The organism is Klebsiella sp. 64, from assembly GCF_018223915.1.
Lineage (GTDB): Bacteria > Pseudomonadota > Gammaproteobacteria > Enterobacterales > Enterobacteriaceae > Klebsiella > Klebsiella pneumoniae.
The window spans coordinates 167,759-223,686 of sequence record NZ_JAGRQZ010000002.1; the positions used below are offsets into that span (position 1 = coordinate 167,759).

Annotated in this window: 50 protein-coding genes and 1 other RNA gene (1 of these 51 cut by a window edge); 22 read left to right on the forward strand and 29 right to left on the reverse strand. The window is 56.6% G+C overall.

What is annotated here, in order from left to right:
• The 4 genes in view from KHQ23_RS02930 to xseB are tightly spaced (at most 60 nt apart) and all read right to left on the reverse strand, a layout consistent with a single transcriptional unit that may run on beyond the window.
• Positions 1-536, reverse strand: partial view of an aldo/keto reductase gene (locus tag KHQ23_RS02930; RefSeq protein ID WP_004212253.1) — the 5' portion only. It extends 439 nt beyond the left edge of the window; only the first 536 of its 975 coding nucleotides appear in the window; it begins with the start codon at positions 534-536; its stop codon lies off the left edge, out of view.
• A 60-nt stretch (positions 537-596) separates the two neighbouring features.
• Positions 597-2,459, reverse strand: a complete 1,863-nt coding sequence (gene dxs / locus KHQ23_RS02935) for a 1-deoxy-D-xylulose-5-phosphate synthase (RefSeq protein ID WP_004144655.1) — start codon at positions 2,457-2,459, stop codon at positions 597-599.
• Between the two features lie 18 nt (positions 2,460-2,477).
• Positions 2,478-3,377, reverse strand: coding sequence for a (2E,6E)-farnesyl diphosphate synthase (ispA, locus tag KHQ23_RS02940; RefSeq protein ID WP_004144656.1), 900 nt, complete (start codon positions 3,375-3,377; stop codon positions 2,478-2,480).
• Positions 3,378-3,620, reverse strand: a complete 243-nt coding sequence (gene xseB / locus KHQ23_RS02945) for an exodeoxyribonuclease VII small subunit (RefSeq protein ID WP_002891398.1) — start codon at positions 3,618-3,620, stop codon at positions 3,378-3,380.
• A gap of 181 nt (positions 3,621-3,801) precedes the next feature.
• On the opposite strand from xseB, the gene thiI reads away from it, so the two are divergent.
• Positions 3,802-5,250, forward strand: a complete 1,449-nt coding sequence (gene thiI, locus KHQ23_RS02950; protein WP_004151340.1) for a tRNA uracil 4-sulfurtransferase ThiI — start codon at positions 3,802-3,804, stop codon at positions 5,248-5,250.
• Positions 5,251-5,316: 66 nt separating this feature from the next.
• Here the strand turns inward: thiI and KHQ23_RS02955 are convergent, their stop codons facing one another.
• Genes KHQ23_RS02955 through panE form a run of 3 tightly spaced genes read right to left on the reverse strand, consistent with a single transcriptional unit; the run spans position 5,317 to position 7,311 of the window.
• Positions 5,317-5,793 carry an SRPBCC family protein gene (locus tag KHQ23_RS02955; RefSeq protein ID WP_020316526.1) on the reverse strand — a complete coding sequence of 159 codons (477 nt, stop codon included), beginning with the start codon at positions 5,791-5,793 and terminating at the stop codon, positions 5,317-5,319.
• 50 nt (positions 5,794-5,843) lie between these two features.
• On the reverse strand, positions 5,844-6,437 hold the full coding sequence (gene yajL / locus KHQ23_RS02960; RefSeq protein ID WP_002891460.1) for a protein deglycase YajL: 594 nt from the start codon (positions 6,435-6,437) through the stop codon (positions 5,844-5,846).
• The gene (gene panE / locus KHQ23_RS02965; protein ID WP_004178742.1) at positions 6,400-7,311 is read right to left on the reverse strand and encodes a 2-dehydropantoate 2-reductase; all 912 of its coding nucleotides are present in this window, start codon (positions 7,309-7,311) and stop codon (positions 6,400-6,402) included. The genes yajL and panE overlap by 38 nt, the downstream gene beginning before the upstream one ends.
• Positions 7,312-7,502: 191 nt before the next feature.
• Here panE and yajQ point away from each other — a divergent pair, with 191 nt between their 5' ends.
• The gene (gene yajQ, locus KHQ23_RS02970) at positions 7,503-7,994 is read left to right on the forward strand and encodes a nucleotide binding protein YajQ (RefSeq protein ID WP_012068356.1); all 492 of its coding nucleotides are present in this window, start codon (positions 7,503-7,505) and stop codon (positions 7,992-7,994) included.
• A 43-nt stretch (positions 7,995-8,037) separates the two neighbouring features.
• Here the strand turns inward: yajQ and KHQ23_RS02975 are convergent, their stop codons facing one another.
• The 8 genes from KHQ23_RS02975 to KHQ23_RS03010 form a co-directional block, all read right to left on the reverse strand.
• Positions 8,038-9,402, reverse strand: a complete 1,365-nt coding sequence (locus tag KHQ23_RS02975; RefSeq protein WP_004144660.1) for an MFS transporter — start codon at positions 9,400-9,402, stop codon at positions 8,038-8,040.
• Between the two features lie 159 nt (positions 9,403-9,561).
• Complete coding sequence (locus KHQ23_RS02980; RefSeq protein WP_047694329.1) at positions 9,562-10,740, reverse strand: Gfo/Idh/MocA family protein; 1,179 nt, start codon at positions 10,738-10,740, stop codon at positions 9,562-9,564.
• A gap of 331 nt (positions 10,741-11,071) precedes the next feature.
• Complete coding sequence (locus KHQ23_RS02985) at positions 11,072-12,436, reverse strand: aromatic acid/H+ symport family MFS transporter (protein ID WP_002891473.1); 1,365 nt, start codon at positions 12,434-12,436, stop codon at positions 11,072-11,074.
• Positions 12,437-12,446: 10 nt separating this feature from the next.
• Positions 12,447-13,265: a sugar phosphate isomerase/epimerase gene (locus KHQ23_RS02990; RefSeq protein ID WP_002891476.1), complete on the reverse strand. Its 819-nt coding sequence runs from the start codon at positions 13,263-13,265 to the stop codon at positions 12,447-12,449.
• Positions 13,266-13,322: 57 nt separating this feature from the next.
• Positions 13,323-15,020, reverse strand: coding sequence for an FAD-dependent oxidoreductase (locus tag KHQ23_RS02995; RefSeq protein WP_004151339.1), 1,698 nt, complete (start codon positions 15,018-15,020; stop codon positions 13,323-13,325).
• Positions 15,021-15,030: 10 nt separating this feature from the next.
• Positions 15,031-15,351 carry an NIPSNAP family protein gene (locus tag KHQ23_RS03000; protein WP_002891541.1) on the reverse strand — a complete coding sequence of 107 codons (321 nt, stop codon included), beginning with the start codon at positions 15,349-15,351 and terminating at the stop codon, positions 15,031-15,033.
• Between the two features lie 13 nt (positions 15,352-15,364).
• The gene (locus KHQ23_RS03005; protein ID WP_032434105.1) at positions 15,365-17,041 is read right to left on the reverse strand and encodes an FAD-dependent oxidoreductase; all 1,677 of its coding nucleotides are present in this window, start codon (positions 17,039-17,041) and stop codon (positions 15,365-15,367) included.
• A complete protein-coding gene (locus tag KHQ23_RS03010; protein ID WP_032434106.1) occupies positions 17,038-17,859 on the reverse strand; it encodes a shikimate dehydrogenase in 822 nt (273 codons plus the stop codon). The genes KHQ23_RS03005 and KHQ23_RS03010 overlap by 4 nt, the downstream gene beginning before the upstream one ends.
• A gap of 152 nt (positions 17,860-18,011) precedes the next feature.
• Here KHQ23_RS03010 and KHQ23_RS03015 point away from each other — a divergent pair, with 152 nt between their 5' ends.
• Positions 18,012-18,770, forward strand: a complete 759-nt coding sequence (locus KHQ23_RS03015) for an IclR family transcriptional regulator C-terminal domain-containing protein (protein WP_002891624.1) — start codon at positions 18,012-18,014, stop codon at positions 18,768-18,770.
• Positions 18,771-18,809: 39 nt separating this feature from the next.
• Here the strand turns inward: KHQ23_RS03015 and KHQ23_RS03020 are convergent, their stop codons facing one another.
• The 8 genes from KHQ23_RS03020 to KHQ23_RS03055 all read right to left on the reverse strand — a co-directional run bounded on the left by KHQ23_RS03020 (position 18,810) and on the right by KHQ23_RS03055 (position 26,753).
• Positions 18,810-19,142 (reverse strand): hypothetical protein, encoded by a 333-nt coding sequence (locus tag KHQ23_RS03020; protein ID WP_004178748.1) that lies wholly within the window; start codon positions 19,140-19,142, stop codon positions 18,810-18,812.
• A 249-nt stretch (positions 19,143-19,391) separates the two neighbouring features.
• Entirely contained in the window at positions 19,392-20,279 is an 888-nt protein-coding gene (gene cyoE, locus KHQ23_RS03025; RefSeq protein WP_002891629.1) for a heme o synthase, read from the reverse strand.
• An 11-nt stretch (positions 20,280-20,290) separates the two neighbouring features.
• On the reverse strand, positions 20,291-20,620 hold the full coding sequence (locus tag KHQ23_RS03030; RefSeq protein WP_002891634.1) for a cytochrome o ubiquinol oxidase subunit IV: 330 nt from the start codon (positions 20,618-20,620) through the stop codon (positions 20,291-20,293).
• Positions 20,620-21,231: a cytochrome o ubiquinol oxidase subunit III gene (locus KHQ23_RS03035; RefSeq protein ID WP_002891635.1), complete on the reverse strand. Its 612-nt coding sequence runs from the start codon at positions 21,229-21,231 to the stop codon at positions 20,620-20,622. Before KHQ23_RS03035 ends, KHQ23_RS03030 begins: the two co-directional genes overlap by 1 nt.
• Positions 21,221-23,212 carry a cytochrome o ubiquinol oxidase subunit I gene (gene cyoB / locus KHQ23_RS03040; RefSeq protein ID WP_002891638.1) on the reverse strand — a complete coding sequence of 664 codons (1,992 nt, stop codon included), beginning with the start codon at positions 23,210-23,212 and terminating at the stop codon, positions 21,221-21,223. The genes KHQ23_RS03035 and cyoB overlap by 11 nt, the downstream gene beginning before the upstream one ends.
• Positions 23,213-23,231: 19 nt before the next feature.
• A complete protein-coding gene (gene cyoA, locus KHQ23_RS03045) occupies positions 23,232-24,176 on the reverse strand; it encodes a cytochrome o ubiquinol oxidase subunit II (protein WP_002891641.1) in 945 nt (314 codons plus the stop codon).
• Between the two features lie 479 nt (positions 24,177-24,655).
• Positions 24,656-26,131: a muropeptide MFS transporter AmpG gene (ampG, locus tag KHQ23_RS03050; RefSeq protein ID WP_004178749.1), complete on the reverse strand. Its 1,476-nt coding sequence runs from the start codon at positions 26,129-26,131 to the stop codon at positions 24,656-24,658.
• Between the two features lie 43 nt (positions 26,132-26,174).
• Complete coding sequence (locus KHQ23_RS03055; RefSeq protein WP_002891647.1) at positions 26,175-26,753, reverse strand: lipoprotein; 579 nt, start codon at positions 26,751-26,753, stop codon at positions 26,175-26,177.
• Positions 26,754-27,055: 302 nt separating this feature from the next.
• Between KHQ23_RS03055 and bolA the strand changes: the two genes are divergently transcribed.
• The 9 genes from bolA (at position 27,056) to KHQ23_RS03100 (ending at position 37,614) form a co-directional block, all read left to right on the forward strand.
• Entirely contained in the window at positions 27,056-27,373 is a 318-nt protein-coding gene (gene bolA / locus KHQ23_RS03060) for a transcriptional regulator BolA (protein WP_002891649.1), read from the forward strand.
• Positions 27,374-27,718: 345 nt separating this feature from the next.
• Positions 27,719-29,017, forward strand: coding sequence for a trigger factor (tig, locus tag KHQ23_RS03065; RefSeq protein WP_004147333.1), 1,299 nt, complete (start codon positions 27,719-27,721; stop codon positions 29,015-29,017).
• A gap of 309 nt (positions 29,018-29,326) precedes the next feature.
• On the forward strand, positions 29,327-29,950 hold the full coding sequence (gene clpP / locus KHQ23_RS03070) for an ATP-dependent Clp endopeptidase proteolytic subunit ClpP (RefSeq protein ID WP_002891804.1): 624 nt from the start codon (positions 29,327-29,329) through the stop codon (positions 29,948-29,950).
• 250 nt (positions 29,951-30,200) lie between these two features.
• A complete protein-coding gene (gene clpX, locus KHQ23_RS03075) occupies positions 30,201-31,475 on the forward strand; it encodes an ATP-dependent protease ATP-binding subunit ClpX (protein ID WP_002891807.1) in 1,275 nt (424 codons plus the stop codon).
• A gap of 183 nt (positions 31,476-31,658) precedes the next feature.
• The gene (gene lon / locus KHQ23_RS03080; protein WP_004151336.1) at positions 31,659-34,013 is read left to right on the forward strand and encodes an endopeptidase La; all 2,355 of its coding nucleotides are present in this window, start codon (positions 31,659-31,661) and stop codon (positions 34,011-34,013) included.
• A 209-nt stretch (positions 34,014-34,222) separates the two neighbouring features.
• Entirely contained in the window at positions 34,223-34,495 is a 273-nt protein-coding gene (hupB, locus tag KHQ23_RS03085) for a nucleoid-associated protein HU-beta (protein WP_002444653.1), read from the forward strand.
• Between the two features lie 214 nt (positions 34,496-34,709).
• Positions 34,710-36,584 (forward strand): peptidylprolyl isomerase, encoded by a 1,875-nt coding sequence (gene ppiD, locus KHQ23_RS03090; protein ID WP_004177252.1) that lies wholly within the window; start codon positions 34,710-34,712, stop codon positions 36,582-36,584.
• 148 nt (positions 36,585-36,732) lie between these two features.
• Positions 36,733-37,101, forward strand: a complete 369-nt coding sequence (locus KHQ23_RS03095) for a helix-hairpin-helix domain-containing protein (RefSeq protein WP_004191677.1) — start codon at positions 36,733-36,735, stop codon at positions 37,099-37,101.
• Between the two features lie 111 nt (positions 37,102-37,212).
• A complete protein-coding gene (locus tag KHQ23_RS03100) occupies positions 37,213-37,614 on the forward strand; it encodes a YbgC/FadM family acyl-CoA thioesterase (protein ID WP_002891860.1) in 402 nt (133 codons plus the stop codon).
• Positions 37,615-37,725: 111 nt separating this feature from the next.
• Here the strand turns inward: KHQ23_RS03100 and queC are convergent, their stop codons facing one another.
• Both queC and KHQ23_RS03110 read right to left on the reverse strand, forming a co-directional pair.
• Complete coding sequence (gene queC / locus KHQ23_RS03105; protein ID WP_002891863.1) at positions 37,726-38,427, reverse strand: 7-cyano-7-deazaguanine synthase QueC; 702 nt, start codon at positions 38,425-38,427, stop codon at positions 37,726-37,728.
• A 66-nt stretch (positions 38,428-38,493) separates the two neighbouring features.
• A complete protein-coding gene (locus KHQ23_RS03110; protein ID WP_004177251.1) occupies positions 38,494-40,194 on the reverse strand; it encodes an SgrR family transcriptional regulator in 1,701 nt (566 codons plus the stop codon).
• A gap of 127 nt (positions 40,195-40,321) precedes the next feature.
• Here KHQ23_RS03110 and cof point away from each other — a divergent pair, with 127 nt between their 5' ends.
• The gene (gene cof / locus KHQ23_RS03115) at positions 40,322-41,140 is read left to right on the forward strand and encodes an HMP-PP phosphatase (RefSeq protein ID WP_004151335.1); all 819 of its coding nucleotides are present in this window, start codon (positions 40,322-40,324) and stop codon (positions 41,138-41,140) included.
• A gap of 44 nt (positions 41,141-41,184) precedes the next feature.
• Here cof and KHQ23_RS03120 read toward each other — a convergent pair whose 3' ends face one another.
• On the reverse strand, positions 41,185-42,237 hold the full coding sequence (locus KHQ23_RS03120; RefSeq protein WP_211776820.1) for a PLP-dependent cysteine synthase family protein: 1,053 nt from the start codon (positions 42,235-42,237) through the stop codon (positions 41,185-41,187).
• A 115-nt stretch (positions 42,238-42,352) separates the two neighbouring features.
• On the opposite strand from KHQ23_RS03120, the gene KHQ23_RS03125 reads away from it, so the two are divergent.
• The 5 genes from KHQ23_RS03125 to amtB all read left to right on the forward strand — a co-directional run bounded on the left by KHQ23_RS03125 (position 42,353) and on the right by amtB (position 48,300).
• Positions 42,353-42,811, forward strand: coding sequence for an Lrp/AsnC family transcriptional regulator (locus tag KHQ23_RS03125; protein ID WP_002891873.1), 459 nt, complete (start codon positions 42,353-42,355; stop codon positions 42,809-42,811).
• Positions 42,812-42,854: 43 nt separating this feature from the next.
• The gene (locus KHQ23_RS03130) at positions 42,855-44,627 is read left to right on the forward strand and encodes a SmdA family multidrug ABC transporter permease/ATP-binding protein (RefSeq protein ID WP_009485959.1); all 1,773 of its coding nucleotides are present in this window, start codon (positions 42,855-42,857) and stop codon (positions 44,625-44,627) included.
• Complete coding sequence (locus KHQ23_RS03135) at positions 44,620-46,398, forward strand: SmdB family multidrug efflux ABC transporter permease/ATP-binding protein (protein ID WP_002891880.1); 1,779 nt, start codon at positions 44,620-44,622, stop codon at positions 46,396-46,398. Before KHQ23_RS03130 ends, KHQ23_RS03135 begins: the two co-directional genes overlap by 8 nt.
• A 243-nt stretch (positions 46,399-46,641) precedes the next feature.
• The gene (glnK, locus tag KHQ23_RS03140; RefSeq protein ID WP_002891893.1) at positions 46,642-46,980 is read left to right on the forward strand and encodes a P-II family nitrogen regulator; all 339 of its coding nucleotides are present in this window, start codon (positions 46,642-46,644) and stop codon (positions 46,978-46,980) included.
• A 33-nt stretch (positions 46,981-47,013) separates the two neighbouring features.
• Entirely contained in the window at positions 47,014-48,300 is a 1,287-nt protein-coding gene (gene amtB, locus KHQ23_RS03145) for an ammonium transporter AmtB (protein ID WP_004152876.1), read from the forward strand.
• A gap of 54 nt (positions 48,301-48,354) precedes the next feature.
• Here the strand turns inward: amtB and tesB are convergent, their stop codons facing one another.
• Positions 48,355-49,218 (reverse strand): acyl-CoA thioesterase II, encoded by an 864-nt coding sequence (gene tesB / locus KHQ23_RS03150; protein ID WP_002891899.1) that lies wholly within the window; start codon positions 49,216-49,218, stop codon positions 48,355-48,357.
• A gap of 216 nt (positions 49,219-49,434) precedes the next feature.
• On the opposite strand from tesB, the gene KHQ23_RS03155 reads away from it, so the two are divergent.
• Complete coding sequence (locus KHQ23_RS03155) at positions 49,435-49,926, forward strand: YbaY family lipoprotein (protein WP_002891903.1); 492 nt, start codon at positions 49,435-49,437, stop codon at positions 49,924-49,926.
• Between the two features lie 36 nt (positions 49,927-49,962).
• Here KHQ23_RS03155 and KHQ23_RS03160 read toward each other — a convergent pair whose 3' ends face one another.
• On the reverse strand, positions 49,963-50,274 hold the full coding sequence (locus KHQ23_RS03160) for an MGMT family protein (protein ID WP_004142687.1): 312 nt from the start codon (positions 50,272-50,274) through the stop codon (positions 49,963-49,965).
• 67 nt (positions 50,275-50,341) lie between these two features.
• Positions 50,342-50,749 (reverse strand): dTDP-glucose pyrophosphorylase, encoded by a 408-nt coding sequence (locus tag KHQ23_RS03165; protein ID WP_004178755.1) that lies wholly within the window; start codon positions 50,747-50,749, stop codon positions 50,342-50,344.
• Positions 50,750-50,989: 240 nt separating this feature from the next.
• Between KHQ23_RS03165 and ffs the strand changes: the two genes are divergently transcribed.
• The 3 genes from ffs (at position 50,990) to KHQ23_RS03180 (ending at position 55,388) form a co-directional block, all read left to right on the forward strand.
• Positions 50,990-51,086: signal recognition particle sRNA small type (gene ffs / locus KHQ23_RS03170), an RNA gene on the forward strand.
• 109 nt (positions 51,087-51,195) lie between these two features.
• On the forward strand, positions 51,196-52,266 hold the full coding sequence (locus KHQ23_RS03175; protein WP_064164823.1) for a site-specific integrase: 1,071 nt from the start codon (positions 51,196-51,198) through the stop codon (positions 52,264-52,266).
• Between the two features lie 272 nt (positions 52,267-52,538).
• Positions 52,539-55,388, forward strand: a complete 2,850-nt coding sequence (locus KHQ23_RS03180; protein WP_134878923.1) for a UvrD-helicase domain-containing protein — start codon at positions 52,539-52,541, stop codon at positions 55,386-55,388.
• The last annotated feature ends 540 nt before the right edge of the window (positions 55,389-55,928 follow it).

The following is a 55,928-nucleotide window of genomic DNA, read 5'->3' on the forward strand; positions in this document are numbered from 1 at the left end:
AAGCGCGCCCAGCCGTTCTGCTGCTGGAGCGCCAGCGCCTGGGCAAACTGTCGGGCATGCATGGACGAGGCGCCGATATAGCGCGCTTTGCCGGCTTTCACCACCTCGTCCAGCGCTTCGAGCGTCTCTTCAATCGGGGTGGTATAGTCCCAGCGGTGGATCTGCAGCAGGTCGACATAGTCCATCCCGAGACGGCGCAGGCTGTCGTCGATAGAGCGCAGGATCTGCGCCCGGGAAAGTCCTTCCGCCAGATCGCCGACCTGGTGATACACCTTGGTGGCGACAACCACCTCGTCACGGCGGGCAAAGTCGCGCAGGGCGCGGCCAACGATCTCTTCGCTGCTGCCGTCGGAGTAGCTATTTGCGGTATCGAAGAAGTTGATGCCGCCTTCAATGGCGTGCTGGATAAGCGGGCGGCTGCTCTCTTCCGGAAGCGTCCAGGCGTGTCTGCCGCGGTCCGGCTCGCCGAAGGTCATGCAGCCGAGGCAGAGTCGGGAAACACGTAAGGCAGTATCACCGAGGGGGATATAGTGCATAGTGCGCTCCTGCTATTCATCAAGGGTATCCCTTAAGCATAGCAGGAGCGGAAGGGGCAATTATGCCAGCCAGTCGCGGATTTTGGCTTCAATACCGGCGGCATCAAGGCCGAGGTCGGCGCGGATCTCTTCCTGAGTGCCCTGAGGAATAAAATAATCCGGCAGGCCAATATTGAGCACCGGTACCGCCCGGCGATGGGCCATCAGCACTTCGTTCACGCCGCTGCCGGCGCCGCCCATGATGGCGTTCTCTTCCAGCGTCACCAGCGCGTCGTGCTCGCCGGCCAGCTGGAGGATCAGCGCGGTATCCAGCGGCTTCACAAAGCGCATATCCACGAGGGTGGCGTTGAGTTTGTCCGCTACCGCCGCGGCTTCCGGCAGCAGGGTGCCAAAGTTGAGGATCGCTATTTTCTCGCCCTGACGTTTCACCACCCCTTTGCCGATCGGCAGCGATGCCAGCGGCTCGAGCGTCGCGCCGGTGCCGCTACCGCGCGGATAGCGCACCGCGCAGGGGCCGTCGCTGTAGTGGTAGCCGGTGTACAGCATCTGGCGACATTCATTTTCATCGCTCGGGGTCATTACCACCATATCCGGAATACAGCGCAGGAAGGAGAGATCGAACGCTCCCTGATGCGTCTGGCCGTCTGCGCCGACGATCCCGGCGCGGTCGATAGCAAACAGCACCGGCAGCTTCTGGATAGCCACATCGTGGATCACCTGATCGTAGGCTCGCTGCAGGAAGGTGGAGTAGATCGCCACCACCGGCTTGTAGTCGCCAATCGCCAGCCCGGCGGCGAAGGTGACCGCATGCTGCTCGGCAATGGCGACGTCAAAGTACCGATCGGGGAATTTCTTCGAAAACTCCACCATCCCTGAACCTTCGCGCATCGCCGGCGTGATCGCCATCAGCTTGTTGTCTTTGGCCGCCGTTTCACACAGCCAGTCGCCGAAGATTTTCGAGTAGGAAGGGAGGCCGCCGCTGCTTTTGGGCAGTACGCCGCTGGTATGGTCGAATTTTGGCACCGCATGGAAGGTGATCGGGTCTTTCTCGGCGGGCTCATAGCCGCGGCCTTTTTTGGTCATAATATGCAGGAACTGCGGGCCTTTCAGGTCACGCATGTTCTTCAGCGTGCTGACCAGACCGAGCACGTCATGGCCATCCACCGGGCCAATGTAGTTAAAGCCCAGCTCTTCAAACAGCGTGCCCGGCACCACCATCCCTTTGATATGCTCTTCGGTACGCTTAAGCAGCTCTTTAATCGGCGGCACCCCGGAGAAGACCTTTTTGCCCCCTTCGCGCAGGGTGGAGTAGAGCTTACCGGAGAGCAGCTGCGCCAGATGATTGTTCAGCGCGCCGACGTTCTCGGAAATCGACATTTCATTGTCATTCAGCACCACCAGCAGGTCGGGTTTGATATCCCCGGCGTGGTTCATCGCCTCAAACGCCATGCCGGCGGTGATCGCCCCGTCGCCAATGACGCACACCGCGCGCCGCTGCTTATCCTCTTTCGCGGCGGCGATAGCCACCCCGATACCCGCGGAAATGGAAGTGGAGGAGTGACCGACGCTCAGCACGTCATACTCGCTTTCACCGCGCCACGGGAAGGGATGCAGGCCGCCTTTCTGACGAATGGTGCCGATTTTGTCCCGGCGACCGGTCAGAATTTTATGCGGGTAGGCCTGATGGCCGACGTCCCAGATCAGGCGATCGAACGGCGTGTTATACACGTAGTGCAGCGCCACGGTCAGTTCCACCGTGCCGAGGCCAGAGGCAAAGTGACCGCTGGAACGGCTGACGCTGTCCAGTAGATAGCGCCGCAGCTCATCACATAGCTTCGGCAGGCTCTCTTTTGGCAACAGGCGCAACTCCTGGGTGGAATCTACCAGCGCCAGGGTCGGGTATTTGGCAATATCAAAACTCATCAGAGACTCATTTTTTGTTTATTTATCGCGCTGAATAATGTAATTCGCGAGCGCTTCCAGTGCCGAAGTATCCAGAGATTGTGCGGCCAGCTCATCTAACGACCGGCGGGCATCAGCGATCAGGTCGTGCGCTTTCTTCCGGGCTTGCTCAAGACCCAGGAGGGCGGGATAGGTGCTTTTACCCAATTGCTGGTCGGCACCCTGACGTTTGCCAAGGGTCGCAGTATCCCCTACCACGTCGAGAATGTCATCCTGGACCTGGAAGGCAAGACCGATATTTTCCGCATAGCGATCCAGCGCGGGCAGGGCAGCGCGGCCGCGTTCGCCGGCGCTCAGGGCTCCCATCCGGACGGCGGCGCGGATCAGGGCGCCCGTTTTATGGCGATGGATACGCTCCAGCGCCTGTAAATCAACCTGCTGTCCCTCGGCCTGCAGATCCAGCGCCTGGCCGCCGCACATGCCCGCCACGCCGCTGGCCTGCGCCAGTTCGGAAACCATCGCCAGCCGGTCCCGGTCAGGAACGTCGACCATCGGCGCATCACTCAGTATAGAGAACGCCAGCGTTTGCAGGGCATCTCCCGCAAGAATTGCGTTGGCTTCGCCAAATTTAATATGGCAGGTCGGCAGGCCGCGGCGCAGATCGTCATCATCCATCGCCGGCAAATCATCATGCATCAGGGAGTAGGCATGAATGCATTCGACCGCCGCGGCAGGAGCATCCAGCGTGGTACGGCACACGCCGAACATCTCGCCGGTGGCGTAGACAAGGAAGGGACGCAGGCGTTTACCGCCTAACAATGCGCCATAATGCATCGCTTCCACCAGCGGAGTGTTCTGAAAGGGCTGCGGGGCGATGAAACGGCGCAGCGCTTCGTTTGCCTGTTCCACACAGGCCTGCAATTGTTGCGGGAAATCCATTTATTCAGCGTCCGGCGTAAAAGGCGTGGTCGGGGAATCTTCACTATCCGCCAGCAGGATCTGCACGCGCTGTTCGGCCTTCTGCAGCTGACTTTGCCCCTGGCGCGCCAGCTGTACGCCGCGCTCAAATTCGCTTAGCGCTTCCTCTAACGGCAAATCGCCGCTTTCCAGACGGTTAACGATCTGCTCCAGTTCGCCCAGAGCAGTTTCAAAGCTGGCCGGGGCCTCATTTTTCTTTGGCATAGTGAATGTAGACTCTTGTTATGTCGCGACGGCAATACCGGGTATGGTAACGAAGTCACGCGTGTAAGCAAATAACGCGCAATGGTGATATACTCCGCGCCCAGGATGCAGGCACCGGTGTGCGCTGCTTTACAACTTTTGCTTATAGCCCCGTCGGGCTTGCCAACGAACTATTGTCGCTATGAAGTTTATCATTAAATTGTTCCCGGAAATCACCATCAAAAGCCAATCTGTGCGGTTGCGCTTCATTAAAATCTTAACCGGGAACATTCGTAACGTTCTCAAAAACTATGATGAGACGCTGGCCGTCGTCCGTCATTGGGATCATATCGAAGTTCGCGCGAAAGATGAAAATCAGCGCCCGGCTATTCGCGATGCGCTGACCCGTATCCCCGGCATCCACCATATTCTGGAAGTCGAAGACGTGCCGTTCACCTCGCTGCACGATATTTTCGAGCAGACGCTGCCGCTGTGGCGCGAGGCGCTGGAAGGCAAAACCTTCTGCGTGCGAGTGAAGCGTCGCGGCAAACATGAATTCACCTCAATTGAAGTGGAACGCTACGTCGGCGGCGGTCTGAATCAGCATATTGAAACGGCGCGCGTGAAGCTGACCGACCCGGACGTCACTGTCAATCTCGAGATTGAAAACGATCGCCTGCTGCTGGTGAAAGGCCGCTATGAAGGCATCGGCGGTTTCCCGATCGGCACCCAGGAAGATGTGCTGTCGCTGATCTCCGGCGGCTTTGACTCCGGCGTCTCCAGCTACATGCTGATGCGCCGCGGCTGCCGCGTTCATTACTGCTTCTTTAACCTTGGCGGCGCCGCCCATGAGATTGGCGTCCGCCAGGTTGCGCATTATCTGTGGAACCGCTTCGGCAGCTCACACCGCGTTCGCTTTGTGGCGATTAACTTTGAGCCAGTAGTCGGCGAAATCCTTGAAAAAGTGGACGACGGCCAGATGGGCGTCGTGCTCAAGCGCATGATGGTCCGCGCCGCGTCAAAAGTCGCGGAACGCTATGGCGTGCAGGCGCTGGTCACCGGCGAAGCGCTCGGCCAGGTCTCCAGTCAGACCCTCACTAACCTGCGCCTGATCGATAACGTCTCCGATACTCTGATCCTGCGCCCGCTGATTTCGCACGATAAAGAGCACATCATCGACCTGGCGCGTGAGATCGGCACGGAAGATTTCGCCCGCACCATGCCGGAATATTGCGGCGTGATCTCCAAGAGCCCGACCGTGAAGGCGGTGAAGGCGAAGATTGAAGCGGAAGAAGAACACTTCGATTTCAGCATCCTTGATAAAGTGGTGGAAGAGGCGAGCAATATCGATATCCGCGAGATCGCCCAGCAGACGGAAGAGACGGTGGTGGAAGTGGAAACCGTGACCGGCTTTGGCGCCAACGACGCGATCCTCGACATTCGCTCCATCGACGAGCAGGAAGACAAGCCGCTGAAGGTCGAGGGGGTTGAGGTTGTTTCCCTGCCGTTCTACAAGCTAAGCACCAAATTTGGCGATCTCGATCAGAGCAAAACCTGGCTGCTGTGGTGCGAGCGCGGGGTGATGAGCCGTCTGCAGGCGCTTTATTTGCGCGAGCAGGGCTTCAGCAACGTGAAAGTTTATCGCCCGTAACAGATTGTTATGATGCAAAAGGCCTTCCCTGATGGAAGGCCTTTTTACTATTGGCAGGGGAGTATATTAGCGCAGGGTCAGCGCCAGGTCATTGAGCTGATCGATGACAATATTCCAGCCCTCGAAAAATCCCATCTGCTCATGCTGCTCGCGGGTTTCATCATCGGCATGCAGCACCGTAGCCGTATAGCGACACCCGCCCTGTTCATCGGCAAAGGTGATGATGGCCGTCATCGCGAAGGGGGAAACGGCGGGGCGATAATCCGCCGTCAGCATCGAGGTCATGACGATTTTTTGTTGCGGGATAACCTCAAGAAAACAGCCGGGGTTATCGCTGCGTTCACCGTCAGGCCCGTGCATCACGGTGTGAAAGGCCCCGCCGGCGCGAAAATCAAAGGCCAGAACCTCGGTTTGCCAGGGCTTCGGGCACCACCAGGTTCGGAGTAATGCCGCGTCGGCCCACGCGCGCCACAGGGCTGGGGCGGGCGCGCTGAGCAGGCGGCTGATTACAAGATCGCGAGAATCGGTTGCGCTCCGGGACATGCTGCGACTCCTCAGGAAAAGGGGAGCCAGCCCGCGGCGCGGACCGGCTATCAGGCTTCGTAGTAATTATAGATGCCAGCGGCCATCACCAGCTGTGAGGCGACCTCATACGCTTTCTCGCGCCCCACCAGCAGATCGATCATTTTCAGGGCGAAATCAATCGAAGTCCCCGGACCCTGGCTGGTTAACAGATTCACCCGCGGATCCCAGACCACTCTTTTATCCTGCCACTGCTCGGCGGGGATATGTTCCTTCAGCGCCGGAAAACCGGTCATGTTGCCGATCGGGAACAGATTATGGGGTACCAGCACGGTCGCCGGGGCGGCGCAGATGGCGGCCACAATGCGCCCAGAGAGATGAAACTGGCGGACGGTTTCCACCAGTAGCGTGCTGTCGCGGAAGCACTCTGCGCCCTTGATACCGCCCGGGAGGACGATGATATCGAAATCACCATCGGCCACCTCGACCAGCGGCGCATCCGCCAGCAGTTTGACGCCGCGCGAACAGACGATGGTCAGGCTGCCGTCGCTGGCGACGCTGGCGGTGGTCACCTTTACTCCGCCGCGGACCAGCAGGTCGATAGTGGTGACCGCTTCGGTCTCTTCGCTACCAGGGGCGAGGCAAATCAGTGCCGACGCGCTCATATTCATTCTCCTTACGCTTGATCAATTCAAATAAGCGGGCGTTTTCCGGTACGGCGACGCCGTGGGCGCGGGCGCGGTTGAGCAGAAAACCGGTGATGTAGTCGATCTCTGTATGCCGCTGGGCGCGAACGTCCTGCAGCATGGAAGAGATATTTTCTGCCGTACTTTCAATTACCTGTTCGACATAAAATAGCAGGTTTTCCGCCGAGGTATGAATACCTTCGCGCTCCATCACCGCCGCCACCTCGCGACAAATGGCCGCAACTTCCTGCGTATAGTCGCGCAGATCGCCGTTTTTACACCCTTTGAGCGCGGTCAGAGGGTTAATCACGCAGTTAACCGCCAGCTTGCGCCAGATGGCCGAGTGGATATTGTTATGCCAGGCGACATCCGGCAGCACGCTCTGCAGAACTTCTGCGAGATAGCTGTAGTCCCCCTCGTAGCTTTTTGCCGGTCCGATATGCGTGGTGCCCTGGGCAACGTGGATGATGACATTCCCATCGCGCCGCGCCGCCTGGGTCGTGGAGGCCAGCAGCAATGGCTGTTTCACGCCGCGCAGCTCCTCGACGGTGCCCATGCCGTTATGAATCAGCACAATTGGCGTGGTGTCCGACAGGATCCCGGCCAGGTGCTTTACCGCATTCGACACCTGCCAGGCCTTTAAGGTGACGATAAGCAGCTCGCTGCTGGCGAGAAAATCGGGGTCGTTGGCCGTCAGCGATTCGTTGAACACTGAGCCATCGGTTTCAATGACGTTGACGCTACAGAATGGCTGCGGTACGCGCAGCCAGCCCTGGACTTCATGTCCCTGTTTGTACAACGCGGTCAGCCATAGTTGTCCCAGCGCACCGCATCCCAGTACGGTTACTTTCATTGTTCCTCCTCATCTGCCGCTATCCCAGGCGCTGATGGCTAAAGTCTATCTCGTCGCTTTTCGCATCGTCGGACATCACGGGGAAAATAGCGCGAGCGTTGCGTAATCAGCTAAGCTTCCGGGATAACAAGTTGAGTTATGCCGCGTTGCAGGTATTATGCAACGCAAAAGAAACGGAAGGAGAGGAAAAGATGCCATCTTTCGATATTGTCTCTGAAGTTGATCTTCAGGAAGCCCGTAACGCGGTGGACAACGCGAGCCGCGAAGTCGAGTCGCGTTTTGATTTTCGTGGCGTTGAAGCCACTTTTGAATTAAACGACGCCAACAAGACCATTAAAGTGCTGAGCGAGTCTGACTTCCAGGTGAACCAGCTGCTGGATATCCTGCGCGCCAAGCTGCTCAAGCGCGGCATTGAAGGCACCTCCCTCGACGTACCGGAAGATATCGTGCACAGCGGTAAAACCTGGTTTGTTGAAGCGAAGCTGAAGCAGGGCATTGAAAGCGCGGTGCAGAAGAAGATCGTTAAAATGATCAAAGACAGCAAGCTGAAAGTGCAGGCCCAGATTCAGGGCGAAGAGATCCGCGTGACCGGTAAGTCCCGCGACGATCTGCAGTCGGTGATGGCGCTGGTGCGCGGTGGCGATCTGGGACAGCCGTTCCAGTTCAAAAACTTCCGCGACTAAGGCGGCGGGCAGACAGCAAAAAGCGGGGAATTCCCCGCTTTTTTTATACCCCTTTGATGAGCTGCTCTATCTCGAAGCGGTTGGTGACCTTGCTGTCGATTTTGATATACACCGAACGCTCCTCGGGTACCACCAGCGCCTGATGAACCCCGCTGGCGCTCAGCAGACGCGCCTGCAGCGCGCTGTCGACCACCACGCCGTCCGGCACCTCCACCCGCAGGCTGCTGACGTACGGCGGCTCGCTCATGGTGCTGGCCACCAGCAGCCACAGCATCGCCAGCAGGGCGCCCAGCAGAAACACGGTTTGCGAATCAAAGAAACCATCGACCCAGCCGCCAAGCGCGCCGCCAATCGCCACGCCGAGAAACTGGCTGGTGGAGTAGACGCCCATCGCGGTGCCTTTGTAGCCCGCCGGAGACTCCTTGCTAATTAGCGACGGCAGCAGCGCTTCCAGCAGGTTAAACGCCAGGAAGAAGAGCTGAACGCCCGCCACCAGCTCCCAGAAGTAGCCTCCGGCGCCCCAGAGGACAATTTCCGCAATCAGCAGGATGGCGACGCAGAGCAGGAAGACGCGCTTCATCTTGCGCTTCACTTCGGCGTAGATGATAAACGGCACCACCGAGATGAATGAGATAACCATGGTGACCAGGTAAATCTTCCAGTGCTCGGCGGCCGGGAAGCCGGCGGCCTCCAGTTGTCCGGGCAGGGCGACAAAAGTGGACATCAGCATAATGTGCAGGCACATGATGCCAAAGTTAAGCTTCAGCAGGCGCGGCTCCGCCAGCACCTTGCTAAAGCAGCCCTTCACCATCCCGGATTCGCGGTTAAGGACATGGTTATGGCTGTTGGGCACCACCCACAGGGTGAGCAGGATGCCGACGGTCGCCAGGATGGCGATCATCCAGAACAGCGCGTGCAGACCCAGCTGGTGGGTGACAATCGGCCCCAGCACCATGGCGATGGCGAAGGTGACGCCGAAGCTGACGCCGATAAAGGCCATCGCTTTGGTGCGGTTCTGTTCGCGGGTGAGATCGGACAGCAGGGCCATAACCGCGGCGGCGATGGCGCCGGAGCCCTGCAGGGCGCGGCCAAGAATGATGCCCCAGATGGAGTCGGTGAGCGCGGCGATGACGCTGCCGAGCACGAAGATAAGCAGGCCGCCGACGATCAATGGCTTACGGCCAATACGGTCAGATAACAGTCCGAAGGGGATCTGGAACACCGCCTGCGCCAGGCCGTAGATACCGATCGCCAGGCCAATCAGCGCTTCACTGGCACCCTGCAACGCCATTCCATACGTGGTCAGAACCGGCAGGACCATAAACATGCCAAGCATGCGCAGGGAGAATACTGTCCCCAAACCCCAGGTCGCGCGCAGTTCCCCTGGCGTCATTTTGTTATCGTTCATTACCACCTCAATATAAAAACTGCGCCTAGTGTAGCGGCGGGGGGTAAGAAGCGTAAATAAATGTTTGTTTAACAGATATTACGGGGCTGTTGCGCGATGCGACAAGTTGGTAAAAATCAATAAACCAGTGGAGGGGGACTCCACTGGCGAGGGGGAAAATTAAGGTAAAGTAAAGTCAACCCACTGGCTGCCAGCGTCAGCCGATTTGACGCACTGCTCTACCCAATAGACGCCGTGCAGCCCGGCTTCGACGTCCGGATACCAGAAGTCTTGCAGGAAGGCGCGATCGTCGCGATCCGTGGCGTCAATCGCCTGCGCATAGCGGCGATAGAGGTTGGCCCAGGCTTCGAACAGCCCTTCCGGATGGCCGGCGCCAATGCGGTCATCCGCCAGCGCGTTCGGCGACAGGTAGGGCATCCCACGTTCCAGAATACGCGCCGGCTCGCCCTGCACCTCATAGCTGAGCTGGTTAGGATGCTCATCCCACCATTCAATGCTTGCTTTTTCGCCGACGATGCGCACTTTTTGCGAGTGCATGGCGCCGCTGTTGACCGCGCTGGTCCACATCGAGCCAACCGCGCCGTTGTCATATTCCATCAGGACAAAGGCGTTATCTTCCAGCGGCGCGCGGGAGGGAACAAAGCTCTGACGGGAGCACATCAGCCGTTTGATATTGAGCTGCGGCGCCATGGTTTCGGCGACAAACAGCGGATGGGTGGCCAGATCCCCAAGCACATAGCTGGGCCCGGCAAACTTCGGTGTTACTCGCCAGCGGGTGGATTCTGCCTGCAGCTCGACGGCCTGGTTATGGAAGCCGTGGGCGAATTGCATGTTAACGATGCGGATCTCGCCGAGCAGTCCATCGGCAATCATCTGCCGCGCCTGCTGGATCATCTGATAGCCGGCATAGCCGTAGGTGACGCCGACGATTTTGTTCTGTTTTTTGCTCAGATCCACCAGCTCGCGCGCCTCTTCGGCGGTAAAGCAGAGGGGCTTTTCGCAGATAACGTGGAGTCCCGCCTCCAGCGCCGCTTTGGTGATGGCGAAATGGGTATTGTTCGGGGTGGTGACCGAGACGACCTCGATCCCGTCAGGGCGCTGCGCCTCTTCGCGAAACAGGGTCTGGTAGTCGGCGTAGCAGCGATCCGGCGCGATGCCCAGTTGCTCACCAAACGCGCGCCCGCGCTCGGCATCGACGTCAAGCGCGCCGGCCAGCAGGGTATAAACATTGTCACGCAGCGCCGCACAGCGGTGGCTGTAGCCGATCTGACTGGTTCCCCCGCCGCCGACCATGCCCCAGCGCAGGGAACGGGATAAGGGTTTCAGGCCGTTTAACATGGTGCTCTCCTTTTTGAAATCATTTGCACTCTGAGGCGCTCAATGCCGACGCCTGCGGCAACGCGCATCCGGATAGACTGACTTCAACTTAAGGAAATGTTCATTCTGTTTCAATTGCGTTGTGGAATTTATTTTCCATATATGCGAGGGGGATCGAATTAGCGATAGTTTCTTTTGCGCTTGGTTGAAAAGGTGAGGGCGGGATATCGCCTGCCGGAGTCGTCCAGATTATTGCGGGCGTTTTTTCGTTTCAACAAAATATGAAATAAATTTTCTTTATTAGCTGCTGAAGGCGGTGCAATCCGCCGATTGCACCGGGAACCAGATGCCGCTATGACGCTCCGCGCACAGACGCGGGGGAAGTTGAAGCGACGGGAGGATGACCGGCCGCAAAGATGCCCTTCGCCGCCAGGCCTGCGACGGTGAGGGCTGCCGGGATACCGAGGATCAAAAAGACGCTTTCAAAGGGCAGGTTGAGCGCCATCATCTCGGCGCCGGCAAAGGCGCTGAGAATGGCGCCGATGCGCCCGACGCCGTGCATCCAGCTGGATCCCGTCGCCCGCGCCTGTGTAGGGTAGTAGCGGGCGGAGAGGGCGTTCATGCCGGTATTCGCGCCGTTCAGGCAGGCGCCGCTGATAAACGCCAGCATACAGAGCAAGGCAAAGCTGCCCGCGGCGTAGCCCATCGCCATGGTGAACAGGCCGCCAACGGCGTAGATTATCCCCAGCGCGCGATGGGGGTTGATCCTGTCCATCAGCCAGCCGGCAAACAACGAGCCGAGGGTGCCGCCCGCCTGGTAAATCGCCGTCATGATGGCCGCCTGGCTAACGGTCATTCCTACCGCTTTAACCAGCGTTGGCAGCCAGCTGCCGAGGATATAGACCAGGAACAGCCCCATAAAGTAGACCAGCCATAGCATCAGCGAGCCGAAACCGTACTGGCGGGAGAGGACAATGCGCATCGCGTTGCCGGCCGCTGGCTGCGCCGGCAGGATAAACCTCACATTGTCGCTGATTTGTCCGGGATAGAGACGGTTAAGAATGGCGCGTATGCGCGCCGCGGGCGCTTGTTTGATCACCAGAAAACGAACCGATTCCGGCAGCAGCCAGATGAGCAGGGGGGCAAACAGCAGCGGCAGAATACCGCCGAGCGCCATCAGCGAGTGCCAGCCAAACTGGGGGATCAGCCACGATGCCGAAAATCCTCCCGCCGCCGCGCCGAAGGTGAAGCCGCAAAAGATGACGGTGATAATAAATGAACGCTGGCGTTCCGGGGCGTATTCCGACACCAGCGTCCCGATATTCGGCATCGCGGCGCCCAGCCCGAGGCCAGTCATAAAGCGAAAGAACATCATCTGTTCTACGTTGTGCGAGAAGGCGGTGGCGATGGTCCAGAAACCGAAGAAGAAAACGCTGTTGATGATGATTTTCTTACGTCCCAGCCAGTCGGCGAGCGGGCCGGAGAAAATCGCCCCCAGCGCGAGGCCGATCAGCGCGGCGCTGATCACCAGACCCAGCTGGTGGTTGCTTACCCCCCATTCCAGCTTTAGCGTCGGGGCGATAAAGCCCATGATCGCGATATCAAAACCATCGAGAGCGATGACGCAAAAGCCGAGAAATATAATTAGCTTCTGAAATCGGCTCAGCGGGTTACGATTTATTAACTCTCTGACATCCAGGCGTTGAGTCTGTGTCATAGCGTATTCCTTATGCGCAGGCGCGCAGGTAGGGCTGCGCGGCATCGAACAGTAACTGCGCCCGCTGAAGAGGCGGCAGGGCGCCTTGCTCGCCGTCAAGCGGCACTTCGAGAGAGACCGGCAGCGTCGCCGGCAGGGCCGACATTAGACCATGCAGATCCAGACCGCCTTCCCCCGGCACGTTGCGCGCCGAGCGGGCCTGGCGGATAAGTTCCTGCTCGCTCTCCGGCCTCTGCGCCGCGCCATCGCAGAGTTGCATATAGTTGAGATGATGCGCGGGCAGGCTGGAGAGGGCGGCGAGCGATTCTCCCGCGCGCCAGAAATGGAGAGCGTCCACCAGAATGCCGATGTCTTCCCGCCCGCTGGCGGCGATTAGTGCTTGCGCTGCGGCGATGTTGCGCAACTGGGTCCAGGGCATCGGCTCAAGATTCATGGTCAGCCCAAATGGACGACCGGCCGCGGCGAGGATGGCGAGGTTGTCAGCGCTGCGCTGAAGGTTGTCATCATTGCCGGCGACTAACACCTGTCCGGCGCCAAGACGCGCGGCGGTCTCCATAAAACGCTGCAGCCGATCGTCGAGGGTAAACCCGGGGGTCAGGCGGACGATCTCCACGTCCGACACGCGGATGCCAGTTTCCATCAACGCGGCGAGCGTCGCCCGGACGGCCGGGGTATCGCCCAGCATGTCGTAGTCCGGGTCGGTCGGTGTGGCGGGGAGCAGTCGCAGCCCAACGTGGGTAAAACCGGTTCTGGCCGCAATCCGCACCTGTTCGGGGGGAGGGACATCGAGCAGGGTCAGCGCGGCGAGCGATAGGGTACGCTTGTTCATAAAGGGCTCCGGTACAGTTGCAGGTGAAGAGAGTTAGGGTGCATCCATTCGTGGAAATCAAGTTATGTTATTGTTTATATTTGTTTTTTTTGTCAGGCCTTTACCCACCAGATAGCCGAAGGTCATGGCGGGCCCGAGGGTGATCCCTCCGCTGGGGTAATAGCCGCGCATCACGCTCGACATGTCGTTGCCGATGGCGTACAGGCCCGGTATCGGCAGCTGCTGTTCATCCAGCACCCGGGCGTGTTCGTCGGTTTGCAATCCGCTGAAGGTGCCCAGCGAGCCGGGCAGAATGCGCACCGCGTAGAACGGCCCTTCGCGCAGCGGTCCGAGCGTCACCTGATGGTCACCCTGGGCGCGGTTATAGGCTGATGCCCCGCGGTGAAAATCGACGTCTTCGCCAGCGCTGGCGAAGTGGTTAAAGCGTTCAACGGTTTCCGCCAGCGCATTGGCGTCGATAGCGCACTGCTTCGCCAGCTCCGCCAGGGTGTTTCCTCGCTGCAGATAGCCGGTACGCAGCCAGGCGGTGGGGGTGAACGGGAACGGTCTGGCGTGGCCCAGGCCGTAGCGACGCAGCGCGCGACGATCGGCCAGCAGCCAGGCCTGCGGCGTGTCGCCCGCGGGTGTGGCCGCCAGCAGGGCGGCGATAAAGTCATGATAAGAGTCGGCCTCGTTAACAAAACGTTTGCCGTTGGGCAGGACGGCGATCACCCCGGGTTTGGCGCGCTCCACCAGATGAGGAAACATTAGCTGCTGGCCGCTGGCCAGAGTGACGCGGGACACCGGCGCCCAGGCCAGCGGGTGGCGCAGGGAAGTGTCGAACTGGCCGCCGACGGATTCGCCAAGCCTGATCCCCTCGCCCTGATTGTCCGGCGGTGCGGCGGAGAAATGGCCGTAACCCTCCGCAGCGTGAGGCACCACCTGCGCCAGCCGCTGGCGATCGTGGGGAAAACCGCCGCAGGCCAGCACCACGGCGCCAGCTTCGACGTGAATCTCCCCGCCGTCGCTGCGCAGCACCGCGCCGGACACGCCCGGCGGACCCTGCAGCAGCCGGACCACCGGGGCATTGAGCTGAAAACGCACGCCGGCGTCGAGGGCGGATCGCAGCAGACGGGCGACCAGCGCATTGCCATTGACCAGATGCTGCCCCCGTCCGGCGCGTAGCCGCTGCCAGCCGTGGCGCAGCAGGCGGCGGGCAGCATACAGCGCGGAGCGCGGCGAGCGGGTGGCATTGAAAAAATGCGCCATATCCGCGCCGCCGGCGATGCCCATCCCGCCCAGGCTAATGGTCTCCAGCGGCGGACGCAGGCGATGGAGCCAGTCGCCGAGCAGGCGGCCATCGTAGGGTTGCGCGGTGACCGACCGCCCACCGTTCGCCGCACCCGGCGACGGGTGAAAGTCCGGCATGGCGCTGCCCGAGAGAAACTGCACCGCCGTCCGCTGATGGAAAAATTCCACCATCTCCGGCCCGTAACGCAGGAAGGTTTGCAGACGAATATCGGCGGCTTCGCCCCCCATCTCATGCTGCAGATAGGTCAGCGGCGCGTCGGCTGCTTCGTCGATGCCCTCCGCCCGCGCCAGCGGGTTGCGGGGGATCCACAGCCAGCCGCCGGACCAGGCGCTGGTTCCGCCGAGCACTGACGCTTTCTCCGCCACCATGACGCTGGCGCCGTGCATCGCCGCAGTCACCGCGGCAGAGAGCCCCGCGGCGCCGGAGCCGACCACCAGCACATCCACCTTCACAGGCCCGCTCATGTTGGACTCCTTACTGCAGAGGTGAAAAAGCGGTGGGGCGCATCAGCACCGACTCGAGGCGTTCCACGGCGGCCAGTTCGCGATTTTTGCGCGAGAAGGTCTGCCAGCGTTCGTCCTGGGCCATCCGCGCGCGGCGCACCAGACGATCGTCCAGGCTTTCATAAGCCCAGATATGCACTACCTGATTGACCACGCCGATCTCGGTAAAAAAGAAGCCGATTAGCTGGCCGAGATGGTCGGTTTGCACCGCCAGGGCATCGCTTTGGTACAGCGCCAGCCAGTCGGCCATTTTCAGCGGATTGATGGTGTACGTGCGTTTTTCGTAGATCATGATGTTTTCCTGATTAGTGGGTGGAGCGTTGTGCCAGATGGCAGGCGGCGAGATAGCCAAACGTCAGCCCCGGGCCGAGGGTGATGCCGGGGCCCGGATAGGTGCCGGCCATCAGCGAATCCATGTCGTTTCCCACCGCGTACAGCCCCGGGATGGGGTTTCCTTGGGTATTGACGACCTGGGCATCGGCGGTGGTGACCAGGCCCCGTGAGGTCCCCAGATCGCCGGTATAAAGTTTGATGGCATAGAACGGCGCGCTGAGCAGGGGGGCATTACAGGCGTCAGGCTGATGGCCCGGATCGCCCATCGCCCGGTTATAGCTGTTGCCGCCTTTAGCAAATTCCCGATCTACGCCCTGCGCGGCGTCACGGTTGTAGCGGGCTACCGTCTCGCTCAGGGTTTGGGCATCCAGACCAAGCTGTTGCGCCAGCGCGGCCAGGGTATCGGCTTTGTGCAGATAGCCAGCGGCGACCAGGGCGTCATTATTGACCGGCGCCGGGCGCGCCAGCCCGAGGCCATAACGCTTCATCGCCTGGGCGTCGCAGAGTAAAAAACAGGGGGCATTTTCCGCTGCATCCTGCATTGCGCTGGCGAAATGGTGATAGGAGCTGGACTCGTTGACGAAGCGTACCGCCCGCTGATTGACGGCAATCACGCCCGGTTTTGCGCGATCGGTTACCAGATGGGGGAAGCGCTCCTCGCTGCCGTCGGCCCGGGTCAGCACCGATACCGGCGCCCAGAAAAAGTTGGAGGCCCGATCGGCTCCCTCGCGAGCGTTAAGCGCCGCCGCGAGATGCAGCGCGGCGCCATCGTTGGCCGGCGGCGACATGGTGAAATGCTCGCGGGTGTGCGGCCGATAGCGCGCCGCCAGCGCGCCCGCGGCGAAGCCGCCTGCGGCCAGCACCACCCCGCGGCGGGCGTGCAGCGTCTCTCTTTGCCCCTGATACTCAATCTCCACCCCGCGGACCGCGCCTTGCGCTTCGCACAGCGTCAGAACATTGACATTCAGCCGCAGGTTCATGCCTTTACGCAGCGCCGTAGTCGCCATGCGGGCAATCAGCGCATTGCCCATCGCCAGGCGGGTACCGCGAGGGTACTTCACCCGGTCGCGGGCATAGCGCAGCAGCAGCCGGGTGCAATGGGCCAGGGAGCGCAGCGAGCGGCGCATGTCGAGAAAATGTTGAATATCGACGCGGTTGACCATCATCCCGCCAAACAGCAGCATCCCCGGCGGCGGTGAACGCAGGTCGCGAAACGCGTCCCCCAGTTCACGGCCGTCATACTCCACCACCTCCAGCGCACGACCGACGTCGACTGCGCCGGGTTCATCCGGATAGTAATCGGGCGAGAGCGGACGCAGGCTGTACTTTACTGCCCCCTCACGCTCGAGAAAGGCCAGCGCCTCCCGCCCGGCGCTGACAAACGCTTCGGCAAGATCTTCTCGGTACTGGCCCTCGCCGATAATGGTTCGCAGGTAGGTTTTCATCGCCTCGGCGCTACCGCTTTTGCCCTCGGCGCGCGCCTGGTCGGTATCGTGCAGCCACACGGCGCCGCCGGAGATGGCCGAGGTGCCGCCGAACTGGCCGGCTTTCTCCAGCATCAGCACCGACAGCCCTTTACAGCAGGCGGTGACCGCGGCGGCAAAACCGGCCGCGCCGCTGCCGATGACGATCACATCCCAGCTCTTCATGCCGCCGCTCCCTGCGCCTGCGGGATGGCGCCGATAAACTGGCCCATCAGCCTCATCTGCGCCAGCGCCATTTCCGGCCCGGTCTGTACTTTACAACCACGTGCGGCGGCGAAAGTGAGCAACGGCGTCATCACCGGGGCGGTGACAACGTCGGCCACATGAGTGGTGCTGTCGAGCGTATCCAGCAGCGCCTGCGGTAGAGGCAGCTCATCAAATCCGGCCATGCCGGCCGGTGAGCCATTAACCAGTAGATCGAGGCCGTAAAGGGTGTCTGGCAGCGCGCTCAGTTGCACCGCCGGAAAGGCCTCAGCCAGAAGGTCATGCAGGCGCTGCCGGGTGGCCGGGGTTTGATCGTGCAGGGCCAGCCGACGGATCCCCGCCTCGCACAGTCCCCAGGCGATGGCGCTGCCGACGCCGCCGCAACCGGAGAGCATCGCCTGCTTACCTGCCGGCTGAAAACCCTGCGCCTCGGCGGCGAGCTGAAAGCCGACGCCGTCCAGCATATCGCCCTGCAGGCGGCCATCCGCCAGCTTGCGGATCACATTGACGGCGTTGAGTCGGCGGGCGCGCGGCGTGAGGTCGTCGACCAGCGCGGCGGCGCGTTGTTTATGCGGCACCGTCACCAGCACGCCGGTCATGTTCTGCCAGCCGCGCAGGGCGTTGAGGTAGGCGGCCACCGCGTCCGGGACGATATCCACCGGGATCATAATGCTGTCCATGTGCTGTTCGGCAAAGTAGCGGTTGAAGTTATCTGGCGATTTCACCTGGGCGATCGGATGACCAATCACGGCGACAACCTGGGTAGTTCCACTGACCATTTCAAACCTCATTTGTTAAATGAATGTTGTGAAAGTATTTCAGTGGAAGCTGGGAGCGACAACGCAGAATTCGGACATGTCGGTTGTTAATCGCACGAACGCTGCGATAATCGCAGGAAATCGATAATGATGTTGCAAAAATGTGAGCGAATATGCAAAACACCATTCATCCACGCGATCTGATCGTCGGTTTACAAAAAGGGCTGGCGCTAATTCAGCTTTTTTCCAAAACCTGCCCAAAGCTCACCGTCGCCCAGACGGCGAAAATGAGCGGCCTGACGCAAAGCGCCGCGCGACGTTTTCTGCTGACGCTCCTGCATGAGCGCTATCTGCAAACCGACGGGCGCTATTACTGGCTTACCCCAAAGACGCTGCGGCTTGGCCAGGCCTATGTCGATTCGGCGCAGTTTCCTCGCATGGTACGGCCGATTGTCGAATACATCGCCAGCCGGACCGAAGAGCACGCCTCGGTGGGGGTGGTGGATGAAGATGAACTGGTCTATATCGCCCGCAGTCGGCATACGCCGTTCAACTCTACGTCGGTGCGGCTTGGGGAGCGGGTGCCCATTTTCTGTACCGCCGGGGGGCGACTGTGGCTGGCTTCGCTGCCGGAAGCAGAGTGTGAGACCGTCCTGCAGCGCATAACCCGGGAACAACGTACCCCCTATACGGTGACCGATATCGCGTCGCTGATGGAGAAAATCGCCCAGGTACGGCGCCAGGGATACGCCACCATTGAGCAGGAGTTTGAGATTGGCATGCTGGTGCTGGCGGTGCCGTTAACCGACAGGGAAGGGACCTGGTGGGGGGCGCTGAGTCTGACCAGTCATCAATCGCGCACTTCGCTGGAAGCGTTATGCCGCGATCACCTCGATCTGCTCTACAGCGCGCAGGCGATGCTGGTGGGTTAAACAGGGCAGCCAGTGGCGCTGCCCTAAGATAGACGTCGCTTAGGCCGACGCTTTGGTCAGAAAGGTGTTCCAGTCGCTGGCCGCGTTATTCACGAAAGTATTCCAGCTGTTGCCGGCGGTGTTAACAAAGCTTCCCCAGTTTTCCTTTCCGGCGGTCACAAAGGTTTCCCAGTTTGACTGTCCGGTCAGGAAGGAACCAAACGCCATCGCGCTGTCGCCGACGAAGGAGGCAAATGCGGTGCCGGAGGTCAGAACAAAAGAGGTGAAGCCGACGCCAGAGTTGGCGACAAAGCTGGCGAAGCCGCTGGCTGCGCCGAACAGATTAAAGCCACCGGAGATATACTCCATTTCGTTCAGTGTTAACTCTTTCATTGCAATTCCTTGTAGTGATTATTTCCCAAAGGGGCAAGAGCCCCGGCGAAAGGTAGCATCGCAGGACCGTGCGGCGCGAGTGATGCCCGATGCGTACTGGCTCAATTTTTCCTCATTTTTTGATATGAAAGATAGCGGGAAAGCGACGGGGGAGGGGAGGGAAGTATGAAATGAGAAAGAAAGCGATGATGAAACAGGAAAGAAAAAGCCCCGTAAATACGGGGCTTTAGATCGTACGGGAGTGCGTAATTATCTCACGTAAGCCAGCAGACTATGTGAATCCGGCACCATAAAGTCAACGGACATCATCACGGACAGCGCGGTGATGGCGACGATAGAAAAGACGAACAGCTTACGCGCCCAGACTTTATCATCGGCCACTTTATAGCCACGCAGCGCCATGCCCAGCCACCAGACGCTGACCGCTGCCGCCACGACCAGGTATTTATACCCGGCGTAGCCGCCCAGCGAGAGCATCAGGGTTGCCACGGCAAAGGCGACGATGTACAGCGTAATATGGTTTTTGGCGACCGAAATGCCTTTCACCACCGGCAGCACCGGAATATTCGCCGCCTGATAATCCTTAAAGCGGAAAATCGCGATGGCGTAGGAGTGAGGCATCTGCCACAGGCTAAAGATAGCCAGCAGGATCGCCGCACCGCTGTCGAAATCACCGGTGACCGCGCAGTAGCCAATCACCGGCGGCGCAGCGCCGGAGAGTGAGCCAATCAGCGTGCCGTAGACGGAGTGGCGTTTCATGTACAGGCTGTAGACGCCGACATAAACCACGAACCCCATCACCCCCAGCCAGCAGGCCAGCGGGTTAGCGCCGAACCACAGCAGCATGAAGCCAGCAATACCCAGCAAGGTGGCGTACACCAGCGAAGCTTCTGGCGAGATCAGCCCTTTGACCAGCACCCGGTTTTTCGTCCGTTCCATCTTACGATCGATGTCCCGGTCGATGTAGTTGTTGAATACACAACCCGAGGCGACCACCAGGGATACTCCAAGGAGCGTCCAGACGAACAGCGGATAGTCGATGTGGCCTTTGGAGGCCAGCAGGAAACCGCCGATCACGGAGATCAGGTTGCCAAAAATAATGCCTGGTTTCGTTACTTGCAGGTATTGCTTAAACATACTCGCCGCTCTTAGTGCATCATCATGTTGTAGTTCAGGTTCCACATAATCCAGATGGAGCCGACAACCACGATCGCAATGATGATTACGGTGAAGATAAATGCGGTCAGGTTCCAACCTTCATCGGACTTGCTGTTCATATGCAGGAAGTACACGAGGTGTACCACGATCTGCACCACAGCGGTCACCAGAATGGTGCCAAGGATAACCGCATGCGAGGCGGAGCCACTCATCACCATGGCGAACGGAATGACCGTCAGGATGATGGACAGGATAAATCCTGTCATGTAGCTCTTCACGCTGCCGTGAGAAGCGCCGCTATGATCGGTAGAATGACTCATTACATCGCCCCCATCAGATAGACAACCGAGAACACGCAGATCCACACGACGTCCAGGAAGTGCCAGAACAGGCTCAGGCACAGGATACGCGTGCGGTTAGTGCTGGTCAGGCCACGACGTGAAACCTGGAACATCAGCACCGCCATCCAGATAAGACCGGAGGTCACGTGCAGACCGTGGGTGCCGACCAGCGCGAAGAACGCGGACAGGAAGCCACTACGATCCGGACCAAAGCCTTCCATGATCAGGTGATGGAATTCATAGATTTCCATCCCGATGAATCCGGCGCCAAACAACCAGGTCAACGCCAGCCAGGAAACCACCTGGCTTTTGTTGTTCTTGTACATGGCGATAGCCGCCATGCCGTAGGTGATGGAGCTGAACAGCAGCAGTGCGGTTTCAACCAGAACGAACGGCAGTTCAAAAATATCTTTGCCCGTCGGTCCGCCGGCCGTGCCGTTCACCAGAACGGCATAGGTAGCAAACAGCGTAGCGAAGATAATGCAGTCGCTCATCAGGTAGATCCAGAAACCGAATACCTTCATCGGTCCTGTATCATGGTGCCCGTGTTCATGCGCGTGGGCAGTATGCGCAAGAGTATCAGTTGCCATTTTTCAGCCCTGCTTTGTTAATCTCATCGAAATGCTGTTTTTCCAGTTTTTCGACTTCTGCAACCGGTACGTAGTAATCCACGTCCTCGTCAAAGCTCTTAATAATCCAGGTCGCTACGATGCCGATGAAGCTGGCGATCGCCATCCACCAGATATGCCAGATCATGGCGAAACCAAATACCGTAGCGAAGGCGGCAATCACGATGCCGGCGCCGCTGTTTTTCGGCATATGAATTTCTTCATAGTGAGCAGGCTGTTTGTACGCTTCACCTTTCTCTTTCATTTCCCAGAAGGCATCACGTTCGTGAACCTGAGGAACGATAGCGAAGTTGTAGAACGGCGGTGGAGAAGAGGTTGCCCACTCCAGCGTACGGCCACCCCACGGGTCACCGGTCAGGTCACGGTTCTGATCGCGGTCGCGAATAGACACGTAGAACTGAATCAGCTGGCACAGAATACCGCAGGCGATCAGCGCTGCACCGCAAGCTGCAATAACCAGCATCGGGTGGAACTGCGGATCGATCTGCTGGCTCAGACGACGGGTCATACCCATGAAGCCCAGCACGTACAGCGGCATAAACGCTACGAAGAAGCCGATGATCCAGAACCAGAAAGCGCGTTTGCCCCAGGTTTCGTTCAGGGTGAAGCCAAAGGCTTTCGGCCACCAGTAGGTCAGACCTGCGAAGCAACCGAACACTACGCCGCCGATGATAACGTTATGGAAGTGCGCAATCAGGAACAGGCTGTTGTGCAGAACGAAGTCCGCGCCCGGTACCGCCAGCAGCACGCCGGTCATCCCACCTACGGAGAAGGTCACGATAAAGCCGATAGTCCACATCATCGCCGAGTTGAAGACGATGCGACCCTGATACATGGTGAACAGCCAGTTGAAGATCTTAACCCCGGTCGGGATCGCGATAATCATGGTAGTAATACCGAAGAAGGCGTTTACGTTCGCGCCAGCACCCATGGTGAAGAAGTGGTGTAGCCAAACGATGAACGACAGAACGGTAATACAGACGGTTGCCCATACCAGAGAGGTGTAACCGAACAGACGCTTACGCGAGAAGGTCGCGGCGATTTCGGAGAAGACCCCGAACACCGGCAGAACCAGGATGTACACTTCCGGGTGACCCCAGGCCCAAATCAGGTTGATGTACATCATCATGTTGCCACCCATATCGTTGGTAAAGAAATGGGTGCCCAGGTAACGATCCAGGGTCAGCAGCGCGATGGTGACGGTCAGAATTGGGAACGAGGCGATAATCAGGATGTTAGCGCACAGAGATGCCCAGGAGAATACTGGCATCTTGAACATGGTCATGCCCGGGGCGCGCATCTTGATAATGGTCACGAAGAAGTTAATACCGGTCAGGGTAGTACCGATACCGGAGAGCTGCAGCGCCCAAATCCAGTAATCAACCCCTACGCCAGGACTGTACTCAATTCCCGACAGCGGCGGATAGGCCAGCCAACCGGTCTGCGCGAACTCACCAACGCCCAGAGACAGGTTAACCAGAATCACGCCCACAACGGTGAACCAGAAGCTCAGGTTGTTGAGGAACGGGAAGGCTACGTCGCGCGCGCCGAGCTGAAGCGGAACCACCAGGTTCATCAGACCGATAACAAACGGCATCGCCACGAAGAAGATCATGATAACGCCGTGGGCGGTAAAGATCTGATCGTAGTGATGAGGCGGCAGGAAGCCGGCTTCCCCGGCCGAAGCCAGCACCTGCTGGCTACGCATCATGATGGCGTCAGCAAAGCCACGCAGCAGCATGACGATTGCCACGATAACGTACATGATACCGAGACGTTTGTGGTCGACAGAAGTCAGCCACTCGTTCCATAGGTAGGACCACTTACCGAAGTAAGTGATGGCTGCCAGAAGCGCCAGTCCCCCAATGATAATCGCAGCCACCGTTACCACGATAATAGGTTCGTGGTAGGGCACTGCATCCAGTGTAAGTTTTCCGAACATCGTTTTCTTCCTCGGCCCCTTAGTGAGCGGTTTCCGCGTGGCTCATGTCCATGCCTTCCATCCCGTCGTGAGCAGCGTGCTCGCCTTCAGGTTTAGACATGTTCATGCTCTCGTGAGACATGAATTTGTTCACAACATCTTTGAACAGATCCGGTTTCACGTTAGAGAAATATTCCACTTTGTTGTATTCGCTAGGCACAGCCACTTTCTCGAACGCGGCCATGGAGTCCATGGAGTTCGGAGACTGTTTGGCTTTTGCAACCCACTGATCGAAAGTCGCCCGATCCGGGGTGGCAATCGCTTTGAACTTCATACCTGAGAAGCCCGGGCCACTGTAGCTAGCGGAGATACCGTCATAAGTACCAGCTTCGTCAGCAATGAGGTGCAGCTGAGTCTGCATACCGGCCATTGCATAAATCTGGCTACCTAAGCGCGGAATAAAGAACGAGTTCATCACCGAGTTAGAGGTCACTTTGAAGTGTACCGGTACGTTCGCCGGGAAGGCGATTTCGTTAACGGTAGCAATACCCTGTTCCGGATAGATAAAGAACCATTTCCAGTCCATCGATACGACTTCGATGGTGATTGGCTTCTCGTCATGGACAAGCGGTTTGCTTGGCTCCAGTGCGTGAGTGGTTTTCCAGGTCAGAACGGCCAGGAACAGGATGATCAGAATAGGTACCGTCCAGACCACAGCTTCCACTTTGTTGGAGTGTGACCAGTTCGGGCTATACTTCGCATCTTTATTGCTCGCGCGATACTTCCAGGCAAATCCTACTGCCATCAAGACGGCGGGAATAACGACAATCATCATCAGGCCGAAGGCCGTCAGAATCAAAGAGCGTTGCTCCAGTCCAATCTGTCCTTTTGGGTCAAGGAGTGCAGAATCACAACCACTGAGTAATACAGTACCTGCGATTAATGACATCCATCCCAAACTTTTATTGTATTTCCTGAGTCTCATTGAACGACCTCAATTCCACGGGATCTGGTGGCGTTTAAAGTGTATGGGCATTTTACGGTAAGGTTGCATTACTGTAAACATGATTGGATCTCTGTCAGTTCTGTGTTAGCGGCTTCTGCTTGGTTTGTCACATATGTAACGTAGTGTTACTTAATCGCTTGCAAAGCCTGATTTTCGCGGGATTGATAACGAAAGGGATAAGAAAAGGAGTGCTTAGCGGCTAATGGGCATAACCACCCATAAATTAGAACAATTGTTTAACATTTAATTATCAAATAAAAGACATTGTGAAAACGAAAAATAAAATCCCCGGAGCTGAATCGGTTAAATTATTTAAAGAATCGAACGAAAACTGTCAATAATTTCCAGAAATCAAAAACGCACAAAACAACAAATAGCGCGGCGGACAATATAAAAGCGTTAATAAGCCGTTATAATTACGTTTCGTAATTACAACGGCTAATAATGATGCTGGATCCTTAAATCAGGCGGGTTTTACGCAGCGCCAGATAGTCAAGCAGGCCGCCGAACAAAATCCCGCCGACGGCGGTGAGCGCGGCAACCTCCAGCAGGCCGGACAGGAAGGAGAACGACGTATAATCCAGCGCGTTGAGGATCAGCAGCGCCAGCCACACCGCGAGCAGCAGGCAGCCCAGAGTCAGGATCCCCAGCGCCAGCGCATAGGCCTGCGGGAACTCGCTACGCGGCATAAAGCTTGCGGTGCGTTGGGTATGCTCAAGCGTTTGCCGGCACAGCAGCAATAGGGCAATCCCCGGCACCGCCGCAACGACAGAGAAGAGATAGAAGGTCGACCAGCCGTGAGCCTCGACAAACCAGCCGGCAATCGGCCCAACGTATACGCGACCGACCGCAGAGAGCGCCGAGAGCAGCGCGAACTGGGTGGCGGAGAACGACTTATTACATAGCGTCATCAGCAGCGCGACAAATGCCGCCGTCCCCATTCCCCCGCACAGGTTTTCAAAGAATACCGCGGTCGCCATGGAATAGAGGTGCTTATCGGTAATCGACAGCAGCCAGTAGCCGGCGTTAGAGACCCCCTGCAGCAAACCGAAAATGAGCAGTGCCCGAAACAGCGTCAGCCGCTGCATCAGGACGCCGCCGTACAGGGCGCCGAGAATGGTGGCGAACAGGCCTAAGGTTTTGTTCACCATTCCCACTTCGCCAGCGTCAAATCCCACGCCGCGGATCAGGAAGGTGGTGGTCAGGCTCATGGCAAACGCATCGCCAAGCTTATAAAGGACGATGAGCAGCAGAATCAGCCAGGCGTTGTTGCGGCCGAAAAAATCGCGCAGCGGTTCGGCTACCGCCTGCTCGAGCGATCTGGGAACCGGGATAACGTCGCTCGGTTCGGGCGCCAGCAGCGTGGCGATGATGCAGGGCACCAGCAGCGCCGCCATCAGCCAGTACATCCCCTGCCAGCCGAGATAGCGGTCGGCAAGCCACAGGGCCAGTCCACCTGAGACCAGCATCCCCAGGCGATAGCCCAGCACGCTGATCGCGGCGCCGGCGCCACGCTCTTCTGCTGGCAACACGTCGGTTTTCCAGGCGTCGAACACAATATCCTGCGACGCCGAGCAGAAGGCGATCACCACCGCCAGCGCCGCCATCCAGCGTAATTGGGTTACCGGCTCAAGAAAGCCCATCGCCGCGATCGCCAGCAGGAGTAATACCTGGGTGGTCAACAGCCAGCCGCGACGACGCCCAAGAAACGGCGGCGTGTAGCGGTCCATCAGCGGGGACCAGAGGAATTTAAAGACATAGGCCTGGCCGACGAGCGAGAAAAAACCGATCGTTTTCAGATCGATATTTTCCACCGTCATCCAGGCCTGCAGGGTACCGGAGGTGAGGGCCAGCGGCAGACCGGAGGCGAAGCCAAGGATCAGCAAAATGGCTGATTTCGGCTGCTGAAAAATGCGTAAGTAATGACTGGACATAGCATAAAGCACGAACCCGGCGGAGGCCGGGTTCGCGATAGCATTAACGCGCGTTTTGCTTGATGAAATCGTGGATGCTGGTGTCCTGCGCCATATCGGCGATGGTATCGGTCAGGACGCTGTTGACGGCATCAGCGATGTTTTTGTTCGAGGCCTGGAAGGCGCCTTCAACGGAGTAGCTGGCGCGGTAGTTTTTGGTCATTTTCGTGCCGTTTGCCGCGGTGGCGATGATGGCGATATCGGCTTTGGTGGCGATGTTATAGCGCACGTTACCCTGAGAGACGTCAGCATAGAGTTTGTTGACGATGATCTGCAGATCGACCGCGCCGTTCGGGCCAATCATGTAGCCGCGAGACGTCATCTGTTTCTCCAGCACTTCCTGCAGCAGGAAGCGCAGATCGCGGGAGGCGGTGAGAGTGACCAGCTGATTATCACGCGTCACTTTCGCCAGCGCCTGGTCCGGACGCTGATCGGCGCCGTTGATGCTGACGGTCACGCCCATCAGGCTTGGATCCTGCTGCGGCAGCGTGATTTTCGGCGATACTTCAATGGTGGTCGGCGGCGTGGCGCATCCTGCCAGCATAAACATGGCGACCAACGGGAAAAGAATCTTCTTAAGCATGTTCAGGTCTCAACGCATGGTGTTGTTATAAGGAAAATTACCGCCATCATAGCATTGCCAACGGCAAGGGGAAGTGGCAACGCGTGTAAATCCATCGTGCTGGCGGTTTTCTGAGCGTCCCGCCACGGTTAATGGCTCGTTCCCCGACGGATCTGGCGACCAGAGCCAGTAAACGTGATACTTTTGAATGAAAATATCAGAACAATGCTAATTTTTTGTTGTTTTCTCCTAATGGAAGCGGTAAAAGCGGCTAACATTTAAATGGAGTGGCGGCATCTCAGCGTTGTCGGAGGAGAAAATTCATGATGATACGTGAACAGATCGAAGCAAAACTTAGAGCAGCGTTCGACCCGATGTATCTCGAAGTCGTGGATGAAAGTTATCGTCACAACGTCCCTGCGGGCTCTGAAAGTCATTTTAAAGTGGTGTTAGTGAGCGATCGCTTCACTGGCGAGCGTTTCCTCAATCGCCACCGTATGATCTACGGCACGCTAACCGAGGAGCTGTCGAATACGGTGCATGCCCTGGCGCTGCACACCTACACGATTAAAGAATGGGAAGCATTACAGGATACGGTATTTGCTTCGCCGCCGTGCCGCGGCGCAGGGAGTATCGCTTAGAAATCCCATTTGCAACCGCTGGCGCTTTTCCAGTATGTTGCTTGCAGATTTAGCAAAAACGGCCTACGGGCCGTTTTGTTTTGCCTGGAAAATGCGCAAAGTCAGCGCTTTTGCGGGCAAATTTGAGCGGGAAATGTGAAAAATGCCGCAGCATCAGGCGACAACCGTTCTCGACTCACAAAAGTGATGCCGCTATAATGCCGCGTCTTATATATGAATGTCTTCGGGATGATTCTGACGACAGGGAATGTGTTTCTGATTTGAAGAGGGCATCCCGGTTCTGCGAAGCCACCTACACGCGCTTCCAGAGTTGACCGAGCACTGTGATTTTTTTGAGGTAACAAGATGCAAGTTTCAGTTGAAACCACTCAGGGCCTTGGGCGCCGTGTAACGATTACTATCGCCGCTGACAGCATCGAGAATGCTGTCAAAAGCGAGCTGGTCAACGTAGCGAAAAAAGTTCGCATTGACGGCTTCCGTAAAGGCAAAGTGCCGATGAATATTGTTGCTCAGCGCTATGGCGCTTCCGTTCGCCAGGACGTGCTGGGCGACCTGATGAGCCGTCATTTCGTTGACGCGATCATCAAAGAAAAAATCAATCCGGCCGGCGCGCCGAACTACGTTCCGGGCGAATACAAACTGGGCGAAGACTTCACCTACGCGGTAGAGTTCGAAGTGTATCCGGAAGTTGAACTGCAGGGTCTGGACGCGATCGAAGTTGAAAAACCGGTTGTTGAAGTCACCGACGCTGACGTTGATACCATGCTGGAAACTCTGCGCAAGCAGCAGGCGACCTGGAAAGAAAAAGAAGGCGCGGTTGACGCTGAAGATCGCGTAACCATCGACTTCACCGGTTCTGTTGACGGCGAAGAGTTCGAAGGCGGCAAAGCCTCTGACTTCGTACTGGCGATGGGCCAGGGTCGCATGATCCCGGGCTTCGAAGACGGTATCAAAGGCCACAAAGCGGGTGAAGAGTTCACCATCGACGTGACCTTCCCGGAAGAGTACCACGCAGAAAACCTGAAAGGTAAAGCGGCTAAGTTCGTTATCAACCTGAAGAAAGTCGAAGAGCGTGAACTGCCTGAGCTGACCGAAGAGTTCATCAAACGTTTCGGCGTGGAAGATGGTTCCGTCGCTGGCCTGCGCGCTGAAGTGCGTAAAAATATGGAACGCGAGCTGAAAGGCGCTGTGCGTAACCGCGTGAAGTCTCAGGCTATCGAAGGTCTGGTTAAAGCCAACGAGATCGACGTTCCGGCTGCCCTGATCGACAGCGAAATCGACGTGCTGCGTCGTCAGGCTGCTCAGCGTTTCGGCGGCAACGAGAAACAGGCTCTGGAACTGCCGCGCGAGCTGTTCGAAGAGCAGGCTAAACGTCGCGTCGTTGTTGGTCTGCTGCTGGGCGAAGTGATCCGCACCAACGAGCTGAAAGCTGACGAAGAGCGCGTAAAAGCCCTGATCGAAGAGATGGCTTCTGCGTACGAAGATCCGTCTGAAGTCGTTGAGTTCTACAGCAAGAACAAAGAGCTGATGGACAACATGCGCAACGTGGCGCTGGAAGAGCAGGCTGTTGAAGCCGTGCTGGCGAAAGCCAAAGTGTCTGAAAAAGCCACTTCCTTCAACGAACTGATGAACCAGCAGGCGTAATTTCGCCGCTATCGTTTAAGGTTCGAGCAAAAACCCGTTGCCGAAAGGCGGCGGGTTTTTTTTTAAGATAATGATAGCCACAGGCACGGTGCGAAAACGCATTAACCATGATAGCGTTACAGCAAAAGCTTGTTATGCTTGAAATATGGCAACACCATCCCCATTACCGGGGGAGGCAACTGCATCCGCAATCGCACGCGTATTGAAGAGGCGGTGACGCATTCAGCGGATAGAAACTGTGGCTGATAATCCGTCCGTAAGGTTACAATCAGTGCAGCAGGTATTTTAAAATTACTCCAGGAGACGGAAATGTCATACAGTGGCGAACGAGACAACTTTGCACCCCATATGGCCCTGGTGCCGATGGTCATTGAACAGACCTCACGCGGTGAACGTTCTTTTGATATCTACTCCCGTCTGCTTAAGGAACGCGTCATTTTTCTGACCGGCCAGGTCGAAGACCACATGGCAAACCTGATCGTGGCGCAGATGCTGTTTCTGGAAGCGGAAAACCCGGAAAAAGACATTTACCTGTACATTAACTCTCCGGGCGGGGTAATCACCGCCGGGATGTCGATTTATGACACCATGCAGTTCATCAAGCCGGATGTCAGCACCATCTGTATGGGGCAGGCCGCTTCTATGGGCGCGTTCCTGCTGACCGCCGGGGCGAAAGGCAAGCGCTTCTGCCTGCCGAACTCCCGCGTGATGATCCACCAGCCGCTGGGCGGCTATCAGGGACAGGCGACGGATATTGAGATCCACGCCCGTGAAATCCTGAAGGTGAAAGGACGCATGAATGAGCTGATGGCGCATCATACCGGCCAGTCTCTTGAGCAGATTGAGCGTGACACCGAGCGTGACCGCTTCCTGTCTGCTGCGGAAGCCGTGGAGTACGGGCTGGTCGACTCTATTTTGACCCATCGTAATTGATGCCCAAGGCGCAAGGGTGCCGCTTTACGCTTCATCCTTCTCGCCACGTCTGTGCGAGCGGCTGGCTTTTATTCGGCCGCTTGTCTGGCAGGCTTGCGGCCGGTGGCTTCGCTACCGGCTCGATGTAGCGCGAAGGATTTTGTGTATATACTAATGAAGGGCGGCATAACGCTATATGGCGGCTTGCGCCTGAGAATGGCATTTGCGTCGTCGTGTGCGGCACAAAGAACTTAAAAAGAGGTTTGGACTCATGACAGATAAACGCAAAGATGGATCGGGCAAATTGTTGTATTGCTCTTTTTGCGGCAAAAGCCAGCATGAAGTGCGTAAGCTGATCGCCGGGCCATCCGTGTATATCTGCGACGAATGCGTTGATTTATGTAACGACATCATTCGCGAAGAGATTAAAGAAGTGGCGCCGCACCGCGAGCGCAGCGCGCTGCCGACGCCGCACGAGATTCGCCACCACCTTGATGACTACGTCATCGGTCAGGAACAGGCGAAGAAGGTGTTGGCGGTCGCGGTATACAACCACTACAAGCGTCTGCGCAATGGCGATACCAGCAATGGCGTAGAGCTGGGTAAAAGCAACATCCTGCTGATCGGGCCGACCGGTTCCGGTAAAACGCTGCTGGCGGAAACGCTGGCGCGCCTGCTGGATGTGCCGTTTACCATGGCGGACGCCACCACCCTGACCGAAGCGGGTTATGTGGGTGAGGACGTCGAAAATATCATTCAGAAACTGCTGCAGAAGTGCGATTACGACGTGCAGAAAGCGCAGCGCGGCATCGTTTATATCGACGAAATCGACAAAATTTCGCGTAAATCCGATAACCCGTCGATTACGCGCGACGTCTCAGGCGAAGGCGTGCAGCAGGCGCTGCTGAAGCTTATCGAAGGGACCGTTGCCGCCGTTCCGCCGCAGGGCGGGCGTAAACATCCGCAGCAGGAGTTCCTGCAGGTTGATACCTCCAAGATCCTGTTTATCTGCGGCGGCGCGTTCGCTGGCCTGGACAAAGTGATTTCCCACCGTGTGGAAACCGGCTCCGGCATTGGTTTTGGCGCGACGGTAAAAGCGAAGTCCGACAAAGCGAGCGAAGGGGAACTGCTGGCTCAGGTCGAGCCGGAAGATCTGATCAAGTTTGGTCTGATCCCGGAGTTCATCGGCCGTCTGCCGGTAGTGGCGACCCTGAACGAGCTGAGCGAAGAAGCCCTGATCCAGATCCTGAAAGAGCCGAAAAACGCCCTGACCAAGCAGTATCAGGCGCTGTTTAGCCTTGAAGGCGCAGAGCTCGAATTCCGCGACGAAGCGCTGGACGCTATCGCCAAGAAAGCGATGGCGCGTAAAACCGGCGCCCGTGGCCTGCGCTCAATTGTGGAAGCGGCGCTGCTGGATACCATGTATGACCTGCCTTCGATGGAAGATGTCGAAAAAGTGGTCATTGATGAGTCGGTTATCGCCGGTCAGAGCAAACCGCTGCTGATCTACGGCAAACCGGAAGCTCAGCAGGCATCTGGTGAATAATTAACCATTTCACTCAAGCAGTTAACAAAAAGGGGGGATTTTATCTCCCCTTTTATTTTTCCTGCATTCCCGCCGTTGAATGTGTGGAATACATCCCCATATACTGGATTACATATTAACGACGATGCAGTGGAGTGTAGCGTCGTCGGCTACCTGGCGGACTTTAAACTAAGAGAGAGCTCTATGAATCCTGAGCGTTCTGAACGCATTGAAATCCCCGTATTGCCATTGCGCGATGTGGTGGTTTATCCGCACATGGTCATACCCCTGTTCGTAGGGCGGGAAAAATCTATCCGTTGCCTCGAAGCGGCCATGGACCATGATAAAAAAATCATGCTGGTTGCGCAGAAAGAAGCGTCGACGGATGAGCCGGGTGTAAACGATCTTTTCACCGTTGGAACCGTGGCGTCTATTTTGCAGATGCTGAAGCTGCCGGACGGCACCGTGAAGGTGCTGGTCGAAGGGCTGCAGCGTGCTCGCATTTCTGCGCTGTCTGATAATGGCGAGCATTTCTCGGCGAAAGCGGAGTATCTCGACTCGCCGGCGATTGACGAACGCGAGCAGGAAGTGCTGGTTCGCACCGCTATCAGCCAGTTTGAAGGCTATATCAAGCTGAACAAGAAGATCCCACCGGAAGTGCTGACGTCGCTGAACAGCATCGACGATCCGGCGCGCCTGGCGGATACCATCGCGGCGCACATGCCGCTGAAGCTGGCTGACAAGCAGTCTGTGCTTGAGATGTCCGACGTTAACGAACGTCTGGAATATCTGATGGCGATGATGGAATCGGAAATCGATCTGCTGCAGGTTGAGAAGCGCATTCGCAACCGCGTCAAAAAGCAGATGGAGAAATCTCAGCGCGAGTACTATCTGAACGAGCAAATGAAAGCGATTCAGAAAGAACTCGGCGAGATGGACGACGCCCCGGACGAAAACGAAGCGCTGAAGCGTAAGATCGACGCGGCGAAAATGCCGAAAGAGGCGAAAGAAAAAACCGAAGCGGAACTGCAGAAGCTGAAGATGATGTCGCCGATGTCAGCGGAAGCGACAGTCGTGCGTGGCTACATCGACTGGATGGTGCAGGTGCCGTGGAATGCGCGCAGTAAGGTCAAAAAAGACCTGCGTCAGGCCCAGGAGATCCTCGATACCGATCACTATGGCCTGGAGCGCGTGAAGGATCGCATCCTTGAATATCTCGCGGTGCAGAGCCGGGTGAACAAAATCAAGGGGCCAATCCTTTGTCTGGTGGGACCGCCGGGGGTAGGTAAAACCTCGCTGGGTCAATCCATCGCCAAAGCGACCGGACGGAAATACGTTCGTATGGCGCTTGGCGGCGTGCGCGATGAAGCGGAAATCCGCGGTCATCGTCGGACCTACATTGGCTCGATGCCGGGCAAACTGATCCAGAAAATGGCGAAAGTGGGGGTCAAAAACCCGCTGTTCCTGTTGGACGAGATCGACAAAATGTCTTCCGACATGCGCGGCGACCCGGCTTCCGCGTTGCTTGAGGTGCTGGATCCGGAACAGAACGTGGCCTTTAACGACCACTATCTGGAAGTGGATTACGATCTCAGCGACGTGATGTTCGTGGCGACTTCCAACTCCATGAACATTCCGGCGCCGCTGTTGGACCGTATGGAAGTGATTCGTCTCTCCGGCTATACCGAAGATGAAAAACTGAACATCGCCAAACGTCATCTGCTGCCGAAGCAGATCGAACGTAACGCGCTGAAGAAAGGCGAGCTGACCGTCGACGATAGCGCCATTATCGGCATTATTCGTTACTACACGCGGGAAGCGGGGGTACGTAGCCTGGAGCGTGAAATCTCCAAGCTGTGCCGCAAGGCCGTTAAGCAACTGCTGCTGGATAAATCGCTGAAACACATCGAAATTAACGGTGAGAATCTGCATGATTATCTCGGCGTACAGCGCTTCGACTATGGCCGCGCCGATAGTGAGAACCGCGTCGGTCAGGTGACCGGTCTGGCGTGGACGGAAGTGGGCGGCGATCTGCTGACCATCGAAACCGCCTGCGTGCCGGGCAAAGGCAAGCTGACCTACACCGGCTCGCTGGGCGAGGTGATGCAGGAGTCGATTCAGGCTGCGCTGACGGTGGTACGTTCGCGGGCTGACAAGCTGGGCATTAACGCCGACTTCTACGAGAAGCGTGACATTCACGTGCACGTGCCGGAAGGGGCGACGCCTAAGGATGGTCCGAGCGCGGGTATTGCCATGTGCACGGCGCTGGTCTCCTGCCTGACCGGTAACCCGGTACGCGCTGATGTGGCGATGACCGGTGAAATTACTCTGCGTGGTCAGGTGCTGCCGATCGGCGGTCTGAAGGAAAAACTGCTGGCGGCGCATCGCGGCGGCATTAAGACTGTTCTGATTCCTGATGAGAACAAACGCGACCTTGAAGAAATTCCGGATAACGTTATCGCCGATTTGGATATCCATCCGGTGAAACGAATCGAGGAAGTTCTGACACTTGCGCTGCAGAACGAACCGTTCGGCATGCAGGTTGTGACCGCGAAATAGTGATTCTGCGCAAATTGCGCTAATAAAAATAGGGCTGGTAAGTCATTTCGGACTTGCCAGCCTTTTTTTGTGTAGCTAACTTAGATCGCTGGCAGGGGGGTCATCGACAACTGCTGTTGTAAGGGCATGACAGTCCTGATATAACTGCTGCGCGGTCGCACTATGAAGGACTCAGGTGCGATATAAATTATAAAGAGAGGAAGAGAACAGTGAATAAATCTCAACTGATTGACAAAATTGCTGCGGGTGCGGACATTTCTAAAGCTGCAGCTGGACGTGCGTTAGATGCTTTAATCGCTTCTGTTACTGAATCTCTGCAGGCTGGGGATGACGTTGCGCTGGTAGGTTTTGGTACCTTTGCTGTTAAAGAACGTGCCGCCCGTACTGGTCGCAACCCGCAAACAGGTAAAGAAATTACTATCGCTGCCGCAAAAGTGCCGGGCTTCCGTGCTGGTAAAGCGCTGAAAGACGCGGTGAACTGATCGGCTTTCCCGTCAGGGAATGTGACGAAGTACAAGGGCGCATCGTGAGATGTGCCTTTTTTATTGTCTTTTCAGACCACTTTATGTGTGTTTATCGCCACTTGTGGGCTGACAATCACCCTGTTTTCTTGTCAAAATACGTCCTCACGCGCGGCGGCCATCACGTGCTATGCTGCGCGAGCTAAAGTCATCTACAGCGGAGCGTTGTTACACCATGATGGACAACCTACGCACGGCCGCCAACAGCGTCGTGCTCAAGATTATTTTCGGTATCATTATCGTCTCGTTCATTTTGACCGGGGTGAGTGGTTACCTGATTGGCGGTGGCAAAAACTATGCCGCAAAAGTGAATGGCCAGGAGATTGGCCGTGGGCAGTTTGAAAACGCCGTCGCCAGCGAACGTAACCGTATGCAGCAGCAGCTTGGCGATCAATTCTCCGAGCTGGCGGCGAACGAAAACTACATGAAAACCATGCGCCAGCAGGTGCTGAACCGCCTGATCGATGAGTCGCTTCTGGATCAGTATGCCCGCGAGCTGGGCCTCAGCATCAGCGATGAGCAGGTGAAGCAGGCGATCTTCCAGACTCAGGCGTTCCAGACGAACGGTAAGTTCGACAACCAGCGTTTCAGCGGTATTGTCGCCCAGATGGGGATGACCACCGATCAGTACGCCCAGGCGCTGCGTAACCAGCTGACCACGCAGCAGCTGATTAACGCCATTGCGGGTACCGACTTCATGCTGCCGGGCGAGTCCGATCAGCTGGCGGCGCTGGTATCTCAACAGCGGGTGGTCCGCGAAGCGACCATCAACGTAAATGCCCTGGCGGCAAAACAGACCGCCAGCGATGAGGAAATCAACGCCTTCTGGCAGCAGAATCAGGCCCGTTTTATGGCGCCGGAGCAGTTCCGCGTCAGCTACATCAAAATGGATGCCGCCAGCATGCAGGAGAGCGCCTCTGACGAAGAGATTCAGTCATGGTACGACCAGCACAAGGATCAGTTCACTCAGCCGCAGCGCAACCGCTACAGCGTGATTCAGACCAAAACTGAAGCCGATGCGAAAGCGGTACTGGCCGAGCTGCAAAAAGGAGCGGACTTCGCCACGCTGGCGAAAGAAAAATCGACCGATATTATCTCTGCCCGCAACGGTGGCGATATGGGGTGGATGGAAGATGCCTCTACCGTGCCTGAGTTGAAAGATGCCGGGCTGAAAGAGAAAGGCCAGCTGTCTGGCGTGATCAAATCCTCGGTTGGCTTCCTGGTAGCTCGTCTGGACGACGTCCAGCCGGCGCAAGTGAAGCCGCTGGCTGACGTGCGTAATGACATTGCGGCGAAAGTGAAGCAGGAAAAAGCGTTGGATGCTTACTACGCGCTGCAGCAGAAGGTGAGCGATGCGGCCAGCAACGATAATGAATCGCTGGCGAGCGCAGCGCAGGTCGCCGGGCTGAAGGTCGTAGAAACCGGCTGGTTTGGCCGCGATAACCTGCCGGAGGAGCTGAACTTTAAACCGGTCGCTGACGCTATTTTCAACGGCGGTCTGGTGGGTGAGAACGGCGCGCCGGGCAGCAACTCCGATATCATTACCGTTGACGGCGATCGCGCTTTTGTTCTGCGCATTAGCGAACACAAAGCCGAGGCGGTGAAGCCGCTTGCCGAAGTGAAGGCACAGGTTAGCGATATCGTTAAGCACAATAAAGCGGAGCAGCAGGCGAAACTGGAGGCCGACAAGCTGCTGGCGGCGCTGAAAGACGGCAAAGGCGATGAAGCGATGAAGGCGGCTGGCCTGAGCTTTGGCGCGCCGCAGACGCTTTCTCGTACCGGCCAGGATCCGCTGAGCCAGCTGGCATTTACCCTGCCGCTGCCGCAGCAGGGTAAACCGGTCTACGGCGTGGGCAGCAATATGCAAGGCGATGTGGTGCTGGTAGCGCTGGATGAGGTGAAAGCCGGCAGCATGCCGGAAGAGCAGAAGAAGGCCATGGTTCAGGGGATCACCCAGAACAATGCCCAAATCGCTTTCGAAGCGCTGATGAGCAACCTGCGCAAGGCGGCGAAAATTAAGCTCGGCGACAGCATCGACCAGCAGCAGTAATTTCGCGTCGTCTCGCAAAAATGAGCAACACGATGTAATCCTCAAGGGCCGCTTTCGCGGCCCTTTCCATTTCTGTGATTTGCCTTTTGTCGACTATCCGCACTGACGCTATCGTGACCTTGCTGTCTACACACAAGGAGATATCAGCATGAAATATGGAATAAAAGCACTGATGGCCGCGGGCGTTCTGGTTTTTGCGGTAGGGGTACAGGGGGCGCTGGCGGCACCCGCCAGCGGCAAAGCGGCAGTGAATAAAGAAAATGTGCAGGCGTCCTCTTCGGCGAAGGCGGAAGCGGTGCCCGGCGAGGCCGACAACGGGGCGACAAAGGTCAGCATTAACCGCGCCAGCGCCGAACAGCTGGCGCAGGCGTTGAATGGCGTAGGATTGAAAAAAGCCCAGGCCATTGTCAGCTACCGCGAAGAGTACGGGCCGTTCAAAACCCTCGATGATCTGAAGCAGGTCCCGGGAATGGGGAGCGCGTTGGTGGAGCGCAATTTAGCCCATCTGACGCTGTAAATTTTATGCCAGACCTTGCACAGCGGTGATTTTTTGCCAGGATAAAGAGGTTGCATCAAGTGGTGTGACCTCTTACCTCATAAACAACAATAACAGAAAGGCATTAGTGCTATGCAGACACAAATTAAAGTTCGCGGTTATCATCTGGACGTCTACCAGCATGTGAACAACGCACGTTACCTGGAGTTCCTTGAGGAAGCCCGCTGGGACGGCCTGGAAAACAGCCCCGCGTTTCAGTGGATGATGGAGAAAAACATCGCCTTCGTGGTGGTGAATATCAATATTAACTACCGTCGTCCGGCGGTACTGGGCGATGTGCTGACGGTGAGCAGCAAACTGGAGCAACTCAACGGCAAAAGCGGCACCCTAAGCCAGGTGGTCACCCTCAACCCCAATGGCGAAGTAGTGGCCGATGCGCTGATTACCTTCGTTTGTATCGATTTGAAAACCCAGAAGGCGCTGCCGCTGGAAGGGGAATTGCGTGCGAAACTTGACCAGATGAACCTGCGCTGACAACCGTCGTGCGAGTGGCGGGCCCACGGCAGGTGATGAACCCGTAGCCCCGGTAAGCATCGCGCCACCGGGGAATTTGAGCCAAAGTTCCGGTAAATCGATCCCCGGAGATTATGCCTGCGCCAGTCCGGTTTTTTGCTGCATCACCGCCATTACCCCGACCTTGTCCGCCAGATACTGGTTGAGTCCGTTTGCGCGCAGGTTACAGGCGGCGCACTGGCCGCAGCCATCGCCCTTAATGCCGTTGTAGCAGGTGAGGGTTTCCCGGCGCACCAGATCCAGCTGACCCCAGTAGTCGGCGAGCGCCCAGGTCTCGGCTTTATTCAGCCACATCAGCGGCGTCTCAAAGCGAATGTCTTTCGCCATCCCCAGGCTGACGGCGTGGTGCAGCGCTTTGACAAACTCATCGCGGCAGTCCGGGTAGCCGGAGAAGTCGGTCTCGCACACGCCGGTGATGATGGCTTCGGCTTTTACCTGATAGGCGTAGATTGCCGTCAGGGTTAAAAACAGAATATTACGCCCGGGGACAAAGGTGTTGGGAATACCCTCGGCATCAGGCTGATAGTCCGGTACCGGAATGTTATCGCGGGTCAGGCTGCTGACTGCCAGTTCGTTGAGCAGAGTGACGTCCAGCACTTTATGCGCGACGGCGCCCAGTTTCAGGGCGAGTTCGCGCGCAACGTCGATTTCCGCGCGGTGGCGTTGGCCATAATCAAAAGTGACGCAATGCACTTCATCATACTGTTGCAGAGCCTGCACCAGACAGGTGGTTGAATCTTGTCCTCCGCTGAAGACAACTACGGCGCGTTTCATGGCAATTCCTGACTAAATGAATAAAGGCGATATGGTAGCGCCAGACGCCCTCCATCACCAGCTCTCTCACGTCGACGAGGCCGGCAGCCAGGCGCTGGCGAAGTCGAACCAGCCCCGGGCGTTGAGGCGCAGACCATTGACCCCCGGTGGCGCGCTGATCCGATAGTTATACTTGAACAGCGGCGTCATGATGGCGTCTTCCATCAGGCTGTTAAATACGTTGCGCAGCGCATCGTTGCGGCTGCGAGCGTCGGGCTGAGACTGCACCGCGTCTAATGTCGCCTGCAGATGAGCATATTGCGCCCCGGTCAGCAAATTAGGCCACAGCATATCGCAGCGCAGCCACTGTTCCAGGGCGTACTCCGGCGCTTCGCCGATCAGACGGTCGCCCATCATCAGGTCGGCCTGCCCCAGATGCTGGCAGCCTTCCCAGTTTTTAGCGTCGTGGAACAGGAGCGTCAGCTCGCAGCCCAGCAGAGCCAGACGTTGCCTCAGCTGTTCGGCCATCGCATGTAGCTCGACCGGCAGATGATAGAGCAGGGTGAGCCTGGCCGGCAGCGGTACCGCGTTGTTTGCCGGTCCCTGCGGGATGGACCATCCCGGCAGCACCTCATGGCTTGGCGTAATCAGATCCTCCTCCAGCGGCAGCGTATCCAGTAGCGACGAGTGATGGATTATCGACACCAGCCGCTGGGCCTGCGCTTTGCTAAGCCGAGGGCTGTGGCGCAGGGTCAAATAGCAGAAGCCAAGGCTGATACGGTTGCTGACCTGACGCAGATTATGCAGCTCTTCGCGATCGCCGATGGTGATCTGCACCGGATGGCGGCAGCTGGTGCCGAGATCCCGGTCAAAGAGCTGAGGAGTGATCCAGTACTCCACCGCCTGGATCAGCGGATGCTGCAGGTGGTAGCGGGGATGGTTTTCCAGGCGGACGAGTTCCGGACTAAACCGCTTCAGGCGGAACGGTCCGCAGCCAATGGCCGGATCGTCGGGATGCGCCAGCACGCTGCAGTAGCTGGCGAGGCGGAACGGCAGCCAGTAGTCAGGGCGATGCAGGGTTATTGTTAAACACTGGGCATGGGTGACATCGATACGGCTGATGCTGGCGAAGAGGGTCCGCAAGGCGGGCAGCTCAAGCAGCAGCAGTAACCGCTGTCGCAACTGCGCGGTTTCCACCGTATCGCCATTGTGCCAGCACAGCGTGGAGCGGATATAAAAATGCCAGCGCAGGCCGTCCGGGGAGACCTGCCAGTGGTGCGCCAGATCGCCGATCGGCATATTGTCGCCTTCGTCGAAGCGCGTCAGCCCGGCATAGATTTGTCCGGCCAGATGCTGCTCGGCGCGGCCGGGGAGAAAGCCGGGACGCAGCGGCTCCAGCGGGCGATAGTAAGGAATACGCAGCGTGGGGGTATTGTTTTGCCACTGACCGCCGAGGAAGGGATGGAGCAGGGCTTTCAGCTCCACCGGGGCAAGCTGCGCCAGCTCCAGCGCGGTTTGTTGCTGACCGTTGTTCAGCGCCTGCTCCATCATCTCGTTGCGCAGACTTTCCGGGGTTTTGTGAAATGAGAGCTGTCCGCGTTTGCCGCGCCCGGAGCTGGCCTGCCAGCTTAGCCACCCGGCCTCCTGCGCCTGACGCAGCAGAGTACGGACGTGGCGCTCGCTGCAAAAACAGCGCTCCGCCAGTTCGCCGACGGTGACCTGCTGCGGCGCCCCGGCTGAGGGTTGCCACAATCGCTGGTATTGATTTAAACGGTGTAAGAGTCGCATGGGGGCCGTCGTCCACCGGGCCGCTGTAAACCCGGAACAATTAATAATATCTATTCACTATTACTTCCGTATATCCCAGGTGATACTGCAACACAAGCGAAGCCCATCACACATCGGGGAATATACCATGGCAAAACTGGCGGCATTTGATATGGACGGCACCCTGCTGATGCCGGACCATCGTCTTGGAGAAAAGACGCTTTCCGCGCTGAAACGGCTGCGTGAGCGCGATATCACCTTGACCTTCGCCACCGGCCGCCATGTGCTGGAGATGCACCATGTGATTGGCGAATTTTCCCTTGATGCATTTCTGATCACCGGCAACGGGACGCGCATCCATTCGCTGGAAGGGGAGGAGCTTTATCGCCAGGATCTCGCTCCCGAAGCGGCGGAAGCGGTGCTGCACGGCAAATGGGATACCCAGGCCAGCATGCACGTCTTTAACGATGGCGGCTGGTTCACCGGCCAGGCAAGGCCTGAATTGTTGCAAGCGCATGTATTCAGCGGCTTTCACTATCAACTGTGCGATCTAAAGCGCATGTCGGCGCAGCATGTCACCAAGATCTGTTTCTGCGGCGATCATGACGATTTGCGCCGTCTGCGGATCCAGCTGAATGAGACGCTGGGCGATCGCGCATTTCTCTGCTTCTCGGCAATGGACTGTCTGGAGGTGCTGCCGGTTGGCTGCAATAAAGGCGCGGCGCTGGCGGTGCTCAGCCAGCATTTAGGCTTCACCCTGCAGGAGTGCATGGCCTTCGGCGATGCGATGAACGACCGCGAGATGCTGGGCAGCGTTGGGCGGGGGTTCATCATGGGCAACGCGATGCCGCAGCTGAAAGCCGAGCTGCCGCATCTGCCGGTAATTGGCGACTGCCGGAATCAGGCAGTCTCCCATTTTTTAACTCATTGGCTGGATAATCCTGATCTTCCTTATTCCCCCGAATAGAGAGACCCTTCCAGCAAGCCAGATAGGCTTCTATCTGGCTTTTTTTATCGCCTTTCGACCAGACCGGCGATCTCCGCCTGCCAGGGCGCAATATCGCCGATATTGTCCGCCACCCACTGCGGGTTGTAATAGCTTTCCAGGTAACGCTCGCCGCTGTCGCACAGGAGTGTCACTATCGAGCCGGTGCGACCTTCCTCGCGCATCCGCACGGCCAGCTGCAATACGCCCCACATATTGGTGCCGGTCGAGGCGCCGACCTTGCGCCCAAGCTGCGTTTCCAGCCACAGGGCGGTGGCTACGCTCGCCGCATCCGGCACGCGCAGCATCTCATCGACAACGTCGGGAATAAACGACGGCTCGACGCGCGGCCGTCCGATGCCTGGAATTTTGCTGCCGACCGGGCTGCGCAGGCTGGCGTCGCGGGTCTGCCAGTAATCGAGGAACACCGAATTCTGCGGATCAACGACCATCAGCTGCGTCTCGTAGCCCTGGCTGCGAATATAGCGGCCAATGGTCGCTGAGGTGCCGCCGGTGCCGGCGCTCATGACGATCCATGACGGCTGCGGGTGCGGCTCATGGCTCATCTGGCGGAAAATACTGTCGGCGATATTGTTGTTGCCGCGCCAGTCGGTGGCCCGCTCGGCGAAGGTAAACTGATCCATATAATGGCCGTTCAGCTCGCGGGCCAGCGTTTCGGAAGCCGCGTAGATTTCGCCGGCGCTCTGCACAAAATGGCAGCGTCCGCCGTAGAACTCGATCTGTTCGATTTTGCGTCTGGCGGTGCAGGAGGGCATCACAGCGATAAACGGCAGCCCCAGCAGGCGGGCGAAATAGGCCTCCGAAACGGCGGTTGACCCTGAGGAGGACTCTATAATTGGCGTGCCTTCTTTGATCCAGCCGTTGCACAAGCCATAGAGAAACAGCGACCGCGCCAGGCGATGCTTCAGGCTGCCGGTGGGGTGGGTGCTTTCATCTTTCAGATACAGGTGGATGCCCGGAAAAGCGGGCAGCGGCAGACGGATCAGGTGCGTGTCGGCGGAACGCTGATAGTCAGCGTTGATTTCGCTAATGGCATGTTTAACCCAGGCGCTATTCATCGTGATTTCCTGTTTGTCATTTTGTGCCTAGCTTAGCGGAAAGCGCAGGAAAAATTGTTGCCATTTAACCTGTGGATTACCATTATGAGAGCAAAATTTTCTCTGAGGATGCCCAATGCTAGATAAAATTGACCGTAAGCTGCTGGCGCTACTGCAGGAAGATTGCACCCTCTCTTTGCAGGCGCTGGCCGATGCCGTTAATCTGACCACCACGCCCTGCTGGAAACGCCTGAAACGGCTCGAAGACGAGGGTATTCTCCGCGGGCGCGTCGCCCTGTTGGACGCGGAAAAGGTGGGGCTGGGGCTGACGGCGTTCGTCCTGATCAAGACCCAGCATCACAGCAGCGACTGGTACTGTCAGTTCGTGAGCGAAGTGACGCAGATGGCGGAAGTGCTCGGCTTCTGGCGGATGGCGGGGGAGTATGACTACCTGCTACGGGTGCAGGTGGCTGATATGAAACGCTATGACGACTTTTATAAACGTTTAGTGAACAGTGTGCCCGGTCTGTCGGATGTCACTTCGAGTTTTGCCATGGAACAGATAAAATATACCACCGCCTTGCCTGTCGAATAACGGTATTGCGCCGTAACCCATTACAAAATCAGGATTTTATTGCTTGCGATTATTTGCTCAACTCAGCTGGTACTTCCGCCGGGAGTGGCGCCGCTATCTTGGCGCAATTGCCCTGCTGGTCATTATTGCCGTCCTGCAGCTTATTCCGCCGAAGGTGGTGGGCATTGTGGTCGACGGCGTGACGCAACAACATTACACCGCGGAGAAGGTGTGGATGTGGATCGGCGCGCTGGTGCTGATCGCGGTGATGGTCTACCTGCTGCGCTATGTCTGGCGCGTGCTGTTGTTCGGTGCTTCTTACCAGTTGGCGGTTGAGCTGCGGGAAGATTTTTACCGGCAACTGAGCCGCCAGCATCCGGCGTTCTATTTGCGCCATCGCACCGGGGATCTTATCGCCCGCGCCACCAATGACGTGGACCGGGTGGTGTTTGCCGCTGGCGAAGGAGTATTAACCCTCGTGGATTCCCTGGTGATGGGCTGTGCGGTATTGATTGTGATGTCGACGCAGATTAGCTGGCAGCTTACTCTGCTGGCGCTGCTGCCGATGCCGCTGATGGCCCTGGCGATCAAACGCAACGGCGATGCGCTTCACGAACGTTTTCGCGTTGCTCAGGCGGCCTTTTCCAGCCTCAACGATCGCACGCAGGAGAGCCTGACCAGCATCCGCATGATTAAGGCGTTTGGGCTGGAGGATCGCCAGTCGGCGCAGTTTGCTGCCGATGCTGCCGATACCGGCGCGAAAAACATGCGCGTGGCACGCATTGACGCCCGCTTCGACCCCACCATCTATATCGCCATCGGGGCCGCTAACCTGCTGGCCATCGGCGGCGGCAGCTGGATGGTGATCCACGGCAGCCTGACCCTGGGCCAGCTGACCAGCTTCGTGATGTATCTTGGCCTGATGATCTGGCCGATGCTGGCGCTGGCGTGGATGTTTAACATCGTGGAGCGCGGTAGCGCGGCCTATGGTCGTATCCGCACGATGCTTGAAGAGGCGCCGGCGGTGGATGACGGGAGCGAGGCGGTGCCGGCAGGCCGCGGCGTCCTGCAGGTTGCTATCCGTGATTTCATCTATCCGCAGGCGAGCAAACCTTCGCTGGAGCAGGTAAATTTTACTCTCCAGCCGGGGCAAATGCTGGGCATCTGCGGGCCGACGGGCGCCGGCAAAAGCACCATTCTGGCGCTGCTGCAGCGCCATTTTGACGTCACTCACGGCGAGATCCGCTTTCACGATCTGCCGCTGCCGATTCTGCAGCTCGACAGCTGGCGCGCCCGGTTGGCGGTGGTCAATCAGACGCCATTTTTATTCTCCGATACCGTCGCCAATAATATCGCGCTGGGAAAACCGGACGCGACGCAGGCGCAGATTGAGCGGGTTGCACAACTGGCCAGCGTGCATGACGACATTCTGCGTCTGCCTCAGGGCTACGAGACCGAAGTGGGCGAGCGCGGCGTGATGCTCTCCGGCGGCCAGAAACAGCGCATCTCGATTGCTCGCGCCCTGCTGCTGGAGGCCGAAATTTTGATCCTCGACGATGCCTTATCGGCGGTGGATGGCCGCACCGAGCACCAGATCCTGCATAACCTGCGCCAGTGGGGGGAGGGGCGGACGGTCATTATCAGCGCCCACCGCCTGTCGGCGCTCACTGAGGCCAGTGAAATTTTGGTACTTCAGCATGGGCATATTGCCCAGCGCGGCCGCCACGAGGCGCTGGCCGTGCAGCCCGGCTGGTACCGCGACATGTATCGATATCAGCAGCTGGAGGCCGCGCTCGACGAGGTTCCGCAGACGCAAGAGGAGGCCCTGGATGCGTAGCTTTACCGAACTCTGGCCGACGCTTAAACGCCTGCTGGCCTATGGTTCACCGTGGCGCAAGCCGTTGGCCATCGCGGTGGCGATGATGTGGATTGCGGCGGCGGCGGAAGTGAGCGGCCCGCTGCTTATCAGCTATTTCATCGACAACATGGTGGCGAAACATACGCTGCCGCTGAAGCTGGTGGCCGGCCTGGCGGTAGCCTATATCGGCCTGCAGCTGCTGGCGGCGCTCCTGCACTATAACCAGTCGCTGCTGTTTAACCGCGCCGCGGTCGGCGTCGTCCAGCAGTTGCGCAGCGACGTGATGGATGCCGCCCTGCATCAGCCGCTCAGCGAGTTTGATACCCAGCCGGTTGGGCAGCTTATCTCACGGGTAACCAACGATACGGAAGTCATTCGCGATCTGTACGTGACGGTGGTGGCTACGGTACTGCGCAGCGCAGCGCTGATCGGCGCGATGCTGGTGGCGATGTTTAGCCTCGACTGGCGGATGGCGCTGGTGGCGATCGCGATTTTCCCGGCGGTGCTGATCGTGATGATTATCTATCAGCGCTATAGCACGCCGATCGTGCGGCGGGTGCGCGCCTGGCTTGCCGACATCAACGATGGCTTCAACGAAGTGATCAACGGCATGGGCGTCATCCAGCAGTTCCGCCAGCAGGCGCGCTTTGGCGAACGGATGCGCGAGGCCAGCTATGCCCACTATCTGGCGCGGATGCAGACGCTGCGCCTGGACGGTTTTCTGCTGCGCCCGCTGCTGAGCCTTTTTTCCTCGCTGGTGCTGTGCGGGCTGCTGATGCTGTTCGGCTTTAGCGCGGTGGGCACGATCGAGGTTGGGGTCCTGTACGCGTTTATCAGCTATCTTGGACGCCTTAACGAGCCGCTTATCGAGCTGACCACCCAGCAGTCGATGCTGCAGCAGGCGGTGGTCGCCGGCGAGCGCGTTTTCGAGCTGATGGATCGCCCGCGCCAGGCGTGGGGTACGGATGACGCGCCGCTGAGCAGCGGTCGGGTGGAAATTGACCATCTCTCCTTTGCTTACCGGGGGGACCGTCTGGTTCTCCAGGATATCACGCTGGATATTCCCTCCCGCAGCTTCGTGGCGCTGGTCGGACATACCGGCAGCGGAAAGAGTACCCTCGCCAGTCTGATGATGGGCTATTACCCGTTAACCCACGGCGAGATCCGCATCGATGGTCGACCGCTCGCATCCCTCAGCCACAGCGCGTTGCGTCGGGGCATCGCGATGGTGCAACAGGATCCCGTAGTGCTGGCGGATACCTTCTACGCCAACGTCGCGCTGGGCCGGGACATCAGTGAGGCGCAGGTTTGGGAAGCGCTGGAGGCGGTGCAGCTGGCGGCGGTGGCGCGCAGCATGAGCGATGGGCTGTACACCCAACTGGGCGAGCAGGGCAATAATCTCTCCGTCGGGCAGAAGCAGCTGCTGGCGCTGGCGCGCGTGCTGGTGGACACCCCGCAGGTACTGATTCTGGATGAGGCGACGGCAAACATCGACTCCGGTACCGAGCAGGCGATCCAGCAGGCGCTGGCGAAGGTCCGCCAGCATACCACCCTCGTGGTTATTGCCCATCGGCTGTCGACCATTGTGGAGGCCGATACCATCCTGGTTCTGCATCGAGGTCAGGCTGTCGAGCGGGGCACCCATCAGCAGCTGCTGGCGGCGAAAGGCCGCTACTGGCAGATGTATCAGCTGCAGCTGGCCGGCGAAGAGCTGGCGGCCAGCGCCAGAGAGGAGTCGCTCAGCGCCTGATGCACCACCAGCAGGCAGGGAACGCTGGGCGGCCTGCGATGGTGCAAAAACGTTACATCAAATGCACTGTTGTGGTGCATTTTTGCGCGCCAGGCGCCGTTGCGCAGGATATTGCCTGACCTGTCCCCTGTTTTTTGCCATCAAAGGGCCGCTTTGCGGCCTTTTTTCATTTCTGGCATAGCCCTTGCTTTATATCCATCGTGTTAGCTGCGGCCATTACCGAATACTGACTGGAGGGGACTTATGAAGCTGGTTACCGTGGTAATCAAACCATTCAAACTGGAAGACGTGCGTGAAGCTTTGTCTTCCATCGGCATTCAGGGCCTGACGGTCACTGAAGTCAAAGGATTTGGCCGTCAGAAAGGTCACGCGGAGCTCTACCGCGGCGCCGAGTATAGCGTCAACTTTCTGCCAAAAGTGAAGATTGATGTGGCGATTGCCGACGATCAGCTGGATGAAGTCATCGATGTCATCAGCAAAGCGGCTTACACCGGAAAAATTGGCGACGGCAAAATTTTCGTCGCTGAATTGCAGCGCGTCATTCGCATCCGTACCGGCGAAGCTGACGAAGCGGCACTGTAATTTCCAGACCACACAGTGATGGGGAACGAAACAATGAAAATGGCAACAATGAAATCGGGTCTGGGGGCATTAGCCCTTCTGCCGGGGCTGGCGATGGCCGCGCCTGCGGTGGCGGACAAAGCCGATAACGCGTTTATGATGATTTGCACCGCGCTGGTTCTGTTTATGACTATCCCGGGGATTGCGCTGTTTTACGGCGGCCTGATCCGCGGTAAGAACGTTCTGTCCATGCTGACTCAGGTGATTGTCACCTTTGGCCTGGTCTGCGTATTGTGGGTGATTTATGGCTATACCCTGGCCTTCGGCACCGGCGGCAGCTTCTTCGGCAGCTTTGACTGGGTGATGCTGAAAAATATTGAGCTGAAAGCGCTGATGGGCACCTTCTATCAGTATATCCACGTGGCCTTCCAGGGCTCGTTCGCCTGCATCACCGTCGGGCTGATTGTCGGGGCGCTGGCGGAACGTATTCGTTTCTCCGCGGTACTGATCTTCGTGGTGGTGTGGATGACACTCTCCTACGTGCCGATTGCGCATATGGTTTGGGGCGGCGGTCTGCTGGCGACCCATGGCGCGCTGGACTTCGCCGGCGGCACCGTTGTGCACATCAACGCCGCGGTCGCCGGGCTGGTGGGCGCCTATATGATGGGCAAACGCGTGGGCTTCGGCAAAGAAGCGTTCAAACCGCATAACCTGCCGATGGTGTTCACTGGCACCGCTATCCTCTACGTGGGCTGGTTCGGCTTCAACGCCGGCTCTGCCAGCGCAGCGAATGAAATTGCGGCCCTGGCGTTCGTTAACACCGTCGTGGCGACCGCTGCGGCTATCCTGGCGTGGACCTTTGGCGAATGGGCTCTGCGCGGCAAACCTTCACTGCTGGGCGCCTGCTCCGGGGCAATTGCCGGTCTGGTTGGCGTTACGCCGGCGTGTGGTTATATCGGTGTCGGCGGGGCGCTGATCGTCGGTATCGCCTCTGGCCTGGCGGGTATCTGGGGCGTGACTGCGCTGAAACGCTGGCTGCGTGTGGATGATCCTTGCGACGTCTTCGGCGTTCACGGCGTCTGCGGCATCGTCGGCTGTATCCTGACTGGTATCTTCGCGGCGACTTCTCTGGGCGGCGTCGGTTATGCGGAAGGCGTCACCATGGGCCATCAACTGCTGGTGCAACTGGAAAGTATCGCCATCACCGTGGTCTGGTCCGGCGTTGTGGCGTTCATCGGCTACAAAGTGGCGGATATGACCGTCGGGCTGCGCGTGCCGGAAGAGCAGGAGCGCGAAGGGCTGGACGTCAACAGCCATGGCGAAAACGCCTATAACGCCTGATAAAAAAGCCATTCTCTCCTGATAGCGAAAAGCCTCCCGTCCGGGAGGCTTTTTTTATGCGTTGCGGTTGCGCATCACCCCTTCCTGAACCGTTGAGGCAACCAGCGTGCCATCCTGGGTGTAGAATTCGCCGCGAACGAAGCCGCGGGCGCTGGAGGCCGAGGTGCTTTCGACGCTATAAAGCAGCCATTCATTAATATTAAACGGCCGGTGGAACCACATAGAGTGGTCGATGGTGGCGACCTGCATGCCGGGCTCAAGGAAACCAACGCCGTGCGGCTGCAGCGCCACCGGCAGGAAGTTAAAGTCTGAAGCATAGCCCAGCAGATACTGATGAATACGCAGATCGTCAGGGACGGCGCCGTTGGCGCGCAGCCAGACCTGGCGCACCGGTTCGGCGATATGGCCTTTCATTGGGTTATGAAACTCCACCGGACGGATCTCCAGCGGTTTATCGCAGAGGAATTTGTCTTTCACCTGCGGCGGCAGGAGATGCGCCAGCTTGCGAGCGATATCGGTTTCCGAAGGCAGGCCGTCAGGGGAGGGGGCGGCCGGCATTGCTTTCTGATGCTCATAGCCATTCTCTGGCGCCTGGAAGGAGGCGGTCATATAGAAAATCGGCTTCCCGTTCTGGATGGCGGCGACCCGACGGGCGCTGAAGCTGTTGCCGTCGCGCAGCACCTCCACATCGTAAACGATCGGCTTCTGGCTATCGCCGGGGCGAAGAAAGTAGCTGTGAAACGAATGAACCAGACGCTCAACGGGCACGGTCTCTTTTGCCGCATACAGCGCCTGACCCACTACCTGGCCGCCAAAAACCTGACGTAACCCCAGGTCTTCGCTCTGCCCGCGAAACAACCCTTCCTCAATTTTTTCCAGATCTAATAATGCCAGCAGGTTAGAGAGTGCCTGACTCATACTTATCCTCAATTAACAATAGCGGCGCAGCGCGCGTAATGTGGCCAAGTATAACCTGGAATCGCAAGTGGTCCGATGGGTGTAATAATCTGAATAACGACCAGTTAACAGGAACAAATCTGAGATCTGTGCCACACTTATTGACGACACGAAAGTTCCTGCCGGCGAAGCGGCGGAACATCCTCCTGGGTATTAAGGGATGATAAGGAGAACATCATGAAATTTGCCTATATGTTTAGTGCTTTAGCCGTCGCCGCGACGCTGACCGCCTGTGCTAATCACCACTCGAACAATTCTTCGACGCAGGCGGCCGCGCCCGACCCTTACGGTATTGCGACGCTGAGCGTGGCGCAGCAGCAGCCGAGCGTCACGGGGACGATTAATATCCGCCAGAGAATCGCTTTACCGCCGGATGCGGTACTGACGGTGACCCTGTCGGATGCTTCTCTGGCAGATGCGCCAGCCCGCGTATTGTCGCAAAAAGCGGTGCGTACCGAAGGTAAACAGGCGCCATTTAACTTTGCGCTGCCTTACAACCCGGCAGATATTCAACCGAACGCTCGCATTCTGCTAAGCGCGGCGATCACGGTTAACGGTCAGTTGATGTTTATTACCGATACCGTGCAGACGGTAATAAACCAGGGCGGCACTCATGCCGACCTGACGCTGGTTCCGGTCCAGCAGACCGCCGTTCCTGTCGCCCAGTAAGCTCGCTACGCCCCCGGATGGGGGCTTTTTTTGCCTTCAATAAACCCAGCGATAATGCTGGAGATCGATATGGCCGCTGCCGGAGACCTGCACACCCTCGGCCAGCAGCGCTTGACGCTGCCGCTGTAGATCGGGGCCGGTGAGGGAGATATCGCCATGGCGATTGACCACCCGATGCCATGGCAGGGTGGACCCTTCCGGCAGGCGCTTCAATACGCCGCCCACCTGGCGCGCCGCGCGCGGTGAACCTGCCAGCCGGGCGACCTCGCCGTAGGTCGTGACATACCCTTCCGGTATCGACGCCACGATGTGCCAGACGCGTTGGGGAAATGTGTCGTGCGGAGCCATTTTCTGTCCTGTTACCGGCAAAACGTCAGCATAAGCGCTAAGCCAGGAGCTGTACAGCCGGCCTGGGTCAGGCGGCCTGTTCGACGGTGAACGTCAGAGCGAGGCCGAGGATCTGCATGCCATGGACATTGTCGGAGGCTGAGCTGGCGATGAGACTCTCAAGAAATTTCAACCGCTGCGAAGTGGCGTTGATGATCAGCCTCGCGCGCAGGCCCGGCATGGTTAACGACGAGATAGGGTACACCACCCGACCGCTGATATAGACCGGCAGCTTGCGTAGCTCCACCTGGCGCAGCACGCCGACGGTGGAATAGAGCAGCGCCAGCGGCGTAACCGCCCGCACCGGCGCGGGACTGATGGTCGCGAAGTCGAGCATTTTTTCAGGACGCAGGTAGTTTACGCCCTGAAAGGCGATGGTCATCCCTTCAATAGCAGGTAAAGGCAGAGTGATGGTCTGTGGTGATGAGTCAGTCATTCGATTACCGTCGAGACAATGTACTGGTGATAAAAGAGGACGAAGAGGATAAGTATGGTGGATAACCCGGATGTGTGCTGAGCGCGGGCTCGCAATCTCACAGGCTGACCGTGAGTGGCTGGTTTTATTCGCGTTATTGCGCAATAAACCAGCAGGCGGACGGTGTGAGCTTGCAATTCACCAGGTCAGCAGGGATAATGCGCCAGCGCGTTAGGCAACTAACGCTCTCAATGGGGGCTCTGTTGGTTCTCCCGCAACGCTACTCTGTTTACCAGGTCAGGTCCGGAAGGAAGCAGCCAGAGCAGACGACGTGTGTGCCGGGATGTAGCTGGCAGGGCCCCCACCCATTTCAGGGTTAGTACTTGATAGTTAACACTAAAAGTACTGGCACCTTCCCGCCAAAGCTCCAGTGGTACAAAAATTGTGTATCACCTTAGGGCTGCACAATGTCTCTCATGCTCTCCAGACACGGCATTTGGTACTACCGCAAAGTCAATCTCATGCCATGCGGTAAACGCCGTGAGTATCGTCGTTCGTTAGGCACACGGTCTAAAACTGAAGCTTTGAAACGTGTTGAACGTTTTGTAGATCGTCCGTGGACCGTGCTTGAAACTCCCTTGGTTACTTCAGTACCACCAGAAAATGTACAAATCCTTGCTGGACTTGATGAATTAAAATATCAGTCTGAACAGTACGTTACTTTCAAAAGTAAAGAGGTAGGGGAGCGGGAAACGGCATCTATACGGCGTTGCTTAAATAGTTACTTCAAATTTACTAACCAACCTACCAGTAAAACCCAGGCGGCAGCGTTTATTGCTGGGCTTGATCTATCTATTCCGACAAAGAATAAGTACGTTAAGAAAATTGGTGGCTTTTTCAGGTGGTTAAGTAATCGAGTGGATTTCGAGGTAAAGAACCCATTCGATGGTTTAATGCAGAAGGATAAGGAGTCTGCTGCCAGCAAACGCGAAAGTTACAGTGCTAGCCAGATAAAGCGACTAATTTCTTCCCTGGATTCATTGCCTGAGTGGAAACGATGGATCATTCTGCTAGGTCGTTTTACTGGGATGAGAGCTAATGAAATTTGTCAGCTATATCGTTGTGACATAAAGAAAATCGATGAAATCTGGTGTGCCGTGGTTGATGATAGTCAGGAAGGGCAAACAGTCAAAACAGATAGCAGTAAACGAAGTATTCCATTGCACAAAGAACTGATTTATAACGGTTTCCTTGAGTATGTAGAGAAGGCAAAGGCTCGTCTGTTCCCGCAACTGACATTTTATAAAGGTTCATTCAGCCATTACTTCACTCGCTGGTTTAGCAGTTTCCGTAAGAGGATTTCTGTACCTGAATTTCACTCACTCAGGCATTATGTTGCAACAGCGTTCAAAACGGCTGGCGTTGCAGAACAGTTTGCGGGGGCATTTTTAGGGCATGCAAACAGTTCAATTACGTATAATCGCTATGGTAAATCTGTTGGTTTGTCAGGGCTTTATGCGTTATTGGTGCATCTTTAATTTTCTTCCGTGGTCGGTACTAGGACTCCTAGTTGACAAAGTGAAGCTCAGGTGTCTTAAGGTTCGATGTAAGGTAGTGTTCAGGGGCTGATGGGGAGTCTGATATGGGGCTCGAGATACTCAGGATGCTGGTCTGGAGCCATTACTGCATTGTGTTCTCGGTTAGCATGAGCCTACTACAGCCATGTTTAAAATTCGTTTACGATGTAGTACTTTTTGTTTCGTGTTCACTGAAAAACTGCCCATGACTAGCCCATTGAGAGTAGATGTTGATGCATGATATCCAAGCCAAGTTATCGTCAAATTTAATAGGTAGGCTGTTGGGTAGAGACTGCATTTTTGTCCAGAATGACGTCCTGATCGCATCAAAGAATGATATTTCGATCGCATCAGATTCCTTTCGTGAATGCAAAGGTTTTGCAACTTTGCAAAATGGTATCTTTGGTCAGGTCTTGGTCCTCAATATTGGCAATAAGTCCGTAAAATATCGATTTCTCCAAAAGAGCGGCTCAGCAGAATTTTTGAAAGTCCTCAATGCATCCATTGCCGAATTCATCAACGACTATCTTTCTAAAACCTTCAATGAATTCGAAGCTTATGTGATTCATGAGTACCCAAGAGACACCCGCATGGGTTGCATTTCTCTGCTTTGCAAGAGTTTGAGTGAGTATTACTACGCACAAGCTGATGTATGGGATATGTGTCTAAAATCAGAGTCCATACAAAAAGTTAAGAAAATTGTCGGCTACCACCCAGTACAGGCGGAAGTTCTACGTGAATATCACGAGAATTACCAGCTTGAAAAACGAATGTCATTCTTCGACCGGGTTGAGTCAAACCCGTTGACTCACGAACAACGTTTGGGTGTCTTGCGGTCTAATGATATGAACATGGTTTTGGCAGCAGCAGGTACGGGTAAAACATCTGTTATGGTTGCTAAGGCTCTTGATCTCATTGACCGTGGCCTAGCTAACCCTTCAGAAATACTCGTGCTGGCCTATAACCGTGCGGCAGCTGAAGAACTCAGGGGACGCCTTGTTGACAAAGCAGAGTCAGGTCAGATCAAGTTAGAATCATTCCCACAAATATCGACTTTTCATGCATTAGGCAGGTGGCTTCTACATAACACTGGTGTACCAACCTACTTGAGTGAATTTACTGAAGACGAAATGAAATTCAAGCAGTGGGTTACTTCGTGGTTAGAAAAATACCTCGAATCAAATAGTGCTAACTTACTGAACTTCATAAGCCTTTTTCCTCAACCTGTAAATCCTTTTGGCTTCAATACTCAAGCTGAATATGAAAGATATGTTCGAGATAATGAGTTCAGAACCTTAAACGGAGACAAAGTTAAAGGTTATCAGGAGCTTCTGATAGCTAATTTTTTGTACATGAATGGGGTTGCTTATACCTACGAAGCTCCTTATGTGAGTAAAAGACGTATCGATATTGGTTTCGACTATCGCCCTGATTTTTATATTCAAGACACAAATATTTACATTGAGCACTTCGGTATAGATCGTCAGGGGAACACTCGGGCAGACATTGATGCAGCAAAATACAATGAAGCTATTCGTAACAAGCGTGCACTTCATGCTGAGTGTGGGACATCGTTGATTGAAACGTTCCATTATGAATGGATTGAAGAGAATCTGACTTCCAGTCTGAAAATTAAACTGGAGAAGCAAGGTATCATATGTAAGCCCATAAAATCAGAAGATGTGTTGAAAAAACTTCGTGAAGAAGGGCGTATAGCCGATTGGAGTGACCTATTGAAAAAGGCACTTCAAGCAATTCGAGTTGAGCGGCTGACGGAAGAGTTAATAGCGAACAGGCTTGAGAGGGCTGGTATAAGCCAACCTAAAAATGCCGCAACATTATTGGATGCATTACATCAAGGGTACATTCAAGAGCTCAAAAATCAAAATGCCATTGATTTTGACGACATGATTATTCGAGCCATTCAGGTAATTGAAAATGAAGACTACATCCCTAAGTGGCGGTACATCTTGGTCGATGAGTTCCAAGATATATCAGCGGCACGTATGGAGTTCATTAAAGCCATTATAGCGAAAGGACCTGAACCATCCCTGACTGTAGTAGGGGATGACTGGCAGTCAATTTATCGCTTCTCTGGTGGTAAGTTGGAGTTGACAACTAGATTTGGTGAAATGATCGGTAACTACACCGCTACCAAATTACAAAAAACCTTTCGCTACAACAACAGTATCGCAAACACTGCCGGGCAATTCATAATGGAAAACCCTGAGCAGTATAAGAAGCACATAGAAACGCACGCAAAGGTAAATCTGTCACAGATATATTTGCTGGATAGTAAACCTGAGAAACAGCAAGGAGTATATGAGCGAGTTAAGGAAATCGTTCTGAAGATTAGAGAGAACGACGCCAATGGTAGTATCGCAATCATTGCACGATATAACTACCTGATAAATGAAGCTAAAGAATTGTTGAATCATTCTCGGCTACAAAAAAACACTAGCTTTTGGACCTTTCATAAATCAAAGGGGCTAGAGGCGGATTATTGTATTCTTATTGGATTCTTCCAGGGAAGGAAGGGTTTCCCTAATGAAAATAAGGATGAAGCTATTATTGAAGCCTTGCTACCATCTCTGGATTCGTATCCTCATTCTGAAGAAAGACGTCTATTGTACGTTGGTATTACACGTGCAAAGAAAAAATTGTACATAATTGCTGATCCCACAGCTCCGTCTAGTTTCATTACCGAGTTGCTTGCTCCTAAGTACGATCTGAATATTGTGTCGGCAACATTTAAAGAGCAGTACAGGAAAATTTTCAAGTGCCCTAACTGTGAGGATGGGTACTTAAGGTTGATTAAAGGTATCTACGGTGAATTCTACACATGTAGTACAGGACTCGGGTGTAGCGTTGGTAAGGCCAGGGTTTGTTCAATGTGCCGGGCACCTTCTGTTGATTCTAGATACACAAGTACCTGTAATAACGTTGCATGTGGTAACTCGATTAAAATATGTGACATATGTGGACGCCCAATGAAACTTCGTCATGGTAAATATGGCGAGTTTTGGGGATGCACAGGTTATGGAATCAAAGACGATCAATGCAAAAATACCAATAAAAAGTAAAAATCATCTAATTCAATGGGTTATGTTGGATTGCCGTGTCTGGAGAGCATGAGAGACATTGTGCAGCCCTAAGGTGATACACAATTTTTGTACCACTGGAGCTTTGGCGGGAAGGTGCCAGTACTTTTAGTGTTAACTATCAAGTACTAACCCTGAAATGGGTGGGGGCCCTGCCAACTCATACCAGTACTGAATTGTGTAGAGTTATCATGAGATTACGTTTTGGTGCAACAAAGGTAATGTAGCACTTTGAAGGACGTTGTCCAGTACTGGATCTGTACTGATAGCGTGAAGGGCATCGTGCAGGTTTATGAGGATGCAGCAGGTTAACCCAGGTACATGAGATGGGATGGTTTGGTGAGGCGGGTACTGAGTACTGGCTTCGGTCCCTTACCTATTGGTGGGGGGCAAGGGATCGTTTTTACTTATAGGGGGTAGGTAGTTATATATAATTACACTACCCCTCTAAGTAAAACCCCCGCTCCCTTCCTGCACTGGTAGGCAAGGCGTTACGCCGCGTTACGCATGAACCATTCAGTT

Bases quoted from the DNA above. Each gene is read 5' to 3' on its own strand.
- KHQ23_RS02990 (WP_002891476.1), bottom strand. From the start codon at position 13,265: ATGAACAAGCGTACCCTATCGCTCGCCGCGCTGACCCTGCTCGATGTC.
- bolA (WP_002891649.1), top strand. From the start codon at position 27,056: ATGATGATACGTGAACAGATCGAAGCAAAACTTAGAGCAGCGTTCGAC.
- KHQ23_RS03000 (WP_002891541.1), bottom strand. From the start codon at position 15,351: ATGATCTACGAAAAACGCACGTACACCATCAATCCGCTGAAAATGGCC.
- KHQ23_RS03165 (WP_004178755.1), bottom strand. From the start codon at position 50,749: ATGACTGACTCATCACCACAGACCATCACTCTGCCTTTACCTGCTATT.
- KHQ23_RS03110 (WP_004177251.1), bottom strand. From the start codon at position 40,194: ATGCGACTCTTACACCGTTTAAATCAATACCAGCGATTGTGGCAACCC.
- thiI (WP_004151340.1), top strand. From the start codon at position 3,802: ATGAAGTTTATCATTAAATTGTTCCCGGAAATCACCATCAAAAGCCAA.
- dxs (WP_004144655.1), bottom strand. From the start codon at position 2,459: ATGAGTTTTGATATTGCCAAATACCCGACCCTGGCGCTGGTAGATTCC.
- KHQ23_RS03100 (WP_002891860.1), top strand. From the start codon at position 37,213: ATGCAGACACAAATTAAAGTTCGCGGTTATCATCTGGACGTCTACCAG.
- cyoA (WP_002891641.1), bottom strand. From the start codon at position 24,176: ATGAGACTCAGGAAATACAATAAAAGTTTGGGATGGATGTCATTAATC.
- yajL (WP_002891460.1), bottom strand. From the start codon at position 6,437: ATGAGCGCGTCGGCACTGATTTGCCTCGCCCCTGGTAGCGAAGAGACC.
- glnK (WP_002891893.1), top strand. From the start codon at position 46,642: ATGAAGCTGGTTACCGTGGTAATCAAACCATTCAAACTGGAAGACGTG.
- clpP (WP_002891804.1), top strand. From the start codon at position 29,327: ATGTCATACAGTGGCGAACGAGACAACTTTGCACCCCATATGGCCCTG.
- ispA (WP_004144656.1), bottom strand. From the start codon at position 3,377: ATGGATTTCCCGCAACAATTGCAGGCCTGTGTGGAACAGGCAAACGAA.
- KHQ23_RS02975 (WP_004144660.1), bottom strand. From the start codon at position 9,402: ATGAACGATAACAAAATGACGCCAGGGGAACTGCGCGCGACCTGGGGT.
- KHQ23_RS03055 (WP_002891647.1), bottom strand. From the start codon at position 26,753: ATGCTTAAGAAGATTCTTTTCCCGTTGGTCGCCATGTTTATGCTGGCA.
- tig (WP_004147333.1), top strand. From the start codon at position 27,719: ATGCAAGTTTCAGTTGAAACCACTCAGGGCCTTGGGCGCCGTGTAACG.
- KHQ23_RS02995 (WP_004151339.1), bottom strand. From the start codon at position 15,020: ATGAGCGGGCCTGTGAAGGTGGATGTGCTGGTGGTCGGCTCCGGCGCC.
- cyoE (WP_002891629.1), bottom strand. From the start codon at position 20,279: ATGTTTAAGCAATACCTGCAAGTAACGAAACCAGGCATTATTTTTGGC.
- KHQ23_RS03135 (WP_002891880.1), top strand. From the start codon at position 44,620: ATGCGTAGCTTTACCGAACTCTGGCCGACGCTTAAACGCCTGCTGGCC.
- ppiD (WP_004177252.1), top strand. From the start codon at position 34,710: ATGATGGACAACCTACGCACGGCCGCCAACAGCGTCGTGCTCAAGATT.
- KHQ23_RS03180 (WP_134878923.1), top strand. From the start codon at position 52,539: ATGCATGATATCCAAGCCAAGTTATCGTCAAATTTAATAGGTAGGCTG.
- KHQ23_RS03160 (WP_004142687.1), bottom strand. From the start codon at position 50,274: ATGGCTCCGCACGACACATTTCCCCAACGCGTCTGGCACATCGTGGCG.
- KHQ23_RS02980 (WP_047694329.1), bottom strand. From the start codon at position 10,740: ATGTTAAACGGCCTGAAACCCTTATCCCGTTCCCTGCGCTGGGGCATG.
- ampG (WP_004178749.1), bottom strand. From the start codon at position 26,131: ATGTCCAGTCATTACTTACGCATTTTTCAGCAGCCGAAATCAGCCATT.
- cof (WP_004151335.1), top strand. From the start codon at position 40,322: ATGGCAAAACTGGCGGCATTTGATATGGACGGCACCCTGCTGATGCCG.
- cyoB (WP_002891638.1), bottom strand. From the start codon at position 23,212: ATGTTCGGAAAACTTACACTGGATGCAGTGCCCTACCACGAACCTATT.
- KHQ23_RS03155 (WP_002891903.1), top strand. From the start codon at position 49,435: ATGAAATTTGCCTATATGTTTAGTGCTTTAGCCGTCGCCGCGACGCTG.
- lon (WP_004151336.1), top strand. From the start codon at position 31,659: ATGAATCCTGAGCGTTCTGAACGCATTGAAATCCCCGTATTGCCATTG.
- KHQ23_RS02985 (WP_002891473.1), bottom strand. From the start codon at position 12,436: ATGACACAGACTCAACGCCTGGATGTCAGAGAGTTAATAAATCGTAAC.
- KHQ23_RS03010 (WP_032434106.1), bottom strand. From the start codon at position 17,859: ATGGTCAGTGGAACTACCCAGGTTGTCGCCGTGATTGGTCATCCGATC.
- yajQ (WP_012068356.1), top strand. From the start codon at position 7,503: ATGCCATCTTTCGATATTGTCTCTGAAGTTGATCTTCAGGAAGCCCGT.
- KHQ23_RS03095 (WP_004191677.1), top strand. From the start codon at position 36,733: ATGAAATATGGAATAAAAGCACTGATGGCCGCGGGCGTTCTGGTTTTT.
- panE (WP_004178742.1), bottom strand. From the start codon at position 7,311: ATGAAAGTAACCGTACTGGGATGCGGTGCGCTGGGACAACTATGGCTG.
- KHQ23_RS03005 (WP_032434105.1), bottom strand. From the start codon at position 17,041: ATGAAGAGCTGGGATGTGATCGTCATCGGCAGCGGCGCGGCCGGTTTT.
- KHQ23_RS03030 (WP_002891634.1), bottom strand. From the start codon at position 20,620: ATGAGTCATTCTACCGATCATAGCGGCGCTTCTCACGGCAGCGTGAAG.
- KHQ23_RS03035 (WP_002891635.1), bottom strand. From the start codon at position 21,231: ATGGCAACTGATACTCTTGCGCATACTGCCCACGCGCATGAACACGGG.
- KHQ23_RS03125 (WP_002891873.1), top strand. From the start codon at position 42,353: ATGCTAGATAAAATTGACCGTAAGCTGCTGGCGCTACTGCAGGAAGAT.
- queC (WP_002891863.1), bottom strand. From the start codon at position 38,427: ATGAAACGCGCCGTAGTTGTCTTCAGCGGAGGACAAGATTCAACCACC.
- KHQ23_RS03015 (WP_002891624.1), top strand. From the start codon at position 18,012: ATGCAAAACACCATTCATCCACGCGATCTGATCGTCGGTTTACAAAAA.
- xseB (WP_002891398.1), bottom strand. From the start codon at position 3,620: ATGCCAAAGAAAAATGAGGCCCCGGCCAGCTTTGAAACTGCTCTGGGC.
- tesB (WP_002891899.1), bottom strand. From the start codon at position 49,218: ATGAGTCAGGCACTCTCTAACCTGCTGGCATTATTAGATCTGGAAAAA.
- clpX (WP_002891807.1), top strand. From the start codon at position 30,201: ATGACAGATAAACGCAAAGATGGATCGGGCAAATTGTTGTATTGCTCT.
- KHQ23_RS03120 (WP_211776820.1), bottom strand. From the start codon at position 42,237: ATGAATAGCGCCTGGGTTAAACATGCCATTAGCGAAATCAACGCTGAC.
- KHQ23_RS02955 (WP_020316526.1), bottom strand. From the start codon at position 5,793: ATGTCCCGGAGCGCAACCGATTCTCGCGATCTTGTAATCAGCCGCCTG.
- KHQ23_RS03020 (WP_004178748.1), bottom strand. From the start codon at position 19,142: ATGAAAGAGTTAACACTGAACGAAATGGAGTATATCTCCGGTGGCTTT.
- amtB (WP_004152876.1), top strand. From the start codon at position 47,014: ATGAAAATGGCAACAATGAAATCGGGTCTGGGGGCATTAGCCCTTCTG.
- KHQ23_RS03175 (WP_064164823.1), top strand. From the start codon at position 51,196: ATGTCTCTCATGCTCTCCAGACACGGCATTTGGTACTACCGCAAAGTC.